Here is a 57,671-nt window from a genome sequence, read left to right on the forward strand (position 1 = left end):
TGATTATTTCTGGCTCTTAATATTTTATTGACAATATCGCCGTCTGAAGTCAGCAGAATAAGGCCTTCGCTTGGTTTATCAAGCCTCCCAATAGGGAAAATACGCTTCGGATGGCTAATGTAATCTATGATATTATTTTTCTCGCGTTTTGTGTCCGTTGTGCACACAATCCCGACAGGTTTGTTAAAAGCGATATAGACAAATTCTTCCTCCGTTTTTTTAATTGACTTCCCGTTTACAAGGATTTCATCTTCGTCAGAAACCTTGGTTCCCAATTCCGGAATTTTTCCGTTGATGGTGATACTTCCCTCCTCCAGAAGTTTATCAGCAGCTCTTCTGGAACAATATCCGATTTCCGAAAGGTATTTGTTTATTCTTATTTTTTCCAATTTTACTAATATTAATTTTCTGCAAAACTAAATTCATTTTGCAGATATTCAGCTTTTGCATGAGCGATAGAATAATCTCCTATTTTTGTCCTTCTAAGTTGTGTCAGATAAGCCCCTACTTCCAGTTGCTGTCCAATATCGTGCGCCAGGCTTCTGATATAAGTTCCTTTGCTGCACCCGACTGTAAAGGAAACGAAAGGCAGCCTAATTACAATATCTTTAATGTAATGAATGGTGGTCTTTCTGGACTTCATCTCTATTTCTTTTCCTTTTCTTGCCAGATCATAAGCCCGGTTTCCGTCGATTTTGATAGCAGAAAAAACAGGCGGCTTCTGATCAATTTCCCCAATGAATTTTTCTAAAACCTGATGAATGTGATCTTCTGAAATGTGAGAATAGTCGGCTTTTAAAATTTCAGGTTTTTCAGTATCGTAGGATTCAGTCTGGACACCAATTTTAATTTCTGTCCAATATTCTTTTGGCGCATCCTGAATCTCTGGAATCTTCTTTGTGAATTTTCCTGTACAGACTATGAGTAACCCAGTTGCTCTAGGGTCCAAAGTTCCAGCGTGGCCGATTTTGAATTTTTTCGGAAGTTCTTTAAATTCTCTTTTAAGCTTATACTTTAGCTTATTGACCGCCTGAAAACTGGTCCAATCCAAAGGTTTGTCCAAGAGAAATATGTGTCCGGATTGTAATTCTTCTGCTGTCATTTTTGGTTTCCTATTTCAATAAAACTGGCATATTCTTTTACCGAATTATCTTTTTTAAGTTTTTCTTTCTTAGTAGTTTTATAATTACATTCCTGATTTACTGTTTCTGGAATTATAAAACATTTCTTGCCATCTTGAATATAATATATTTTTTCAAAAGGATAAATGGAGATACTATTATTAGGATCAATTACAGTTAATAATCTAGGATCTAATGTAAAATTATAATTAAGATTAGATTTGAAATCATACTTCTTTTCAGAAAATTTATTTGCTTGTAAATAGCACCTTATTGAATCAATTTCGAATTCATTGATATTACTTGATGCTTTAAAATTATAGAGATTTCTTTTTTCAATTACTTTTTTGAAGTTTTCTGTATATTTTTCATTCTTTAACTCAACATAAACTTTAATTGGGTTATCGCTATTATTTTGTATAAACAATGTGTAAAGTGGCGAACAAGAAGTCAAAAATAATAAGCAAAATATAATTAAAAGGTTTTTTTTCATTACTTGAAGAAATAAAAATAAATCAAAAGCGCAACCCCAACAAAAATACGATACCAACCCCAAGGTCTGAAACCGTATTTATTTAATAATGCTATAAAGGATTTAATAGCAATCCAAGCAACTACAAAAGCAACAATATTTCCAATAAGAAAAACCAGAATATGCTCATTAGAAGCCATTATCATTTCATATCCTTTTTGTGGATTCGGGGTTTCTTTCCCCCATGTTTTTACAAAAACAGAATAAACAGTAACCGCAAGCATTGTTGGAACTGCCAGAAAAAACGAAAACTCGGCGGCTGCTTTTCTGGACAGGCCTTGCGTCATCCCACCAATGATGGAAGCAGCACTTCTGCTTGTTCCTGGCATCATTGCAAGACATTGCCAGAAACCTATTGTCACCGCTTTTTTGATCGTAATCTCTTTCTCGTCATGTATAACCGGATTTTTGAACCAACTGTCCGCAAATAACAAAACAACGCCTCCCAAAACCAAAACAGTAGAAATCGCTATCTGATTGCCCAAGACGGATTCAATCAGGTCATCCAGAAAAAACCCCAGGATCAATGCCGGAATTACAGCGAAAGCTAACTTATAATAAAATTTGAGATTACTGAAGTCAAAGAACTTTTTCCAATAGGCTACAACAACGGAAAGAATCGCCCCAAACTGGATGGAAACCTGAAACATTTTAAGAAATTCGGTCTCTTCCATGCCCATAAGACTTGCGGCAAAACCCATGTGTGCGGTGGACGATATTGGCAGATATTCCGTCAGTCCTTCGATGATAGCAATTATTATAGCTTTGATCAAATCCATAATCTTCCTTATTTATTTAAAAAAAACTTTGTCAAAGTTCGTAACTCTGACAAAGCTTATATTTTGAAATTTTAAATTAATTATTTGTTTCTCTTCAATATCGCAACAACCTGAACTACAAATCCCGCTATTACAAGAAATGGCGCTATTCTGATTCTTCTGAAAGAAAAGATATCCTCATTCCAGTAATTGGGATCAAATTTACCTTCGGGAGTTGTATTTGCATCTGCACCCATCATCAGTATAAACCCTAATAAAATAAGCCCCAAACCGACAAGCATCAATCTGATGTTGCTGCTGCCAAAATAGAAGGTTTTTTTCTCAACATTTTCGGCTGTCCCTATCTGATCTGCGGAATATTTATTTTTTATTTTTTTAGCCATCGTTATGAATAATAAAGATCATCTACGTTACTTCGTAAGAATCTCCAGGTTGCAAAGATAGTACTTGCGATCGTTATAAAAACACCAACAAACAAAATTATCACCAACAATAAGACATATTGATTTGTGTCCTGCACAAATGGCGTCCCGATCTCGCTTGTAAAGTAATACCAGATTCCGCCCAAAGCTACGATCCCTATAAAAGCGCCAATCAGTCCTAGAATCAAAGCTTCCTTGATGAACGGCATCAGAATGAATCTTCTTTTGGCACCAACCAACTGCATTGTTTTGATAATGAATCGCTTGGAAAAAATCTTCAGCCTGATGGAATTGTTGATGAGAACAATCGCTACAATCAGGAATAAAACCGAGAATGCAAAAATCCAGGTCAGTATCCGGTTCAGATTATTATAAACATCGATGGTGAGCTGGTTATCATTCACCACATCATTGACACCATCAATAGCTTTCAGCTGCTTGACTACACCATCAATTTTAGCAGGATCCACAAACTCCGGTTTCAGCGTCACTTCTACAGATGCCGGGAAAATATCTTCTTCAAAAAGCGCATCGGAATCGATTCCTAATTGCTTTTTTGCGAGAACAGAAGCTTCCTGTTTAGAAATATATTTAGCTTGTTTAACATAATTCTGTTGTTTTATTTTTGTGAAAGTCTCTTCCTGGAACTTCAGCGTTTTTGCAGAATCTCTGGGATCCAGATACTGATCAAAATAAACTTCTACTACCAGCTGCTCCTTGATATAGTCAGAATACTTCTGAGCGTTGATCAATATCAACCCGAATAATCCTACAAGGAACAAAACCAGCGAAATACTGATAACTACAGTGATGTTACTGGATCTCAATCTGCTTTTATTAAAGTCGTCAACGGTCTTTGGCATCAAAAAAATTTTTGCTAAAATAGAGATTTTCGTTCAAAAAGCCTTGTTTATCATTGTTAATAAAATCATAAAAACATTTAAAATAAAGCTATGAACAATTTTTAAAATCGGCATTTTTCTTGTTAAGGGTACACTATCAAATCAAGAAAATATGAAACTCCTGAGACAGTCTTCCGGTAAGAATTTTTTCTATACAACAACCAATAAAGAGAAAATAAAAGATAAAGAAAAAATAGAATATGTTAAATCACTGGTCATTCCTCCCGCCTGGACAGATGTAGAAATCACGACCAATAAACGTTCAAAAATCCTGGCGGTCGGAAGAGACCAGAAAGGGAGGAAACAATACATCTACAACCCAAAATTCCGTGCAAAAAAAGATGCAGACAAATTTGACAGAATTCTTCATTTTGCGGAAAATCTGGAACATATGAGACGTGTTACAGGACAGCATCTACGTAAGAAAAAAATGTCCCGTGAAAAAGTAATGGCAGCAATGGTAAGATTGCTGGACTCGGCATATTTCCGGCCTGGAAGTCCCAAATATACACAGCAAAACAAAAGCTATGGTCTTACAACAATCCGCAAGAAACACCTAACCATTGATGGTGATGAAATGATTTTTTCTTATAAAGGCAAATCAGGAAAATTTCAGGAAAAGCATGTTGTGAACTCCAAACTATCAAAAGTGATTTCCGAACTGGAAGAATTGCCAGGCTACAGGCTTTTTAAATACTATAGTGAGACCGGAGAGCTGATAACTGTGGAAAGCCAGGATCTGAATCATTATATCAAAGAAATAATGGGCGAAGAGTTTTCGGCTAAAGACTTCCGAACCTGGGCCGGAACCATGATCGCCGCCGGCATCCTGGATGAACTGGGAATCTGTGAAGCGCAACAGCAGAAAGAACTTAAAAAACGCATCCGCAATGCAATTGTGGCTGTGTCGGAAAAATTAGGAAATACGCCTTCTGTCGCAAGAGATTCTTATATAGACCCGAGAATTTTTGAACATTACAAAAACGGACAAACCATCCATTATTTTCAGAAAGAAATCAAGAGACTTCTGAAAAAGAACGAAAATCTGTCGGAAACGGAAGTCGGCGTTTTGTATATGCTGAAATCAAAATTAAAATAAAGCTTTACTTCTCAGCTTACCAGGTATTTGAAAACCTCGCCGATCTCATGTATCAGATCGGTTGGCAACATCGCTTCTTTGGAAAATTTTTCAGCGGCAAAATCACCTGCTTTTCCATGCAGCCAAACGGCGAAGATACAGGCATTTTCAATGTCATATTTTTGGGAAATGAGAGAAGTCAGAATCCCGGTCAGGGCATCGCCACTTCCGCCTTTTGCCATTCCGGAATTGCCTGTAATATTATAAAAAACTTTTTGATCCGGTGTGATAACTGCAGTATGATGATCTTTAAGAACGATGAAAATATCAAGTTCTCTCGCTTTGGTTTTTGCCAGTTCTATTCTTTCAAATGAATCATTTGTTTTTCCAAACAACCGCTCGAATTCCAGAGGATGCGGTGTAATTACAGAATTTTTCGGAATAAGATCAAGCCAATTTTTTTGTGCTAAAATGTTGAGCGCATCAGCATCCAAAACAACTGGCTCGTCATAATATTTTAAAAAACCAAATAAAGCATTTTGTGTTTTTTTATCTTTACCAAGACCTGGCCCGATGCCATAGACAGCCTTTTCCTGAATTTCGATTCGCTCAACATACTTATCCCCACAACCGATGAACATCGCTTCCGGAATCTGACTCTGGATAATCTGACAGCCACAATCCGGTGCCATTGTAAAAGTAAGCCCACTGCCGGTTCTTAGTGCTGATAATGCTGTCATCAGAACAGCACCGATCTTACCATAACTCCCGCCAACCAAAATGCTTTTGCCAAAAGTCCCTTTGTGGCTGAAATCTTCTCTTGGCCGGTAGTTATTCTTTATCAGATCTTCGTCAATAACGAAATAATCGGTTTCTGCATTTTCAATAAATTCCTTATCCAGATCAATATCCAAAACTGTGATTTTACCGCAAAACTTCCCTGTTTCGGGATGGAAAAAACTTCGTTTGTAGAGTTGGAACGTCAATGTAAAATCTGCCTTGATAACTACTGAATCGCCATCCGGTAGTTTATCAGCATACAAACCGCTCGGAATATCGACTGAAACTTTAACAACTTTGATAGAATTCAATTTTTCTACAACCGTTTTATTTTTCCCGGAGAGTTTCCTGTTCAGGCCATACCCGAAAAGCGCATCAATAATGACGGTTTTTTCTCTATTTATATTTAGGAAATCATTAAAATCATGAATACCAATTCCACCAATTTGCTTTATTTTTCTGAAATTAATTTCTGCATCATTGGAGAAATTCAGATTTTCCTGATCAATGTAAACTTCTACATCAAATCCTTTCTCATAGAGCATTCTCGCTATTGCAAATCCATCTCCGCCATTATTCCCGGTTCCACAAAATATCAGAAATTTATCCGTTACATTAAAATGTTCTTCAATCCACCTCCCACAACATCCGGACGCTTTTTCCATCAGATTAATTGAAGAAATCCCCTGTTCAATCGTGGTGATATCGCAGGATTTTATCTGTGATGCGGTTAGAATCTTCATTTTTACAATTATTATTTCAAATCAAATTTAATAATAAAAACTTTTATGAAAAATGAAATAATAAAAGGTTTTAAATAAAAAAATTCTATTTTTGTTATATAACTAAAAAAATACAACTATGGGATTTTTCAAAGAATTTAAAGATTTTGCTGTTAAAGGAAATGTGATTGATCTGGCAGTGGGTGTTATCATCGGTGGCGCATTTGGGAAAATTGTTACTTCTATGGTAGAAGACATTATCACTCCGGCAATCCTGAATCCGGCTCTTAAAGCCATCAATGCAGAAGATCTTTCACAACTCGTGGTTCCGGGAACTGCTATAAAATATGGAAACTTTCTTTCTGCTGCTATTTCGTTTACAGTGATTGCCTTCGCTTTGTTCCTGATGATCAAAGGGATAAACAGACTCAAGAAAGAAGAACCAAAAGCAGAAGCCGCTCCAGCGGGACCAACTCAGGAAGAACTCCTGATCCAGATCCGAGATCTTTTAAAAGAGAAAAAGTCTTAATGATAAAATCAAATCGCCACTTTTCAGTGGCGATTTTTTATTTCAACAGTCATTTCGAAACGTATTCACTATAATATTTAGAACCTTTTTTACCGACGTCCAAAACCATTAATTCGGATTTTATGGTTTCAATATCCGTAGAATCCGTCTGGAAGTATAATCATAATAATCCCTTTGATCCTGCGAAAAGACAAAAAAACGAGATCAAAAGGAGACTCAGTAAAAATACCTGTTTCATCGTGATTTTAGTTTTTATTTCAAAATATTCAACTCTATTCCGTTATTATTTTTCCTGATCTGGTTCTTCAGACGCTCTTCCTGTTCCTTTGCAAATTTAGCTGAGTCACCGTCTTTTCCTGTCATGATGATTGTTGCACCGCCCATTTGCATTTGCCTGATACCTTTAGTCGGATCTCTTTCATATTCTGTCATCACCTTTTGAAATTGTTTCGTACTGACAGCAATTTCCTTAGCTTCAAAAACATTGATATCAAGTTCCGAACTGATAGTTCTGACACCTCGCAGTTCCATCTTGTGAGAACCGGTTTTATCTTCGATTTTTACGATCAGACCAGGCAAACCGTGAAATTTATACGGACCGTCCTGAATCGGAATTTCTGTTGAAAACCAAGCCGTCCAGTGCCTTCCTGCAAAATCGGCTTCTGCTTTCTGAGCATTCCATGATCCTATTTTTTCTTTTTCCGATGATATTTTCCAGTTGATCTTCCGGTCATCCGAAATATTATAAGCATCCATAGAAAGCTTCCTGTGAAGATTGATCTTATAATCAGGATAAGTTTTGGTGACAGAATACCGAACATCACCTTTTCTCATATCAGATTTTACATTGATGGAACCTGTTGCTTTCAACTGCTGTTCCAGGTCAGCTTTCATCAGGGAATCTGAATTGAAAACCGTGTAGCTGTAATATTTTGAGCCTTGGCTATTGGTATCCAGAAACATCATTTCAGTTTTAACATCTTCTAAATTAGTTGAATCTGGGATGAATCTGTATTCATAAATAAATCTCTTGTTCTGACCGAACATCAAAACATTGAAAAGAACAAAAACTATAGTTATATATCTCATAATTATAAAATAAAAGCCGGCGAACCGGCTAAGTGTAATGAAAATAAAATATTTATTTGGTGATAATTTCAATTTTGCCTGTTCCGTTTGTTTTGAAAACGTTTACTGAGGCAATACTGTTTGGATTTATTTTTTCGTAATCTGATGCCTTGGACAATTTTCCATTGATGTAATAAACCAAATCTTTATTGGTCACAGAGACGTCAGAAATTTTAATTTTATCAGCCTTTATAGATTTCAGTCTCGGAATATTAGAATAGCTAATAGCCTCATCCAAAACTACCACTTTCGGTTCGATACCCTTCGGATTAAAACTAATTTTAAATGAAGCATTTTCGCGCATTTCTTTATTCAACTGCTGTTGTTTATCCTGAAGCTTTTTCTGCTGCTCCTGTAATTCTTTTTGCTTTTCCTTCAGCTCTTTTCTTTTTTTCTCAAGCTTTCTTAATTCTTTAGGTGTCAATTTTGCTTTTGCACTGTTGTAGAACATATCATCTGAAAAACTGTAATTAAAGCTTTTTGTAACGTCCTTGAAATCAGGAAAATCAGCAGCATCAAAACCATAAATAACAGTACCGTCCGTGAAGGCATCTTTTCCATAATGATCCTTGATCATCTTTTGAAAATCTGCCTCAGAATAGATTTTTGAAAAATCCTCCTTAGAAAATTTCTGAGCCATTTCGATGTGCATTTTGAATTCAGGAGAATTGATTTTCATGAGCGCATCCTGCGCATTTTTCTGAGCATCCTGAATTTTTTTCTGGAATTCCGGAGAATTAATTTTGATCTGCATTTTCTCAGCCTGTTCCTCTGCATTTTTCAGATTTTTCTGAAATTTCGGAGAAGCGATCATTCGTTCAGCAATTTTTGCCTTTTTCTCAGCATTTGCAATTCTTTTCTTGAATTCTGTCGAATTAACCATTGCTTCAGCATCTTTGGCACTTTTTTCCGCATCAGCAATTCTTTTTTTGAATTCCTGCGAATCGTACATTTTACTGATCGCTTCCGAATGTTCCTGCAGAGCTTTCAGATTATTCCTGTAGTTATCAGAGCTCACGATTCCGTCCATCTGAGAAGCTAATTGTTCCATCTCTCTCTCCACCGCTTCATACTCCGGCGATTCTTCTTTTTTAGCCTTTTTCAGAGCAGACAGTTCTTTGTTTTTTTCTGACATTTTTTTACTGATTGCAGACATCTTCAGATGATCCTCCTGCAAAGCCTGAGAATACAATTTTGTTTGTCTCTGGTGGTCAGCTGCAAGGCTGTCAAATGCTGCCTGTTTTGGCTGGAGCGTATCTGTTTTCAGTTCCTGAACAGCGATTTCTATTGCTTTATTCGTCTCTTTGATTTCCTTATTTTTAGCATTCACCATATAAGCGAACACCATAAAAAATAAAATCGGTAGCGCAAAAAGTTTGCGTGCATAGCTGTACTTGGTCTTGTTTTTTGTGATCATTGTTAATCTTTTTTTGAGGTTAGATGATAAAAAAGGACTGGTAACAGGCAATACCGAACCCGAGAAATGACTCTCCAGAAGCATCTGCGCAAATGCTTTTGTGTCCGATTTTTTCACTGCTTTCTTGTCCGCCAAGTATTCGTGAATAAGATTGATTTCTTTGTTGATAAAATAAAAGACAGGATTGAACCAGAACACAGATTTCGAAATCTGCATCAGGAGTTTGTCCCAGCTGTGTTTTTGTTCTATATGAACCATTTCGTGCTTCAGAATCTGCTGTCCGACGGGCGAATTGATCTCTATCGATTTTTTCCAGAACAGGTTTCTAAAGAATGAGAACGGTGCATTATTAAGGTTCGTCTGATAAAATCTGATTCCTTCGATAGTTTCATTCGGGAACTGTTTTTTTATCGAGTTGATTTTTAAAATTCCGATGATCAATTTTATTAAAAGAGCGACTGAAACCACTCCAATAATTGTATAAAAAACCGAATAAATAGTGACATCATGGCTTGTTGTTTGAGGTTGATTTTGATTTAATTTACTGAGAAGGAGGTACACATTCCTATTGGTTTCTATTGTAAAATAAGAAATTTTTACCGATGGCAGAACAAGACTTATTACTACTGAAAGCAAAAGGTAAAACCGGTTATAATGATGGAACGTTTTATCTTTAAGAAATAAAAGATAATAAGCAAACATCACTGCAGAGCAGATCATCATCTTGCTGAGATAAAGTAAAGCTGATTCCATTATTCCTTATTTTTAAGTTCATTTAAAAGAAGTTCCAGATCTTTCACGCTGATTTCATTTTCCTCTACCAAAAATGAAACTGCATTGGTATAGGAACCTTCGAAGTAGTTTTTAACCAGGCTTCTGATAGATTTTCCGCTGTAATTTTCTTTACTGATAAGTGGAAAATACTCATGTTGTCTTCCGAAAGTCTTGTGGCTGACAAAGCCTTTTTCCATCAGTATTTTAAGAATCGTAGAAATTGTATTGGTATGCGGTTTCGGCTCAGGGAACAATTCCAGTATATCTTTCAAGAATCCTTTCTCTATCTGCCAAAGGTATTGCATCACCTGTTCTTCTGCCTTCGTTAACTTATTCATTTTCTTTTACTTTAAAACAATCAATCTTATATCACTAAAAACTTAGTAATACAAATGTAGGATTAATTTTTATTCATACAACTATTTTCTTAGTTAAAAGAAGTTAAAAATTTTAAATCATTGATTTTCAAAGCAAAAACTTCGCATTAAGAGCTATTTTTAAAAATAATTAAGATAATACTTGACTTGTAAATAAATTGCCGTATATTTGCAGAACAATATCGCGAGGTAGAGCAGTAGGTAGCTCGTCGGGCTCATAACCCGGAGGTCGCACGTTCGAGTCGTGTCCTCGCAACTAATTAAGAGAATCAAAATTTGATTCTCTTTTTTTATTTTTAATTCTTACCTTTGATTATGGCAAAAATCTTAAAAATATATCAGCAGAATCCGCAAGAGAATTTAATAGACGAAGCCGTAAAAGTTCTTCAAAACGGTGGTGTCATCATCTATCCTTCGGATACGATCTACACGATTGGCTGTGACATCTATAATTACAAAGCGATGGAAAGACTCGCTCAGATAAAAGGAATCAAAATGGATAAACAAAAATTCTCCATTATCTGTAATGATCTGAGTCATCTTTCAGAATTCACAAAGCCGATAGAAACCTCTACTTTTCGGTTCCTGAAAACACATTTGCCTGGCGCATTCACCTTTATTCTGGAAGCGAACAGGAATCTTCCGACCGCTTATAAAGGCCACAAAACCGTTGGCATACGGGTTCCTGATCACATTGTTCCACAAATGATCGTCGAAAAATTGGGACATCCAATCGTTTCCACTTCCATCCACGATGATGATGAAATCCTGGAGTATTCTACCGATCCCGAATTGATCGCTGAAAAATATGATAAACTTGTGGACATCGTGATCGATTCGGGTTATGGTGACAATACAGCTTCCACCATTGTGGATCTGACTTCAGGCGAACCTGAAGTTATACGTCAGGGAAAAGGTATTTTGTAAAATCAAATAAACATCTGACCTTACAGAACCAATACTAAGCAAAAACTAAAATATGAAATTCATAACATCACCAGCCAAACTGATGAATGTAGAAAACGCTACTGAATTCCTGAAAAGCACAACGCCAAAATTTATTAAGGATTCAGAGTTCATTCATTCATTTTTGAAGGAAAAATCACCCAAATTTTTATCCGAATTAATGGAGATTTCATCAAAACTGGCAGACGAAAACTGGGAACGCAATCAAAAATGGACTTCCAGGCCGACGGCTAAAAACTCTGCGCCGGCAATGTTTGCTTTCACTGGAGAAGTTTATCGTGGTCTGGATGCTAAAACACTGGATGAAAAAGCTGTAAAATATCTTGAAAAGAATTACAGAATCCTTTCCGGGCTGTACGGACTTTTGAAACCTTCTGACAAAGTGATGTTGTATCGTCTGGAAATGGGAAGACCGTTCCAATTCAATTCTTATAAAAATCTTTATGAATTCTGGACTCATAAATTGACAGATTATTTAAATTCTGAAACAAAAAAAGGAGAATACATCATCAACCTGGCAAGTAATGAATATGTAAAAGTTCTCAACCGTAAAAAACTAAAAGGCCAGGTTATTGATTTTGATTTTAAACAAATCCAGCCGGACGGAAAACTGAAAACAATCGTCGTTTACACCAAACATGCAAGAGGACTGATGCTTCGTTTCTGCGCAGAAAACAATGTGCAGACTCTGGATGAGCTGAAGGCTTTCAACTATGAAAATTATCTTTTGGATGAGAAATTATCTTCCGAGACTAATTTGGTTTTCACAAGATGATGAAGACAATTTCCGATATCAAAACAGCATTTCAAAATGAACTGTCTGAAGTCTACACAAAATCTGAAACTGAAGAACTGTTTTCAATTTTCTGCATTCATTTCCTTGGTCTTAATAAAATCGAATCTCGATATAATATTAATAAAGTCTTATCCGACACTGATTCTAAAAAATTTATAGAAGCAATTTCTGAATTGAAAACAGGCAAACCTTTCCAGCAAATCGTCGGCGAAACAGACTTCTACGGAATAAAATTCTTTATGAATGAACATGTCCTGATACCCAGACCGGAGACCGAAGAACTGTTGGAATTAGCCATCGGAAAGATTCAGGAAAAAACCAACAAGGGTCAGCATCTGAAAATTCTTGATATCGGAACCGGAAGCGGAATTATACCTATTGTCCTGAAAAAGTATTTTCCAGAAGCGGAAGTATCCGCCATTGATATTTCTGAAAACGCTTTAGCAATAGCCAGGCGAAATGCAGATTTTCACAAAGCAGAAATCAACTTCATTCAAAAAGATTATCTGGATGAAAATCCGGATGAGGTTTATGATATCATTATAAGCAATCCGCCATATATTGGAATTGAAGAAAATATTGAAATTGAAGACTCGGTAAAAGGATTCGAGCCGAATATTGCACTTTTCTCTCCTACTTCTGATGCTTTGATTTTTTACAGGAAAATCGCCGATGATTCTCTCCATTATCTTTCAGAAAAAGGAATGGTATTTTTAGAAATCAATCAGAAATTGGGAAAAGAAACCCTAGAATTGTTCCATGATTTTTCTGAAGCAGCATTATTGAAGGATATCTCAGGAAATGACCGTATGATCTTTGTGAGAAAATAATTTGAAATCCAATTCAGATTGTACGGTATTGCCTTAATCTGGTATTGTTCTCCCAACTCAAACCCGGTGAAAAGAGAGACAAATCTTCAACATAGCCCCGATGGGAGCGGCATCCTTTTTTGCGTTGGACAAGCCTGGGGAAAAAAGATATAGTGGACAGCGGGTTAGAAAAGTGAAAGAAACTGAAAGCTTAACGCTCCTGAACCTATCCTATTTTTTTATTGATAAAAACCTGATATGCCAGATAGATCAGCGGCAAGGACATGATCCCGATGTAGAGGGCGTTTTGCATAGCAAACTCCGGAAATATCGCCACGCCATAAACCAAGCCGAAGAATGCTCCGCCGAGATGTGCAGCATGTCCGATATTGTCATTCATCCGCGGGTTAAGCATCATATAAACGGAATAAGCAAAATAAACTGTTCCGAAAACAAAGCCGGGCATAAACCAAATTTCTATCTGTAGCGGCGCAATTGCAACTGCTGCAAAAATAAGTCCCGAAACACCTCCGCTCGCGCCTATTGCTGAGTAAAACGGAACATTTCTGTAAACATACAGACAGAACAGGTTACCCAGAATAATAGATCCGAGATAAATAATAAGAAACCCAACAAGACCGAAAACCTGCAAAATAACAGGGCTGAAAGCGTATAAAACGTACATATTCAGGATGAGATGCAGCCAATCTGCATGCAGAAAACCTGCGGAAATCAGCCTGATGTATTCTTTCCTTCTCTGGATGGATCCAACTTCGAATTTATATTTCTGAAATACTTCCGGATTCTGGAATCCGATGTAACTGATAACGCTGGTAATAACGATTATGATTAATAAAACAATGTTCATTTTTTCTAAATTAATTAATTCTAATTTTCCTCTTCATCAAAAAGACTGCCGATTGTACCGCCGTCATCTTCCGGATCCGGATTGGGGCTTTCTTCGATTTCCGGTTCCTCTTCTATGACTTCCTCTGGTTCCGGGATAGTGATATTGATTGATTTCACTTTATCTTTTGTCAACTGGTTTCCAATAGCCTTGATCCCTTTTACAACTATAAATGCATCCAGATCGACCGTTTCCGGGTCTTTTTGCTTGTCTTTGATCTTCGGAAAAACAATTTCGGCAATAGCTCCAGATTCTGTTGTTACAAATTCTATAAATGATTTTGGATTTTCGTTTCCGAAGAATGACTGGATGTTGGTTGTTGCTTCCAAAAGAAAACGTTTAACAAAATATTTGTCTTTTTCGCCATCAAAATAGATGCAGGTAATTGGCTGCTCCGGTTTCCATTTTTCCAGAATCAGATAATCATCATCGAAACGGTTCATCAAATCGAAAGAGACTAATTTGGCTTCCCCCTGAGAACTGATTGTCAATATTTTATCATCACCTTTGAAGCTCCCGAGTAGAGTTCCGCGTCCATCAGCATTGAGACGTCTTACAGAATCATCGAACCATATTTTTCTCGGAGCCAGGGTTGAGACGCCTTCTTCTTTCATATCCACTTTTTTCACGGCATATTTGGTAACGAGATTACCTTTGGAATCACGTCCCTTGATTGCCAGCTCAGAAAATCCGATATCGATTTTATTCTTTCTGACTCTTGCATTGGGTTTCAGAATCACAGAAACGACTTCCGCTTCACCATTCGGGTTCGCAGAGAAATAAAGCATTTCTGATCCTTTTTTGTCAGAAGCCAGTTTATAATCCGTATTTCTCGTGACGCCGGTTACAGAGAAACGCTTCATGTAATAAGGACCTTCACGTCCCTCGCGGTAAATCATATTATAAACGGTGCGTTTGTCATTCTTTTTCCAAACTGCAACATGCTCAATATTCTTGCCGATGAAAGTTTTTGCTTCCACTTTTACAACCTTCATGGTTCCATCTTTTTGGAACGTAATGATATCGTCGATGTCCGAGCAGTCAAACAGATATTCGTCTTTTTTGAGAGAAGTCCCGATAAAGCCTTCTTCTCTGTTGACATAGAATTTTTCATTGGCAACAGCAACTTTGGTTGCATCAATGGTATCAAAAATCCTCAGTTCGGTTTTTCTTTCTTTCCCTTTTCCGTATTTTTTCTGAATATTGGTATAATAATCTATAGCATAAGTAATCAGATTTTCCAGATGATATTTAACCTGTTCGATCTTCCCTTCCAATGCGAGGATATTTTCTTTGAACTTATCCAGATCGAAACGGGAAATCCTTTTGATACGGATCTCCGTCAACCTTACAATATCTTCCTCCGTAACAGCTCTCAACAGATGTTTTATATGCGGTTTCAGGCCTTCGTCAATCGTTTTGATGACCTCATCCCACGACTTTACTTCTTCGATATCGTGATAGATTCTGTTCTCTATAAAAATCCTTTCAAGGGAAGAAAAATGCCAGCTTTCCTGCAACTCATGAAGTTCGATTTCCAGTTCTTTTTTCAGAAGAGAAACCGTATGATCCGTGTTATGTTTCAGGATATCAGAAACGGATAAAAACATTGGTTTGTCACCAACAATCACACAGGCGTTGGGCGAAATCGGAACTTCACAATCTGTGAAAGCATAAAGTGCGTCGATGGTTTTATCCGGAGAAACATCGGGGTGAAGATGGATATTGATTTCAACAGCATCCGATGTGTTGTCCTCGATTTTTTTTATTTTAATCTTGCCTCTTTCATTGGCTTTCAGAATACTGTCGATCAAATCGCTGGTATTCTTCGAAAAAGGAAGTTCAGTAATTGTTAGTGTATGCTTGTCTTTTTGGGAAATCCTTGCTCTTGCACGGATTTTTCCGCCTCTTTTTCCATCATTATATGCAGAGACATCCAACATCCCGGCAGTCAGAAAATCAGGAAATATTTCGAATTTTTTTCCTTTGAGATGAAGAATAGATGCGGTAATCAGCTCATTGAAATTATGAGGCATAATCTTGGTAGAGAGTCCAACCCCGATTCCTTCGACACCTTGGGCGAGCAACAATGGAAATTTAACCGGAAGATCAACCGGTTCATTGTTCCGTCCATCATAGGACTTGGTCCAGTGAGTAGTTTTCGGATTGAAAACCACATCCAGAGCAAACGGTGTAAGCCTGGCTTCAATATATCTTGCTGCTGCTGCGGAATCGCCGGTATAGATATTCCCCCAGTTTCCCTGGGTATCAATCAGTAATTCTTTTTGCCCGATCTGAACCATCGCATCTGTAATGGAAGCATCACCATGCGGATGGTATTTCATCGTATTTCCAACGATATTCGCAACTTTGTTATAGCGACCGTCTTCCAGCTCACGCATAGAATGCATAATCCTGCGCTGAACCGGCTTGAATCCGTCAAAAATAGACGGAATTGCTCTATCTAAAATAACATAAGATGCATAATCCAGAAACCAGTCCTTGTATAATCCGGAAACCTTTTTCAGGCTTTCTTCGTGATGTGTGCTTTCTTCCATTAATCTGACGCTGTATTATCGTTGTGCCCAATTTCCAAATTGGCTTTTACCACTTTATTCAATGAAAATTTCAAATCTTTTATTTGTTTTCTGGTGAGATAGGTAATATCATATTTTAAAATAATCACGCGGTTTTTTTTGCTGGTTATATAAATGTATAATCTCTTGAAAATAAAGCCATTTATGATATTAAACTTTACCAGTTTATATTTTGGAAATTCATCTTTTGCATTTTTTTTTGAGAATATATACAAAATATGGCTATTCCTGAAATTGAGTGCTTCTCCGTCACTATCATATTCAAAAAGAGGTTTACCCATGACATAAAGAGGGATAAGAAGCAATACCGGAATCAGGAGTAAAATCCAGGCTTTGTTTCCCAGAACATCAAACTTACTGATCTCCATGAGGTAACCAATTACACCCAGGATAAAAATAATTCCTACTATCGTGTAAACAAAAGTAATAACCGGAGTGTTATTTTTATTACTTAATCTCATTTTATGTTTTTACTTTGGGAAATTAAACATCAACTTCCCGGATCGCCTCTTTTTTATCTATGTCGGTATCTTCTACCACCAGATTGTCCAATATGAACAATTGTCTGTCCGGTGTATTTTTCCCCATATAAAATTCCAGAAGTTGTTCTATCGTCTGGTCTTTCCCGACTACAACAGGTTCTAATCTGATATCCTTTCCAATAAAATGTTTGAACTCGTCCGGGGAAATCTCTCCTAATCCTTTGAATCGCGTAATTTCCGGATTTTTCCCCAATTCATTTAGTGCTTTCAACCGTTCAGCATCTGAGTAACAATATCTTGTTTCTTTCTTGTTTCTGACACGGAAAAGTGGTGTTTGAAGGATATACAAATGTCCGTTTTTTATAAGATCAGGAAAAAACTGAAGGAAAAAAGTAATCATCAATAACCTTATATGCATCCCGTCCACATCCGCATCTGTAGCGATCACGACATGATTGTAACGCAGATCCTCCAGACTCTCTTCGATGTTGAGTGCAGCCTGCAAAAGATTGAATTCTTCATTTTCATAAACCACTTTCTTCGTGAGCCCATAACAGTTCAGAGGTTTTCCTTTCAAAGAAAAAACAGCTTGTGTTTCCACATCTCTGGACTTTGTAATGGAACCGGAAGCAGAATCACCTTCCGTAATAAAGATCATTGTTTCTGATTTTCTTGCAGCTTTCTGATCATTGTAATGATGCCTGCAGTCCCTCAGTTTTTTATTATGCAACGATACTTTTTTAGCACGTTCTCGAGCCAGTTTCTGGATTCCGGAAAGCTCTTTTCTCTCTCTTTCCGAGATCATGATCTTCCTCAGGATTGCTTCTGCAACCTCCGGGTTTTTGTGAAGAAAATTATCCAGTTTGTTTTTCAGAAAATCGATAATGAAAGTTCTGACAGTAACGCCGCCAGGTTCGATCTCATTCGATCCTAATTTTGTCTTGGTCTGAGATTCAAAAACAGGTTCAATAACTTTCACGGAAACGGCAGCGATAATTGATTTTCGTATATCAGCCGCTTCAAAATTTTTATTATAGAATTCTCTTATCGTCTTCACAAAAGCTTCACGAAAAGCATTCAGGTGTGTTCCGCCCTGTGTTGTGTTCTGCCCGTTAACAAAAGAAAAATAAGTTTCTGTCTGGGATTTGTCAGAATGGGTTATGGCAACCTCAATGTCTTCATCCTTCAGATGAATGATGGGATAAAGAATGTCACTTTCCAGCTCTTCTTCCAAAAGATCTCTCAATCCGTTCTCAGAATAGAATTTTTCACCATTGAAAACGATGGTCAGTCCAGGATTGAGATAAGCATAATTCCGCAGCATCCTTTCCACATATTCTTTCCGGAATTTGAAATTCAGGAAAATGTCTTCATCGGGAACAAAGCTGATTTCCGTGCCGTTTCTGTCAGAAGAATCGGCTTCCGGATAATCCGTTTTGATGACGCCCCTGGAGAATTCTGCCATTTTCACTCGGCCTTCCCGTACAGATTTTACACGGAAAAACCCGGATAAGGCATTGACTGCTTTGGTACCGACACCATTCAGACCAACCGATTTTTTAAAAGCTTTGCTGTCGTATTTCCCTCCGGTATTCATTTTGGAAACTGCATCAACCACTTTCCCCAACGGAATTCCACGTCCAAAATCACGGATCGTAACTTTTCCTTCATCCATTTTGATCTCGATGCGTTTTCCGGCTTTCATCACGAATTCATCAATCGAGTTGTCGATGATCTCTTTGAGGAGAATATATATCCCGTCATCCGCAGAAGAACCGTCGCCCAGTTTCCCGATGTACATCCCGGGACGAAGCCTGATATGCTCCTGCCAGTCGAGTGTACGGATATTGTCTTCGGAATAATTTACAGGATTAATTTCGCTCATATATTTTGAATTTCTAAAAACGTTGAAACCGCTAAGAATCGATAACTCACAAATTTAACGAAATGAAATTTAATTTGAAAGTTTTGAGAATTTATTTTAACCGATATTGCTAAATATTTATTAACAAAAAAAGCCAGACGACTGTCCGGCTTCATTTTTAATTTTGAATAAACTTAAAACATAAAGTCGAAAAGCTTATTTTTTAATAATTTTCTTAGATAGAATCTGTGAAGTGGTATGAATATTCAGAATATACTGACCGGAAGGGAGTTTTCTTACATCAGCTTCAGGCGTCTGATTTTCCAAAACCATTTTTCCATTCATATCATACAGTCTGATTTTTTTGAAATCTTCTACTCCTTTTACCCGGATCATATCTGAAGCAGGATTTGGATAAACATGGATTTCGGATGCATTAAAATCCGAAACAGCCAAGTTCATATCCTCCAAAACCTGAATATTATCGATGATCAGAACCAAAAGATCCGTACAGTTATAATGTCTGAAGACAACCTGAACATCCTGACCCGCAAAATCAGAAATATCCACAGTCACATGTTTGGCTTCATCCATATATCCCGCATCCAGTGTCTCTTCAAAAACCGGCGTTTCCGTTCCTGTAAAAGTAGAATTTGCCGGGATTACATAAACCGCATAATGCTCCTGAAAAACGACATCATCAAAAGCACCGACATCAAACTTCAGACTTAACTTTTTTTCTGAGTTGTCTGGTAAGGAGATTACCGGACTTGTCAAAGTATTATCCGGAGTGAACGCTTCCAAAAACCAGGACCATGATGTAGCATAATATCCCGTGAAAGCATCAATAGAACTGTCATCAAACTCCCATTTCTCACCGTCGCCGTCTCTATCTGTATTGGTCCACGAGTTCCGTCCAGTTTCTGTTTCAAAATCTTCTTTGAAAACAACAATCTGAGCTGATACGGACAAGCCCGTTAATAATAAAGATGCAAATAGTAATTTTTTAAGCATATAATTTTATATTTAAATTTCCGGCTAAAATAAATAAAAAAACGCCTTCATCTCTGAAAGCGTTTCTGAATATTTTTTAAATGTTACTTAAACATTGAATCTGAAATGCATGATATCACCATCCTGAACGACATACTCCTTCCCTTCAACAGAAAGTTTCCCGGCTTCTTTTACTTTAGCTTCGGAGCCATAAGTCATATAATCATTATATTTAATAACTTCTGCACGGATAAATCCTTTCTCAAAATCTGTGTGAATAACTCCAGCTGCCTGTGGCGCAGTCCAACCCTGCCCAATGGTCCAGGCTCTGACTTCCTTGACACCAGCTGTGAAATAGGTCTGTAATTTCAGAAGATCATACGCTTTTCTGATCAGTCGGTTTACACCCGGCTCTTCCAGCCCAAGCTCTTCCAGGAACATCTGTCTTTCTTCGAAAGTTTCCAGCTCATTGATGTCAGCTTCGATCTGAGCGGCTAAAACAACAACTTCAGCATTTTCGGATTTTGCCATTTCTTCGATTTTCCCAATCCAGGCATTTCCGTTTTTAATAGAATTTTCATCAACATTACAAACATAAAGCACAGGCTTGTTGGTCAATAACTGAACTTCTCCGATAATCGACTTTGTAAAATCATCTGTCGGAAACTCTCTGGCATTTTTCCCGTCTTCTACAAATTTCTGTAAGTTTTGTAAAGTTTCGTAAGTTAAGATATCTTCCTTTTTCCCGGATTTGATGAATTTTTTAGCTTTATCAACCGCTTTTCCTATTGTTTCCAAATCTTTCAGCTGCAACTCAATATCGATAATTTCTTTGTCTCTCATCGGGTCAACAGAGCCTTCTACATGAATAATGTTCCCATTATCAAAACATCTCAAAACATGGATGATCGCTTCACATTCGCGGATATTTGCCAAAAACTGATTCCCAAGACCTTCTCCTTTACTTGCGCCTTTTACCAAACCGGCGATATCTACAATCTCTACGACTGCAGGCAATACACGTTCAGGATTTACGATTTTTTCTAATTCGAAAAGTCGCGGATCCGGAACAGAAACCGTTCCCAGATTGGGCTCGATTGTACAAAACGGATAGTTTGCAGACTGTGCCTTTGCATTGCTAAGACAATTAAAAAGAGTTGACTTTCCTACATTCGGAAGACCTACGATGCCACATTTCATATATATCGGGTTTAAGGTTTTTTTAGTTTAAGATTAAAAAAATATTGAATTTTAAATATTAAACTTTTAGCGTGCAAAGATACTGATTTTGTATTTGAATTCTCTACTTTTACAACCTTAATTATGAGCAGAAAAAAACGCGAATATCTTTCTTCCGAACTGATGAATTCTTTTGCAAAGATCTATGGTTTTGAAGACAAGCTGAAAGCTTTTGAGATCAGAGATTTTCTTGAGGATTATCTTTCAGATGATCTTTTTTCGGAGATTGACACCATCAATCTCAAGGAAAGGGTTTTGGTTTTACGGATAAAATCACCGCTTCTGAAAAATGATTTCCGGATGAGAAAAACATTTTTCCTGAAAAAATTCCGGGAAGTACTGAAAGATGAATCGCTGATTAATGACCTTCTGATTTTGTAGAAATATCCTGGATCATTTTTTTACTTTTCTCATCCAGCATTGATCTCAACGGAAAGAAAAAACGGAATGGATTTTTAACAAAATACCTGAAAATTTCTCTGAAAATCTCCTTCGCCTCATTCAGCTCCACTTTTCTGGAACGGAATGCCAATAGCATTGACAGGCCGAAACTGACGATGAAATTAAAAAAGCCAATGATAAAAACCGTGGTGAAGGAAATCCAAAACGTGTAAGAAGTGACCACAAAATCTTTACCATAAAGTCCCAGAGCAAAATTACCTGCTGCAAAAGTGATATGACGGATGTCCAGATCCAGACCCAGGAATAATCCAATCGGTGCGGTTGCTCCCAGAAAGACCCCAAACCAAAAATTGGAAACTATGCCAGCCCAGTTTTTGGAATAGTAAAGAGAAAGCTGCATTGCAATTCTCTGTCCGAAGAAATAATTGATAAAAGGATTTTTAGCAATTCTTTTCGGAATCTGATAAAAAACCGAATTATTCCCGATATTTCCTGAAATGACACCAGAAATAAACAGAAAAACACCTGCAATAGATGCATGCAAAATAGCTTTGGACTGAAACGGATCCAGATCATACAACAGCTTGCCGGATTTTTCGAAAGCGAAATTCTGTTTAAAAAGAATTTCCAATCCGTAGATGATGGCCAGTGAAACAGGAAATGACAGCAAAACATTTCCTACAAATGCGATGAACTGGGAACGGAATAATTGTGAAACCACATGTGCAAATTCCCTGTATATACTTCTGTTATTACCTTCTGACAATACCTTTGCCATTGTTGCTGCGGTCATTGCCGGCTGTTTTGTCGCCAGCGTGAACCGCATCAGATAAATCATCACAAATCCCATTGCGTAGTTGAAGGAAAACAGCATTGCGTGTGCAAAATCACTTGCGGGAATATAGCTGTAAAGCATTTTCAGTACACAAAGCGCTCCCACAATCACTCCTCCTCCGGACGCTTTCCAAAACATCGTCATATAGGATTTGAATGTCGAAGTGATATAGTGTGTCCCGACTTCTGCCGTGTGATTGGTAATAAGATGCGACATCAGCCTGGTACTGTCTGCGACCAGATCACGCAGGTTATTTTTATGAGATTTGTATTTCAGAATATTGAAAAACAATTGTTTGGAATTGATGAGGTAATCCGCCTCTTCATCGATCACAAATAGTTTAATAATATCAGACATCCTGTTAAGCTGCTGACGGATCTTGAGCAGCGACTGGTTGGTTTTGCTGGAAATCCCGTATTTTGAAGAATTTTTGAATGCAATATTTACAAAATCAAGACATTGTTCCAGATAGACTTTTGTCTGTTTATATATTTCGTCCGAGGAAGAAAGTTTAAAGTCTTTGTCATTTTTGAAGTTGGCATTCAGTATATCCAGTTCATTTTGCAACGCCAGAAAGGGATTGTCAAAATTTTTATATTCAGGCGCCATTTTCATAACTTCCACATCCAGCGCATTACCTATGACACGCCAGGCCAGGATATTGAGCGAAAAAAGCAGTTCTTTTTTGACCTGGATTTTATCAATAAATCTGTCAATCCTCAACAGCCGAAACAGTTCATCAACTTTATCTTCCGGTGAATTCTGAAAAAATTCCAGGTCTTTTTTGGGCGTAACAAGAACGTTATCTACAAGATACCAGACAGTTTTTTCATTTTCTATCGGTGGGAGCACTTTATTCAGCAATCTCTTTTTGAATTCCGGGAAGAAAGCGTTTTCAGAAAGAATATCAGCCTCGGTCAAAGAAAGATTGAATGAGCGGTCTTCAAAAACATTCCTGATATAGACCATCAGATTTTCCCTGATATGGGAGTTATCTTTGAGATAAGCCGTGAAAACACCGAGATCTTCTCTTTTCAGGCTCATGATAATTTCGGACAATGGCTCGAGAGACAAGGTTTCATTCTCCTCGCTGAAGTATTTTTTCAGAACAATGCTAAAACTGTCTTTTCTGAGTAACCTAATCGCCATATTACTACAAAAGTAATTATTTCAGAACAATATTGTTCATCTGTCTCATAATCCAGTTGTGTTTTTTTCTTAGATAAGGGCTTGGATTTTTGGGATCATATTTTTTCGGGTTTGGCAAAACGGCAGCAATCCATGCCGCTTCACTTTTGGTCATATCTTTTGCCGGCTTATTAAAATAATAATTTGAAGCTGCTTCTACACCAAAAACGCCCTGTCCCATCTCGATAGAATTCAGGTATCTTTCGAGGATAATATCCTTTCCCCAGATTTTTTCTATAATGAAGGTATAAATCGCTTCCAGTCCTTTTCTGATCCAGCTTCTCCCCTGCCAAAGAAAGATATTTTTTGCCGTCTGCTGAGAGATTGTACTTCCCCCTCTTACAACTTTGCCCTTTTTATCATTTTTTTTCATGGCTTTTTCGATCTGTTTATAATCGAAGCCATTATGAGAATAGAACAACTGGTCTTCTGATGCAATAACCGCTTTTTTAACATTATTCCCCATCTCATCATACGGGATATAATCCCGCTGTAGCTTGCCATATTTTATCAGACCGCCCAATTGTGTAAAAGTAATAGGCGGATTAAAGAATATCCCGAAAATAATAAAAAGTATGTTTGCTAAAACAAGAATCAGAAATAGCTTCTTAATAAACTTCCACATTGCAACAATTTTCAGCGAAAATAAAACAAAAAATTCATCTTACCGATTTATCAGCTATAGAAATATCATAATCAGAATAAAAATTTTTGCATAAAAAAACTCACAACCAAAATGATTGTGAGTTAAGTGAGCGCGAAAGGATTCGAACCTTTGACCGTCTGCTTAGAAGGCAGATGCTCTATCCAGCTGAGCTACGCACCCTAAAGGCTTTTAAAAGAAAAATTCCCGAAGGAATTTTGAATAATGTCGGGGCGGCAGGATTCGAACCTGCGACCTCCTGGTCCCAAACCAGGCGCGATGACCGGACTACGCTACGCCCCGAAGATTTTCTAATGCGGAGGGTAAGGGATTCGAACCCTTGCGACCCTTTCGGGTCGACAGTTTAGCAAACTGCTCCATTAACCACTCTGGCAACCCTCCTTTTTAGAAATATTTTTATGATCGTTATCTGCTCAATTGCGAGTGCAAATATAGAACAGTTTTCCTTATCTACCAAAAAAAATTATTGATTTTTTTTCATATTTTTGAATCAAAATAAACTGCAAACACTGACTACTATGCGTAATTCATTATATCTCACAGCCTTAGGAATCTTAATCATTTCCTGTGGTTCACAGCAAAAAACTGTAAAAAATAAAACATCCGCAATTCCGAATCCGCCAAAACCTGTCGTCACTATTAAAAAACCCCAGATAAAAGAGGATGAAGGCGAATATTACAAAGTCAACATTGCAGATATCGCCAAGAATGATAACACGATTAGCTTTGGCTCCATTGTCAGTGCAGATCCTGCTGGATATAAAATTACTAAAAATTATTTTCCGGCAATAGGACAGAATTTCCGACAACGATATGTGATCCTTCATTATACTGTTCTGAACGATGAAAAATCCATTTCGACGCTAACGCAGCAATCAGTCAGTGCACATTATCTTGTAAGTACGCTTCCGGATAAGGAAATCTATCAGATCGTTGATGAAAATAAAAGGGCATACCATGCTGGTGTCAGTTTCTGGAGAAAAGATCAGCAGCTGAATGATACATCTATCGGAATAGAAATCGTAAATATGGGTTACACGACAGATTCTTTGAACAACCGTGTTTTTTATCCTTATCCCGAAGAGCAATTCAAGAAAGTGGCGGCTTTGGTAAAAGATATCGTGATGCGGTATAATATTCCTCCAACAAACATTCTGGCCCATTCTGACATTGCACCGACGAGAAAACAGGATCCTGGTCCTCTTTTCCCGTGGAAAAGGCTTTATGATGAGTATCAGATCGGGATGTGGTATGATGGAGCTACCAAGCAGAGTTTTCTGGACCAAATACTTACAGGCAATGAAATCACTTTGCAATACAACAATCCTGAATTTGTATCAAAAATCCAGCAGCAATTGGTTCAGTTTGGCTATGCCTTAACAGTAAATGGGGTTTGGGACAAGACGACAAAACAGACCTTGGAAGCATTCCAGTTTCACTTCAGACCAACGAATTACAGTGGAATTCTGGATGCGGAAACTTGGGCTATTTTACAGGCTCTTATCCAGAAATACCCGCAGAAATAAAACTTCAGGATATGAAGTTAAATTAGTAGTTCAATTGTCACTTAGGTTTGGATAATCTCCATATATTTGAGGGTCTGATACAAGAATGATGAAAGAAATCATTGATTATATACAAACAATTGAACATGGGTTTAAGCACATTATTGAAGCCGGTGACACAATTTTAAAAGATCATACACAAAATCATTTTGAACTTGCTGTCGGTTTTCTGGATGATGAAAGTTATCAGGTTAGAATGCTTTCCACTTACATGTTGGGACAGCTTTCTATAAAGGATCTACGCGCTATGAAAGTTCTCGAAACCCGTATTCCGGAAGATCCGAACTGGCGGGTGCAGGAAATGCTTGCCAAGGCTTTTGATCATTACTGCAATGTTTTGGGCTATGAAAACAGTCTTCCAAAAATACAAAACTGGCTCTCCAGTCCTAATCCTAATATCAAAAGAGCAGTTATCGAAGGATTACGTATCTGGACATCAAGACCTTATTTTAAAGAACATCCTAAAGCAGCCATTGACCTCATCAGCAACTACAGATCTGATGACAGTGAATATCTGAGAAAATCCGTTGGAAATGCCCTGCATGATATCGGCAAAAAATATCCAGACAAAATATCCGAAGAACTTTCAACCTGGGATCTTGAAAATAAAAAAACCTTATTTACTTATAAACTCGCAAAAAGTAAAGAATCCAAACAATAATTATAGTTTTTAATTAAATGCAAAAAAAGAGAAAATTAATTCATATCTCCAAATCTCGTTATACTTTTCTCGGCGAGAACAAAACAATCAATCAGCCCTGCTTTTTCCATCGAATTTTAAATTTCTTCCCTCTGTTTTAACTTTTCTATTCCCAAAAATATAACTCAGCAAAAACGTCAAAATAGTTATTGAAAAAATGGGTGAAATTCTGATAATCCATAAAGAACTGATTGTTTTATCTTTCCTTAATGCGACAATATTCTGAATATCAAAGCTGGAGATGTTTCCCTTTATCGAAGCCACATCCCCTATGATGCTATAGAATTTGAACAATTAAAAATCAGCTGGTTTGATTTCCTTTCAAAATTTTTTTTTACATCTTATAAAGTCAGATGGCATCCCCGCAATGCAAGGAAATGAAATTCTAATTCCCAATGATAAACTCACCCTTCTCGCGGACGACTTGATTCCCCCATTTGGTTATTGATTCTAAAATCGGGACAAAACTACTGCCTAAATCGGTCAAACTGTAAATGACCTTGATTGGTGGTTTTTTACCATAGACCTTTCTTGACACCAAGCCGTCTCTCTCCAATTGTTTCAACTGCAGACTCAGGGTCATTTCAGTAACTGACGGTATTTCTTTACGGAGTTCATTGTATCTTTTCGGCTCATCTTTCAGATGATAAAGAATAACCGCTTTCCATTTTCCGCCAACAAGATCCATCGTAAGACTGACTGTACAGGGATAAGTTTTTCTATTTAGCCTTACAGCGTCGCCAATGCATTCGTATTTCATTTTATACTTTTTAACCTATCTGTTTGGATAGTTATTGTCTATGCAATTTACTAAAAATACTTTTGCAACTAAAATAATTATAGTATGGCATTGATCATTTTAGCACATCCCGCTTATGAAACGTCTGTTGCAAACAAAACAGTCATTGAAGAATTGCTGAAAAGTAATTTAGACCTTGAGATCAGAAACATCCACGAAATGTACCCAGATTACAAAATTGATGTAAAAGCAGAACAGGAAACACTTTTAAGACATCAGACCATCATTTTTCAATATCCATTTTACTGGTATAACATGCCGGCAATTCTGAAACATTGGTTTGATTTGGTATTCGAATATCAATTTGCATACGGTTCCGACGGTGACAAACTGAAAGGTAAAAATTTTGTTCCAAGCTTTACGGTAGGCTCATCGGAAAGCAGTTATAATGTTCTGGGGTTTCAGCATTTCCGGATTTATGAGTTTTGTAAAAACCTTGAGCAGACAGCTTTATTTTCTCAGATGAATTACATTGATCCCATTTATTTCCATGGAACCTCTTTGGCGGCTGGCTATTCAGCAGAAGAAATCAGAAAGTATGCAAAAAGGCACGCTGAAAAGCTGCTATACCGATTGTTGGAATTAGAGAACAGGAATAAAAATCCACTTTAATGATAAAACGGGAGCATTTGGATGCTCCCGTTTTTAATAAATATCGTATAAATTTATTTTCTAAAATCCCTTTCATTCAAATCGGTACTGATTTGTTCCGTAGTAACATCAATTTTTTTGTGATGCAAAATGTATCGAGACACAAAATGGCTTACAAAATTTTACAGAACTGTTACTGTTAGCATTAAAAAGGCTTACAATGGTTTTAAATCTTTAATCTCAGCCTTATTGTTCACAGGTACAATACTGATAGCATAACCGCCGCCAGGTACAGATAATTGCTCTAATTTTGACTTATTGGTTACCAAGACTTTACGGATGCTGTAAGCCTGAGTATTGTGAAGATAATCTGCATCTTTTGCATCGGAGTAAATGGTTGCAATGTACTGTTTTCCTTTGTCCAGGAAATCGAAAGTGATTTTTGAAATGAACGGTCTGTAACCTGCCACATTCCCTACGAACCATTTGTCGCTACCTTTAGCTTTCCTTGCTACCGTAATATATTGTCCTGGTTCTGCCTCAAGATATTTACTGTCGTCCCAATCCACTGCAACATCTTTGATGAACTGAAAAGCGTCCTGGAATTTTTCATAATTCTCTGGAAAATCAGCTGCCATTTGAAGCGGACTATACATCGTTACATACAGTGCCAACTGGTTAGCAATCGTCGCATTCACGTGAGAGCCATTGGTTACATCCATCTCGAAGATTCCAGGCGTGTAATCCATTGGGCCGCCAATCAATCTTGTGAATGGTAATAACGTCACATGGTTTGGATTGTTTCTTTCCTTCCCGAACGCCTGATATTCCGTTCCTCTTGCAGACTCGTTTCCGATAAGATTAGGATAAGTTCTTGCAATTCCTGTTGGACGTACAGCTTCGTGCGCATTCACCATAATTTTATAACCTGCGGCTTTTTCTACTGCATATTGGTAATGGTTGTTCGTCCATTGGCTGTAATGCGTCTCACCAAGCGGTAGAATGCTTCCTACATAACCACTTTTCACAGCATCATAACCGTACTTGTTCATCAATTTGTAGGCTTCGTCCATATGACGCTCGTAGTTTCTTATTGAAGCAGAAGTCTCGTGATGCATTATTAATTTTACTCCTTTGGAATGAGCATAAGCATTAAGTGCAGCTATATCGAAATCCGGATAAGGCGTCACAAAATCAAAAACATAATCTTTGTCATTCCCAAACCAATCTTCCCAGCCGGTGTTCCAGCCTTCTACCAAAACCGCATCGAAGCCATTGGTTGCTGCAAAATCAATGTATCTTTTTACGTTGGCGTTGTTTGCACCATGTTTTCCATTAGGTTTAGCCCTGCTGTAATCGGTAGCGCCCAATTGTACCGATGGAAATTCATCGGTATATGACCAAGTGCTTTTCCCTGAAATCATTTCCCACCAGACACCTACATACTTAGTCGGTTTGATCCATGAAGTGTCGGTAATTTTACTTGGCTCATTAAGATTGTATGTCATTTTGGAAGCGAGAATGTTTCTTGCATCATCACTTACGATAATTGTTCTCCAAGGTGTGTGACGCGGTGCCTGCATTTTGCCTTTATCACCATGAGAATCGGGTGTCAACCAGGACTCAAATACCATATTGTTGTCATCAAGATTAAGATGCATACAAGAATAATCAATTAAAGCGGCTTCGTGCAGATTGATATAAATGCCATCTTGCGTTTTCATCATGAGGGATGTCTGAACCCCTGTTGGCGAAAACGAGGTCTGGGAAACATTTCCTTTTTCATAGGACTTTGACATCAAGCCTCTGATTTCTGATAATTTTGAGGTCGTGTAGTTGTACTCCTGTGTATCGTAATCACCAGGAATCCAATATGCCGTGTGGTCGCCTGTCATTGCGAACTGCGTTCGTTCTTCCTTTATCGTGAAATAAACCAGATTTTTTTGCTGCGGAAACTCGTAACGGAAACCTAACCCGTCATTGAACAAACGGAAACGGATGTCCATCAGACGGTTCGTCTCATTTTGTTTCAGGCTTATCAAAATCTCGTTGTAATGGTTGCGGATCGTTTTGGTTTCGCCCCAAACCGGATTCCAGGTTTCATCAAAGGTAGCTGTTGTAAAACCCGCCACTTCAAAATTGCTGAACAATGAATTTTGAGAATCGTTTTGAGGCACGTCTTTGTATTTCAGTTCCAATCCTAAATGGCTGGGTTTGATGACCTCTTTATTTTTATAAATCAGTTTATATGTGGGATAACCACCGTCCTGAACAGAAAAATCCATTATAAACTTTCCATCAGGCGATTTTAACCGTTGTGCAAAAATCAGGTTTGCAAAACTTAATGCTATAAGCAAAAACAACTTCTTCATTCTACTAATTCTTATTGATTTTAATATTAATATTCTTCCTTAAATCCTGTGTTTTTACCAGAATTTTATTTCCTTTATCGTCCCAGCTCCATTGGTTGCCCCGTAAGTGGTTCTCTGTACCGAAAGATTCCAATGGAACAAAATCAGCGTCTTTACCATCAATCAGTACCGATTTTGGTCTGGCTTCAGCTAAAAGGCTTAATATGAAATTTCTATTATCGGATTGGTTGAAACCCTTATCCTGAGGTCTTATCTCTATAATATAAGCATGGGATAAAGTGGTACATACAATGTTGGTCAATGAGTAAATATCTTTCAAATAATCCTGATTTTCCCCCTCATCTTCGTACAGTGTAAAACTGGCTTTTTCATCTTCATAATTTGGAAAAATATGGAAGGTCACCGGATAGTCTTTTTTCTCGTGGATGTATTGCATCACAGGCATCATTGGTATAATTGAACCTTTTTTCACAAAAATCGGAATGGTATTCAGCGGTGCTTTGTAAGGCAGTTTTTCCCCACCGAGATATTCAGTTTTTTTATCGTTGAAATCGATCCATTCTCCTTCAGGAAAATAAACCCGTTTTACACGCTCGCCTTTTCTCAGGACCGGCGCCACGAGAATCTCTTCTCCGAACATAAACTGATTATCAATTTTAGAAGCTTCAGGATCTTTCGGATATTCCATGAATAAACCTCTGGTAATTGGCAACCCTGTATCGTGGGCTTTTCTTGAATAGGTGTACAGATATGGAAACAGCTGATATTTCAACTCAATTGCGGATCTGCTATTTTTCTCTGCCACGGCACCAAATTGCCAGGGCTCTACAGCATTATCGCCTTCGTGGTGTGCACGGCTCAGCGGACAGAACACCCCGAACTGCATCCATCTTGTGTAAAGCTCAGCCATAGCAGGATAATCAGTGATGTCTCCACAATATCCGGAGATATCCGTGGTCCAAAAGGGAATGCCACCCAATCCCGCAGAAATTCCCACGGCGACCTGATTTTCCATCTGTGACCACCCGTCCAAGACGTCATTACCGTTCCCGCTGTCATTTGTCCAGCCAAAAGTATAACGCTGCAAGCCTGCATAAGCCGAACGTGTCATCTGGAATATGCGTTTATTTGGATTTCTTTTGTCAAATTGCTCTTTTACGACTTTGTCCCAGGTAAGTCCGAACACATTATGAATCTCACTGTGCATCCCGAGATGGTGTTTCATATTCAGCCGGTCAGTATCTTCTTCATTGCTCCAGGCAGGTTCCCCCATATCCGTCCAAAAACCGCTGACACCATCGTTCAAGGGCTTTTGTTGATATTGCCCCCACCAATCCGCCACCGCAGGAATCGTGAAATCGACAACACCGCAGTTTCCGCCCCACGGCCAGGGCATATCATAGGTTTTATCCGTGCGGGCATCTTTTACAAAATAACCTAGCTTATTTGCTTCGAGATATTGTTGATTGTCCTTTTTAGAAATTACAGGATCCTGAGAAACAATCATCCTGATTCCGGTGGATCTCAGTTTTTTCAGCATTCCTTTGGGATCGGTGTAATGGCCTTTTCGCCATTCAAAATCCTGCAGATTCTGTGTCCATCCGATATCCTGATAAATGATGTCAATCGGAATTTTTCGTTTCCTGAATTCAGCAGCAATCTCCAATGCTTGACTTTCTTTGGTATACAGACCACGGCTTTGTGCAAAACCCAATGCCCATTTGGGAGGCATAATCGGCTGACCGGTAAGCGTGGTATATTGTTTCTGAATATCCTTATAATCTTTTCCAAAAATGAAATAATAGACAAATGCACCATCAGGTGCTTCGAAGGAGTAATAATCTTCGGATTCTGTCCCGAACTTGAATTCGGTTTTGTAGGTGTTATCCAGAAAAATACCGTAATTATAACTGCTCATAAAAAAAGGAATACTTTTGGCAATGGGATCTTCTGTAGTGCTGTAGCAAGGCTTATCACTATTCCACATTTTATAATTTTTTCCTCTTCTGTTCAGGGTTCCGGTTTTCTCGCCCAAACCAAAGAACTGCTCATCATTGCGTAGATTTTTATACGCTTTGATACCTTTGCCATTGACAACATTACCTTTATCAGTATAATCACTATAAATCAGTTTTTGCCATTTGTCAAAGATTTGCAGCTGCATCGGGTTTTTGTTCACTCTGATTCTCAACTTCGATGTGAAAATCTCATAAGCAGACGGTTCATCGTTTACCGAGATATCACCCATATTCTCCAGCTTATCGTTTACAACCGCAAAGGAAGGATTCTGGCGAAAGAATTTGCCCGAGTGATCAAACCAGACTTTTACCACAGAGTTGCTATTGATGGTTAATGATAATTTTGAGCCATCTTTACAGTTGAACACAACTTCATTGGCTCTTTTTGTAAAGGAAACAACCTCGCCTGCGAAAACTAACGAAGAAAAAAATAAGCCTGCAATAAAAAGAAAAAGTTTTTGATTAATTCTCATTTCATTTAAATTTTTTCATTTTTTATGACAATAATTTCTCCGACACTTCCTCTTACTAAAGGGTGTGCCATTTATCTTGAAAATCACACAGCAATACTGCCGTGTGATTTTTGATAAGAAAAAATTACTGAATATTGAGAGTATTAGTATCTAAATTTAGCGTAATTGTACGATTGCCTGTCCCGGTTACTTTCCATTTAAGGTCTGTAGCATCGCCTCCTGCACATTTTATTCTTTCCTGAAAATTTGTGTTAGAAATGCTTTGATCCTGAATCACTGCCACTAATTCGGTACCGTCACACCACGTTGTATTGAATTTAGTAAATTTAAATGATCCTGCGTTAAGAGTTCCTGTCCAGGTGTAAATATTGCCATTTTTGGTCATTGGAGTCAGTGTTCCCATATTCCATGCGTTTGGCGTTGCGTCACCTATGAGGTAAACATTTACAGGCTCAAACTTAATTGTATTACTGGCAGTGTTGAGTGTGATCAAATATCTTCCGGCCGCCGATGAGCTGACTTTCCATTTATTATCAACAGTACAGCCGGAATTTTGTTCCACGCCAGTTGCATTCAGATCCTGGTTATCTACCAAAGGGCGGTACCAATTTCCGCACCAGTCACCTTTCGATCCCGTTAATAACTTAAAATGTCCTTCTTTCAGGCTACATTCCAAAGTAAAAATAAAAGGATTGTCCTGATCCTGCTTAAAAGCTACCGGATTATCCACATCCCAGCCGCTCGGTGAAGCGTCTCCAACGATCCAAACATTATTAAATAAAGGACTGTTCATTTTTTCAATTTTTATGCTTAATGTCAGCACATTAACAGTTACCCTGTAAAGGCCCGGATTATCAACTGTCCATTGCAGATCTGCACCGCTCCCACCTAAATTATAAGTCATCTTTGTATCATCATTAGGATCCCTGGTGTAAAAATCCTGGCACCAGCAGTCACTCTGGGAGGTTGCAAATTTGAAGTTCCCAGGTTTTAATTGTCCGTAATAAATAAATTCTGCAGGATTATCCGCATTTTTTGTAAGGGCGGTAGACTTTGTGATATCCCAGCCATTAGGAGATGCATCACCTACAATATACAATGTTTCCGTAAATGGCTTGAACGGCGTCAAAATAAAATCGACTACTGAAACTTGCGGCTTAACCGAGTTATCTGCAAAAGTTGCTGTTACCTTAGCCTGCATCGTAACGGCTTTACCTGGAGTTGCTCCGTAATTGTTGATTAATAAACTATTGAGATCTCCAATCAGTATATCGTAAGAATAAATATTTTTTCCGATATCGTACGATTGAGATTTGGAGAAATTGTTTTCTTTTTTATCAATTTCCAGCTTGTAAGTGATGGCTGAGTTGGTTCCTTGATTGTTAGCAGGCGTCCAGCTAAAATTGAATTTGGAATTATACATTGCCGGAAGCAATTCTTCGATATCTGATGTTTTTACGGATAACTCACTGATTTCGTAATCCATAGATCCCAACTCTTCGCGGCAGGCAATAACTCCCAGTAAGACAAGCGGAAGAATCCAGAAGAACTTTTTGCTCCAATGTTTTATATTTAATTTTGTTTTCATAATTCGAATAATCTTTATTTTGATTAATATCCAGGATTTTGTGTCAGATTAGGATTTCTGTCTCTTTCGATCTGTGGAATCGGAAGAAGCAAATGTTTGGTTGTTGCATTGGTTTTTCCTATAGAATGCAGGAAGTCCAAACCGTATTGTCCATTGTTTGTTCTAATCAAATCGAACCATCTATGCCCTTCGAAAGCCAATTCCATTCTTCTCTCATGAAGGACTTTTTCACGGAACGCTAACTGAGACAATCCGGAGGCGACTGAGCCAAGACCGGCTCTTGATCTCACGGCATTAAGTGGAATTGCTGCTAAGGCTGTTTGTCCTAATTCATTAAGCGCCTCTGCTTTCATCAGTAATACCTCGGAATAGCGCATGACGGGGAAGTTAAGCGGACTGTTATCGTAAGATGGGAATGCGGAAAGTGGGACCAGAAATTTTCTTACATTATATCCAGTCAGCGAGTAGTTTGATTGGTATTCTTTGCCATCATAATCGGGGCAACCCTGATAAAAAATAGTTTTATCCTTTCTCTTGTCACCGGTCTCATAGTTGTCCACAAACTCTTGTGTTGGCTGATTCCATCCCCAACCGCCGGCAACGAAGTTAGCACCACGAGGTCCCATAAAAGTGCTTGTCCAGGACGATTGATTCTCATTGCTCCAGAAATCGTAACCACCCGTGGATGCATACTGAACTTCAAATAATGACTCCTGGGAGTTTTCCGTCGCAACGTTGAAATTATCTGAGTAATCTGCGTTCAGAGTGTAACCCATGCCTTCCAGCTGAGTGCTTAAATCTACCACTTTTTGCCAGTTCCCAAGCGTGAGATTGACATTTGCCAAAGCACCGATAGCTGCCCCTTTGCTGGCTCTGCCTTTGTCCTTGTCACCATATGTTTGTCTGGTTGGCAATAATTGGATTGCTTTTTCCAGATCTGACACGATCAATTTATAAATTTCAGATTTTGGCGCTCTGGAAGGATAAAGATCACCATTGACATCCTGCGGTTCTGTCACCATAGGAACATCCCCGAAGAATCTCACCAAAATAAAATAATAATGTGCTCTAAGAAAATAGGCCTCTCCCAAACTTCTGTTTTTGATATCGTCGGCAATATTGAGTGTTGGTGCTGTTTTTATAATGATATTAGATGATAAAATCCCCGGCCAAGGCCCTCTCCAAAGATCCAAAACCCCGGGGTTATCTGTGCTGGTTACAAAATTAGAAAGCTGAGTTGTTTCCAGACCGTCATCACCACCACCGGCTCCCACGATACTGTTACCGGCGAAGATATCAGTGGTCCACATTCTCATATTGTAAAGTTTTGGACGTTGCAAAGGCTGATATGCACCATTGACTAATGTAGTCAGTTCGTCAGCCGTTTGCGGGTAGTTGTTTGTATTAATCGTATCCAGTGGCTGTTTGTCTAAAAAATCATCGCTGCATCCCAATGAAGTGAAAGCGATTAAAGCAAATAGTGTAATTTTTATCTTTTTCATTGTTATTAAATTTAAAATCCTACATTAAGGCCAAAAGAAATGGTTGTGGTAATCGGATACGTCCCGTTATCAATGCCATTAACAGGAACTTCCGGATCGAAACCTCCGTACTTGGTCCAAGTCACTAAATTCTGTGCAGAAGCAAAAATTTTGATCAATTTGAAATTTTCTCCAAATACACCTTTTGGCAAAGTATAGCTTAGCATTACGTTTTTTATTTTCACATACGACCCATCTTCTATATATCGGTCACTCACTCTCGAGTTTTGGTTGGGATCACCATAGATGGCTCTTGGCATTGTAAAACTTGTTCCTTCGCCTGTCCATCTGTTTAAAACAGCTGTGCTCTGGTTGGTAATGATAGCCATATTTTCTGTATACATTCTGTTGGCATTGAAGATATCATTGCCGTAACTTCCTTGTAAGAACACACTTAAATCAAAACTTTTATAAGTAAAGGTGTTATTGAGAGAAAAGGTGAATTTTGGATTCGGATTACCGATAACCGTACGGTCCTTATCATTAATCACACCATCGTTGTTAAGATCTTTGAAACGGATATCTCCAGGCGCTGTGCTTGTCGCAGGATTGGATCCCGGCATTTGTACAGCGTGGAGATTGACTTCTCCTTGATTTTGGAAAATACCATCGGTTACATAACCATAAAATACATTCACCGGAAAATTGTTCTGGATAAGTCCTATAGTGCTGTTTAGGCCTCCGCTGGCTGTAATGATCGGTGTCTCACTGTTGATATTGACTACATTATTCTTATTATAAGAAAATACAGCATCTGTGGACCATTTGAAGTTTTCTCTTACGAAGTTTTTAGTCGATAGAGTGGCTTCGATACCTTTATTCTGAATTTTACCGGCATTGACAGACGGCACAAAGACATCCGAGTAACCGGAAGTGACCGGAACAGACATGGGCACCAGCATATCATTGGTATTTTTAACATAAGCATCAAGAATTAAACTGACCCTGCTATTGAACATATCCAAATCAAAACCGGCATTATATTGTTCCTGCCCCTCCCATTTTACATAGGGATTAGGTAAAACCGTCGGAAGCACTGACGGCACAAAAACATTATTGAAATTATACAGGTAAGTATTGTAAGTGGAAGCAAAACTGTAATTGCCGATATTTTGGTTACCCGTTATACCATACCCTAATCTAATTTTCAGGTTATTAACTGTTCTGGAATCTTTCAGAAAGTTCTCGTTGGAAATACGCCAGGCTACTGCAGCAGAAGGAAACCAACCCCACTTGTTACCGTCTCCGAATCGGGAAGAACCGTCTCTGCGAATGGTTGCTGTAATATAATATTTACCCGCAAAGTTATAATTGACCCTGCCTAAATAAGACATAATAGCCCATTGTGATCCGCTTCCATGGGGAATTGGCTGTAAGGTACCATTATCGATCTGCTGCGTACTTTCACTTGCAAATTTCTGGATAGACGCATTTAAGAATTTGAAATCATTGTTCTGTGCACTGCTACCAATTACGGCATTGATGTGATGATCACCAATAATTTTGTCATAGGTCAGGGTATTGTCCCAAAGCAGGGTTATGCTTCTGTTATCCCCTTCATATAAATAAGAATTTTCCTGAGATTTTGCACCCCATACGTATTTTGGAGACCAGGTTCTGTCGTACCAGATATTAGCTTCAATACCCCCTAAGGATTTGAATTTCAAATCTTTGATGATTTCTGCCTCTGCATACATATTACCCTGGATGTTGTAGCCTTTAGTTGTCATTTCCACAATGTTGGCTTTACCTATAGGGTTATCGATATCGCCATACAGCATAGGATTTGAGCCTGGTCCGGCATAGTTACCTGAAGGATCATAAATTGCTCTTGTCGGCAAAGACAAAAAAGTATTCTTGATATCGTAATCACCTTTTTTCTTGATATCATGCTGAAGTTTTACACTATTCCCAATTTTAAGAAAAGGCTTCACTTTGGTATCGCCATTCAACTGAACAATGTATCTGTCATAACCGGTGTTAAGTACCACACCTTTTTGACTAAAATAACTGGCGGATACGTAAAGATTGCTTTTCTCAGTGCGGTCTCCATATGATAAAGAGTAATTAGACATCAGCGCAGGACTGAAAAGAGCTTTGATCCAATCAGTACCTTTGCCTAATGAAGCCGGATCATTGAATTGCGGATTGCTTGCCATCCCTGCATTGATCAGCATTTCATTGTTTAGCTGTGCATATTGTGATGCATCCAGCATCTTTGGCATATGACCCACACTCTGTATCCCCGTGAATGTGTCAAAATTCAGAACGCCGCCTTTCGCACCTCTTTTAGTCGTAATAATCACCACACCATTTGCGCCTCGGGAACCGTAGATCGCTGTAGAAGAAGCATCCTTCAGGATATTGATCGATTCTACATCACTCATATTGATTTGATTAAGTCCACCGTTCAAAGGCATTCCATCCACAACAATCAGAGGGTCGTTATTCGAGATTGTCCCTGTTCCTCGTATACGGAAGGTCACGTTGCTTCCGGGTTCGCCGGAATTGAATACATTAACCCCGGATGCGCGGCCCTGGATGGCTTGTCCGATATCTGCAACAGGCTGGTTTTCTGCTTTAGTCAAGTTAATTACGGATACAGAGCCTGTCAGATCCTTAGCTTTTGCTTTGCCATAGCCAATAACAACAACTTCATCAATTTTTTGTTCTTTCTGTAACGTGTCAGTTTGCTGAGCGTACAAATTTCCTGAAAAATAAACTGCTGCAATTGCTAGGGTGCTTCTCAAAAATTTTGGTTTCATTTATAATTGGGTTTTTATTTATTTTATCATAATTTTCTGTCCCTGGATTCTGTTCTCCAGATTGACATTGAGTAAATAACTTCCTTTGACCATATCAGACACATTGATCTTGCACTGCTTACAATCTGTCTTTTCAAATCTGATCAATCTACCGGTCATATCATAAATTTCATAGCTTTTTATCAATTCTTTTTCAGATGAAATAAAAATGTTTTTATCAGCAGGATTTGGATAAATGGATAATAATCTTTTATTGGTTTCGCTGGCAGACAAGCTATTATAGATTTGATATCCCAGTGTCATATCATTGAAAGTGATGTTGTAGGTGCCTTCCAATGAAAGACTGAATTTGATATTAGGTCCACCGCCTGTTGACAGCTGCGCATACCCTGTAGTCCCTGTTGCGTTTCCCCAATCCTCGCCGGACCAGTTAGAAGTATTGGCGAATTTCAACTCATGACCGCCTGCCTGCACCATTATATTATTCATCGTCCAGACATCATTCTGTAATGACATCGGTTGTAGTAGCCAGCCATTAAAACTTCCTCCAACATACATGTTTTCTTGATGATGTGGCGTAAATTTGATATTGTACTTTAAAGTCAAATCATTAAAATCGATATCATAAGTACCGGGTGAATTGATTGTGAATTTGAGGTTGCTTCCACCTCCTGTTGTTTGCTCAACCGTACCGGAAAGTCCATTGGCATTTCCCCAGTCTTGACCGCTGAAGTTGCTGGTATTTGCAAATTTGAGTTCATAATCACCAGCAAGCAGGATTTGATTTTTGATCTTCCAAATATTATTTTCCATCGTCATTTCATTCATATTCCAGCTATTATAGGTTCCGCCTACAAACATTTGAGCATTGTGGCCTCCACTGACATTAAAACTTTGCACCTGTGGCAGAGCCGCGCAAAAACCGTTGCCACCAGCTTGTTTTGCAATAACTGTTACCATTCCGTTTACACCATTTAGCTGGATCTGGTTATTAATGATCTTTGCAGGTCCAGAAGCTACTTCAAAAGTGACAGGCTGACCGGCAGATGAGTTTGCGGCAGGACTGAAGGCCGGATCATTGGCATTTTTATCTGAAATAGTTGGGAAAGTAATGGTTTGGCTGCTGCATGTTTCTGTTGTGCTTTTTACCAGTTTTAGCACCACACAGCCATGTGGCGGTACTGTCACAGAAATATTGCTCATTGTACCAAGATTGGCGTGCTGCCAAAGATCCCTTACCATAACCTGTCCCGCTATACCAAGTTGACTTTGGAAATTCATAGAGCGAATCTGGGAAGTTGTTTCCCTGTTGAAAAATCCGATAATCCAGTCACCGTTATTAAGTTGTCCTCTCCATATCTGGCTGTTTGTATTTTTAGGATCATTACTCAGAGGTTTTCCTACAAACTTCGCAGCATTCAGCTCCAATATTTCAGAATTCTGATATAACCATAGGTCATTGCCGATGGTATTATACTGATCCGCAATGGTAACCGGACCTCCGGCAAGAACATTGAGAGAAATCACAGTTCTTTTTTCGGTATCATTTGCAAACGTATTGATTCTAAGGAAATCACCATCCAGCTGTACTTTTTTACCTCCTGTGACTTGTGACCAATACACAAAACCGTCAAATGCATTGGCATATTGCGACCAGTTCGTATAGTGATGTCCCCTGTCTTTATCACTGAACTTATACCATGTTCCCTCGCCGGCATCTTCATTAATTCTGAAAAGATGACCGTATTGTTGTTCCAGTTCTGCAATATTAAAGAGATTTGGCATGACCAAGCTCAGATACACACCATTGGCATCACATGCCTCACGCATCCATCTCAATGCTTTTTCATACTGAGCTTTTGTTCTTTGTGGTCCTACGGTTCCTAAATTTCTGTCATAGCCGGATTCAAACCAGGACAGAAAATCCACTCGCAGATACCTGATGCCCATGTCAGCATAATATTTGACATAACCTTTGACATATTCTTCTGCACCAGGTCTGTCAACCTGAACCCACTTAAACCAAAGGCTCTGTTCATTGGGATCAAGAAGTGATGAAACATTAATATCAGTACCGGCAATTTTTTTGGTGTTATCATTCGGATCTACGTGCAGCCAAAGCGGATTTTCATACATGCCAAGTGTCATACCTTTATTTTGTAGAAATTGAGACCACCAGGCATAATCGTTTTGCCATTTTATAGAATGGCTTTTTCTGTATCCGTTTTCATTGATCTGACTAACGTCACCCCAGCCATCCATGCAAACCATATTATATCCGTAAGATTTCAGATTCTGATCCAGCCAATTAATGTTATCCAGCAATGCTTCCTCTGTAAGATAATTATCTTGTATACCAGCCATCTCCCTTGTAATATGATATTCATAAGGGTTCCAATAAAGAGGTGCTTTATAGGGGTTTTGAGAATAACTAATACCGAAAAAGAATAGCATACAAATATTGATGTTTATCCATTTAAAAACGTTGTGTGTTTTCATAATTTGAAACAGAATAATATTAATAACAGTTCATTAACTGAATGTTAATTGATTATTGCTAATATATTTCGCTTATGGAATGAAAAGTGCCTGCAATTAACATTGCAGGCATTTAGGTAAACAAATCTGAACGTTTTACAAAAAAAATACACTAATAATCAATTATTTATGAAATAAACAGGTATAATAAAAAGTAAATACTAGTGAGAAGAAATGGAATCAATTTGCATTATTCTCGCTTCAAAATCATCATTTTCAATGACCGATTTTGCTTTTACTTTGCTTCGATAATTATAAATGGTTCTCAAAGAGTATCTTAAAAAGTCAGAAATCTGAACAGAATCATTTATTCCTAACCTTATCAAAGCGAAGATGCGTAGCTCTGTATGCAGGCTTCCAAATTTTATATCATATTGCTCGTTTGGTTTTAAGAGTTTATTGACCTCTTCGACAAAATTCGGATAGATCCTGAGGAAAGCGCGGTCAAAATTTTGATACAATTCATTAAGATCCATATCAGTATTTTTCTTATTATTGACCATTTCCGAAAGTTTATCCAATTGTCCTGTAGAGAGTCGTCTTGAAATAAGGAGTTTATATCGGTCGAATTTTTCAAGATAAATTGAACACTGGTTAATAAAAAACCCAATATATTCTTCTTTGATATGATTGGCTTCATCCAGTTTCAGGTTCAGTATATTAAGATCCCTATTCGCTGCCCTGACTTCTTTCCTTGATTTTACAATTATTTTTAACTGGCGTATCACCAAGTATGTTACCATAGCGAGAATAATTAACATAATACTGATTGTCCAGACAGAAAATTGCAACTTTCTGTTCGTATTATTAACCTGAAGCATGTAAGCCTTTTCAATAATGGGCTGCACCTGGCTGATCTGGAAAGTTCTGAAACGGGCATTATAAAAGTTAGCGTCCTCTATCGCAGACTCAAGAAAGCGATAGGCAGTATTGTAATCGCCTTCCTTGTATAATAGAAATGCAAGTTCCTGTAGTGATCTATTCTCTGTAGTGGCAGATTCTATATCCTCGATCGATGATAGTGCAAGATATTTTTTCTGATTATTCGTGTTTCCAATTTCACCTTCGGCAAAGGCTTTACAATAATATCCGATTGCCTTCAGTCTGGTTTTGGGAGGAACAGATATTATAAACTTATCGATATCGGATATAGCTTCCTTCCATTTATTATTCATCTTATTGATATTGTACTGGAAAAGATATCTGAAGACAGGATCTTTTGAAGAGGCAAGTCCTTTGTGATAATACTCCATCAGTTTTATTTTATGGGCATTAGCAAACATTTTATTGCTCTTACTATATTCATAGAGGTTTGTATAAAGAGATTCTGCGGTAGAATCATATGAAAACAGTAAAGGTTGAGGAACATCTTTTCCAATGCTGTCGAGAATTATCTTGGATTCAGTAAAAAGCCCGATAGAGTTAAGCAGGTTACTTTTTTTGATCAACGTCTCATAACGCCAGTTTTTATTATGGGTCGAATCAGCCAGCATAAGATTCTTTTGAAGATAGTTAATAGCGGAATCGCTTTGGTATCCGAAATAATTATCTGCAATGTCTCCATTGATACCATATCTTTGTTTAACATCGGAGCCTGCATTCTTAAGCTTGGCCTTCAATCCCACAATCAACATTTCTCTCTGTTGACGGAAGACAGATTTGACAATTATAAGTGAGTCGAGATTTTTGATTTCTAAGCCTGCATCACTAATTTTTGGGGTGTCATGACAAGAAATACATAGTGCCAAAACTATACATAAAACGAAAGAACTTATTGCATTGCGGAAAATCATTTCATTCTGAAAATTTAATTATTACTACAAATAAAGAATAAAAAACTGGAATTCCATATTCTGCAGATATAAATTTGATTGAAATAAATTTGATTGAAATAAATTTGAATGTGATGAATTAAAAATGGTGATCCCAAATAATTTATTGATCAGATAAGAGCCGAAAAAACAGCAACCTTATTCAATAGTAGAAGTGAAGCAATTTTACATTCAAATCTCCATTTCTCTTTATTTATTTTTCACCCTATCCACCGCTTATCTTCTGCTACTCGTAAAGCATCGGCTTTACTGTTAACGGACAGCTTCTGATAAATATTACGGATATGGCTGCGCACCGTTTCCTTATTGATATAAAGCTCAGCAGCAATCTTAGTATAGGTTTTACCTTGCGCTATTCCCTGTAAAACTTGTGTTTCCCTTTCGCTCAATGGCGAGTCAGAAGACAGTTTGAAGGACTTGACAACCATACTCGCAATATTCAGGCTCATAGGGGCACCGCCTGCTAAAGCCTCATCAATAGAATGCAATAATTCCTTCATCCCCAGATTTTTGACAATATATCCCGAAGCACCAGCACAAAGTGACTGGAAAACCTTGTTACTATCTTCATACACCGTGATGATGAGAACAAGCGTCTGCTGATTTTGTTTCAATATTCTGGACGTTCCTTCAATCCCGCTCATTCCGGGTAAATCAATATCCATTAAAACGACATCCGGACTGTCTCTTTGAAGATAACGAAGTGCTTCCTCACAATTATCATAATCTTTTACCAGCTCATACTTGCCCGAAGCCTTTATAACTTCAGCAAAGCCTTTCCGTATATCACGGTTGTCTTCTATTATTACAATTCTTTTCATTTTACAATAATTTTACCGTAACAGGAAGTCCTATAGAAATACTGGTTCCCTGGTCACTCTTTTTGAGCTGATATAAAAAAGACGACCTTTCCGCCCTGCGCTCTATATTTTTTAGCCCATAATGTTCGACATCATCGTCTGCATCTTTCCAGATACCATTATCTCTGAGTATATACGTCACAAGCTCCTCATGATAAATCATCTCCATCAATACCTCTGTTGCACCGGAGTGTTTGATCACATTATTCATTACTTCCTTGAATATGAATATGAGGTTAAGAGCCGCAAAAGAATTCAGCTGCTGCAGATGTTGATGTTTTCCGGAAATAGAAGACGAAAAATCCACATCGAACTGATTGTAGAAGCTCTGACCATAGCTCTTCAAATATTCGAAAAGTGTCCCGGGATTGTCACTGTCGTTATTGAGATTCCAAAGAAAATCTTTGCTTGATGCATACAGTCCATTACTGTTGGTGATGATACTTTCTATTAAAGGTAAAATTTCGGGGTTGTCCTGGAACCGAAGCTGTAAGACAGTTGCCTGACGGTTAATGGCCGCCAGCATATTACCGGTTTGGTCATGAAAATCCGCAGCTATACTCTGGCGCATACTGTTAAGCTGCTCGGTACGCTGACGGACAGCCTCATCCAAAAGATTGATTTTCTGATCCCTGAGCGCAATTATTTTTTTCCGGCTTGTCTCATTGCTGGAAAGTGAATAGGCAAGAAAACTACCGAGAAATGCCGTGATAAGGCAATGCATGAAAAGTGCATATAACGGGCTGCCTAGCAACATGCTCAATACTTTGTAATCCTCATTGCTGACTGTAAGATAATAGATAAAACTCAGATAAATGATATTGCTAATTATAGCCAGCCAACCCCATTTCTTATCAGCAAGTATACCACCGAGCAGAAACATATGGACAATGCAAATATTGGTTGAATAAATCAGACCCGAATCCTTGAGCCAGTAATAAATGATAAAGTAAGTCAATATACCGGATACGATGTTAAAAAAGCGATAATGACCAGTATATTTAATTCCAAAAAGGGTTATTAGATTTCCTGTAGCATTCAGGTAGAACATCCAAAGATACTCGCCCATATCATACCAGATCAACAATATCGGGAAGATGCATGTGGCTGCAGTACCCATAAAAATCGTACTGGCAATTGTAAACAGTTCGTGATAGCGTGGATGGTCTTTACTTTCCCGCACACCCGAAGGTAAAAACCAGTTAATAAGTCTTTCTATGATCATTGTTTGTAAAATTAATATAATTCATTACAGCATCAGCAAATCGGTATGAAATTCACCCAATTTGGAGGATTGACTCGTTGACAACTCTCGCAATAAATTTGTAAAATAAATAAAGATATGAGATTACGACTATAAATTAATTCCCAAAATAAAACAATTGTTAGAAATTTTGAAATACATCTTTAAGAATTAACCGAGCATCTGATTATTAACCATTAAATTTTATTATATGAAAAAATCATTATTTTATTATTTCTTTTTTATACTATTATATTCGAATTTTAATTGCCAGAAAACTTATTTGGATACATCTTTCGGTAATAATGGAATGGTATCAACACCGCTCTTTACTCCTAAGACAATCAAGGTGCAAAACGATGGAAAAATACTGTTAGCTGGTGAATTTAAACGACCTAATTCAACTTATACAAATCACATCATTTATCGTTTTAATGCAGACGGAAGCGTTGATGAAGGTTTTGGTACAGATGGGAAAGTGAGCGGAAATACACCAAGCAATGAAACTGTTATGGGGATCTATGAAACACAGGACAACAAAATCGTCTTAGTGCTTAAAAGAACTGGTTCTGCCATTTTTAAAAGGTTTAATTCTAATGGTACCGTGGATACGACATTAGGCACAAATGGGGAGAAGTTCTTTTATTTTTCAACAAGCTACTCCGGAATTATAGACATTGCTCAAAGAATGATTTTAACAGAAGACAACAAAATTGTACTTACTGGAGCAACGCATAGATTCCCTATAATAACGACAATACCAGCAAAACCTTTTAGTTATGTGGTCCGTTTAAATCAGGACTTTACATTTGACACGACTTTCAACAACGTTGGCTATTGTAAATTTGAGAATATCATTTCCGATCTCAGTCTGGTAGACATCGACAAAAATGGCTCGATCACAACTGGTTTCAAAGGCTCTACGATTAAGATTCTTGCAAATGGACAGATGGATACAAGCTTTGGAAGTAATGGAATAAAAAATATAAATCTGTCAACCAATATCATTATCAAAAATCTAAAGATTGATAACAATGGAAACTACATCCTGAGCGGATCAATGGGCGGAACAGACAAGAGAGCTTTCCTAATGCGTTATAAACCTGATGGACAAGTAGACACCAGTTATGGAAATAATGGATATGCTTATATTACAAATAGCTCAGATAAAAATGAAACTGCTATACAGTCTGTATTTCTGGGCAATGGAAAAACTTTGAGCGCCATAGAGAAGTTTAAAAACGGGTTTGATTTCGGTCTGACATTCTCAGATAGCAGTGGAACAATTGATAGTACAATTGGAACTGAAGGTCAAATCATTACAGATATGGATAATGATCAGACAATAACCATCATTGAAAAACAAGCTGACGGCAAAATACTCGCAGCAGGATATGAATCTGAACGGATGATCCTTTTAAGATATGATTTCAGCGAAATCCTTGATGTCAAATCAACAAAAACCAATCAAAGCAGAATCTTTCCAAATCCTTCAAAAGATTATATTAATATAGAGTTAATGACTCCACTTTCAGATTATGTCATCCGTAGTGCTTCTGGCCAGATCATCGTAAAAGGTGTGACAAAAGATAAAAAACTAAGAATTGATATATCGCAATACAACAATGGCATCTACTACATTACTACTTCTGCAGGGACTTTTAAGTTCATCAAGATATAATTTATTTATTAGCAAAAGTATACTTTAATATCTTTCCACACTACTTTCTTTAATTATTAAAAGGCATAGATAACACTATGCCTTTTCTGATATTTGCTGTCAAATATAGATGCCCAATATGCCGCTCAATCAGTTGTGTAAAACGACTCAGATTTTAAAATCCTGGCAATTAGCCGGCTTCTGATAAGGCTTTTACTTATTTTTGATAAATTTTTCTATTACCAGCAGTCTACATTTATGGAAATGATCAAAGAATATTAGAACCTTGCCCCAATTGATTACGATTGTATGGCAATTATAATATCTGGAAATTGCCTGATGCTATTTTAATATTCCTTATTGTTATCATCTTGCGCCGTATTTTATTAGATCTTGATTAATAATTTTTTATGATTTTTACTATATTGTACGATATTTGATAATCCTATTCAGTAACTCAATAACTAACGTTTTGAAATTGAAACTCAACTGGCGTAAAATTCTTCGGCGTACTTTAATCACAATTATCAGCATTTTTGTTTTTATCTTATTGATAATTTTGAGCTTACGGATTCCTGCGGTTCAAAATTATGTAAAGGACAAACTGATTGTCTACCTGGAGGGGAAAATCAAAACAAAAGTCAGTCTGGAACGCGTTTACATTGCTTTCCCGAACAGTCTTGTGATGGAAAATCTTCATCTCCGCGGTCAGCATATCGATACGCTTCTGGCTGTAAGAAAATTCGATGTGGGACTGGATATGTGGCAGCTGATGAAGTCGAAAGCTGATCTTACATCCATAGATCTGGAAGGTGTGAGAGCAAATGTTGTGAGGGATTCTAAAGGAAAGTTTAATTTCGATTACATTCTGGACGCTTTTGCAACGTCGGAAAAAGAGGAAAAACCTTCGAAACCGTTCATTATCTCATTGGATAAAATCCAACTCAAAGATATCGGTATTACTTTCAATGACCAGCAGTCCAGAAATGATATCAAAGTGTATTTCAAATCTCTTGATACCAGGGTCCGGACATTTGATCTCCAAAATAATTCCTACGCTGTCAATAATATTGACCTGGACGGACTGAAGCTGAAACTGAAACAGGATCTGATAGAGGAAGTGGCTGCCAATGTAGAAGAAACAGTAGATTCGCTGAATCAGAAAAAACCAATGAAGCTGGGATTGAACAGGATCAGACTGACTAATTTCGATATTGATTATGGCGATGATAATACAAAAACTTTTGCAAAAGTCATCTTCCGCGAATTAAGTACGAAAGTCAATAATATCGATTGGGAACATAATTCTTATGATATGGATAATATCTTACTTTCCGGTGCTGATATCAATGCGAATCTTTTCCTGCCTGCCAATAATGCCAATTCAAAAAGCGAGGAAAAACCAGCAAAAAATTCCAAAGAAGAAAAAGCAATGAAACTACTTCTTGGAAAATTGGTTCTGGATGATGTAAAATTGGCTTACGATAATACGGCAGCAGCTCCTACAAAATCCGGAATGGATTTCAATCATCTTAATTTCGCAAAAATGAATCTGGATGTCCGGAATTTCAAAATGGAGGACAAAGCATTTGCAGGTAGCGTAAAATCTGCAGCAATCCAGGAAAAGAAAGGCCTTGATGTCCAGAAGTTCAATACAGATTTCGTGTACGGGAAAAAGGAAACTTATCTTAAAAATCTATATCTCCAGACTTCAAAAACTGTGTTGAGGGACGAGGTTATTCTGAATTACAATTCCATAGAACAACTTTTTGCCAATCCGGGAGCTGTGAAAATTGCAGCAGATATCCGGAATTCTAAGATTGGTTTTGCGGATATTTTGAATCTCGTTCCGACCTTAAAAAATACGGCACCGTTTAATAAATATCCGAATGCCATTCTGAATGTCAATGCCCAGGTAGAAGGTTTGGTTAATGACTTATTGATTAAAAATCTGAAAATATCCGGTCTGGATCAGCTGCGCGTTGCGGCTTCCGGAAGGATTAAAAATGCGATGAATCCCGATCAGCTTTATTATGATTTGAGAATCGGTGAATTGGCATCATCAGGTCATACTATCTTTAACCTGGTTCCAAAAGGAACGATCCCTTCTAATATTTCTTTGCCAACACATTTCAGCATCAAAGGTTTTGCAAAGGGCACTACGAAGGTTGTCAATACCAATCTCAATCTTTTCTCCACTTTAGGGAATGCAGGAATTATCGCAAAGCTGGATATGCGAAGAAAAAACAATGAAACTTTTGATGTGAAAGCCAATCTGCAAAATCTGAAAGTAGGGAAATTCATTCAGAATAAGGATCTTGGCAGCATCACAGCACAGATTAACGCAAAAGGACAAAGCTTCGACCCGAAAATCATGTCGGCTCAGATTGCAGGCTATGTGAAATCTGCGACTTATAAAAATTACACCTATCAGAATATGGCTCTGAAAGGTAATATCAATCGTGGTGTATATGCGGTAAACCTGGATTCAAACGATCCGAATGCCAATCTCCATATTGCTGCATCCGGAGTTTATGATGATAAAAATCCGACAGTAAAAGTCAATGGAAAAATCAATAAATTAGACTTGAACAAAACCGGTTTCTACAGTTCGCCAATGATTCTTGCAGGAAGTATTGACGCTGATTTTTCAAGCCTGGATCCTGACAATCTTAAGGGTTATCTCAATCTGAAAGATTTTGCTATTTCGGATACCAAAGAAGTCTATCCGGTTCAGGAGATCAGTCTCAATGCAAGATCTACGGCAGATTCTACTTTAATTAAATTCAATTCTCAGATCGTTGATGCAGAACTGAATGGGAAATATAAGCTGACCCAGATTTTCGGCTCTTTGTCACAAACGATTAATCAATATTACCAGTTTCAGAAACCTGGAAAAACTCAGAAAATAGATGCAGGGCAATATTTTGAAATCTATGCGACTATTAAAAATGATGATCTGATCAGAAAATTTGTCCCGGAACTGAAAAGTTTTGAAACCATTAACATTACAGGAAATTATAACGCCGATTCCCAGCTAATAGAATTGGATGCCAGGATTCCGCAGATTCTTTATGGAACGAATACTCTGGAAAATACGAATCTGAAAATTACCAATCAAAATCACGCTTTACAATATAATCTGGATGTTGCCGCTCTTAAAAGTGAAAGTTTTGCGTTGAACAAGGTTAATATCAATGGAGATATAGCGGAAAATATCATCAATTATAATATTACGACGAGGGACGAAAAGGATGCGACCCAATTCCTGATTGCCGGAAACGCCAAATCGATGAACGATATTACGGAAATATCTCTCAATCCGAATGGTCTTAAGCTTAATTATATGGACTGGAATGTGGCTGAGGATAATAAAATTCAGATTTTCAGCCAGGGAATCGTAGCGGACAATTTCAGGCTCAGCAATTCCGGTGCAGAGATTTCCCTGCAATCTGAAAGCAGTTCTCCGAACAGCCCGCTCAACGTATCCATCAGGGATTTCAAAATAGAAACCATTACCGAGATCATCAAAAAAGATTCGCTTCTGGCTAAGGGAACAATTAATGGAACAGCACAATTGAGAAATCTTACTCAGAATATGACCTTCACTTCGGATGTAGATGTCACAGACTTATTTGTTTTCGGAAGTCCTGTTGGGAATCTTGACATTAAAGTCAATAATCAGTCAGCGAATCTCCTGAATGCGGATATCACTCTTACAGGTAATGAGAATGATGTGAAAATTGCCGGTAATTATAATACCACAGCCAGCAGTTTTGATTTGAATCTGGCAATGAATCAGCTTCAGATGAAAACGCTTCAAGGTTTTACGATGAATGCAATTACCAATACAGAAGGCTACATCTCCGGCGATCTGAAAATTGCAGGAACCACATCTTCGCCAAGGATACTTGGTGATGTTAAGATGAACAATATAGGTTTAATGATTGCACAGACTGGCAGTGATTTCCGTAATATAAATGACAAAATCGGCTTCACAAACCGTGGGATCGAATTCGATAATTTTAAGATCAATGACAAGGACGGAAATTCCCTTAATATAGACGGACAAGTTCTCACTCAGACCTACAGAGATTTTGCATTCAATCTTGATATTGATGCCAAAGATTTTAAAGTCGTGAATTCTGAAAAGTCCAATGATGCACTGATGTACGGCATCCTGGCAATAGACGCAGCTCTGAAAGTACGTGGTAATCTGGATCTGCCGAAAGTGGACGGAAGACTGTCTGTGGCAGATAATACGGATTTTACTTTCGTGCTGCCGCAATCTACACCATCTTTACAGGAAAGAGACGGCATCGTAGAGTTTATTGATCAGGATCAGATTACATTGAATAAAACCATTACAGCAGACTCGCTCAATGCACCAAGCAAGATTAAAGGAATGGATGTGAATGTCAATATTGAACTCAGCAAAGAAGCAAAACTCTCTCTTTTAATAGATAAAGCTAATGGCGATTTCGTAAAGTTGCAAGGCGAAGCGGAACTGACTGGCGGAATTGACCCTTCCGGAAAAACTACTCTAGTCGGTGTGTACGAGGTGGAATCCGGAAGTTATGAGATGACTGTAAGTCTTCTGAAACGCAAGTTTGATATTCAGAAAGGAAGTACGATTACCTGGACCGGAGAACCTACAACAGCCATTATGGACATTACAGCAATCTATAAAACGGAAACCGCACCAATAGATCTGGTAGAGCAACAGCTGAGTGGCGAGAGTAATGCAACATTGAACCAATTCAAACAAAGAATTCCTTTCAACACCTTGCTGAAGATGAAAGGTGAACTCCTGAAACCGGAAATCAGTTTTGATATCACCACTGATGAAAAAAACAATTCGGTATCGTCTAATGTTACGGATATTGTAGATCAGAAATTAGCCCAGATCAGGAATCAGGAATCCGAAATGAACAAACAGGTTTTTGCTTTGCTTCTTCTGAACAGATTCATCGGCGAGAATCCTTTTGAATCCAGCGCAGGTCTCTCTGCAGAAGCTATGGCAAGACAGAGTGTGAGCAAGATTCTTTCCCAGCAAATCAATAATCTGGCTTCGGATCTGATAAAAGGCGTAGACCTTAATTTTGATCTGGAATCCTCAGAAGATTATTCTTCCGGAGCAAAAAATACCAGAACTGACCTGAATGTGGACATCAGTAAAAAACTTCTGAACGACCGTCTGAAAGTTTCCGTAGGAAGTAATTTCGGATTGGAAGGTGATGCCAGACAAAATGAAAGCATGACCAATATTGCCGGTGATGTGACGGTGGACTACAGCCTTTCCAGAGACGGAAGATATACCTTGCGTGCATACCGTAAAAACGAATACCAGGTGGCACTTCAGGGACAGATTGTAGAAACCGGAGTTGGGTTCATCATCACCTTGGATTATGATAAATTCAGGGAGATTTTTCAGAAATCCAGGAACAGATCAAAAAATAATCAGAAAAATAAAGCTGTAGAATTCAAATAATGGACATCAGAACTCTTAAATATATCAGACTATTTCTGACTTTTGGAAGCATAAGTTTTGCGATATCGTGCAGCAATACCAAATATCTGAAAGAAGGCGAAATGCTGTATACTGGCGCAGAAGTGAAAATTGAAAATGACAGTATTTCCAAAAAAGACAAAAAAAACCTGAAGTCTGAGCTGGAAAACAGCCTTACACCCAAGCCGAACTCCAGTTTTATCGGGCTGCGTCCCAAGCTTTTCTTTTATAATATTGCAAAAGAACCGGAAAAAGAAAAAGGTTTCAGTTACTGGCTGAAATATAAGTTAGGGGAAAAACCAGTTTTGCTGGGTGATGTAGATCGGGAATTCAATAAAGATATTATTGTTAATTATTCGGAGAATAAAGGTTATTTTAATGCTCAGGCTACGTATGATACCATTTCAAAAAACAAAAAAGCAAAAGTGATTTACATCCTGAAACCAGGAAATCAATATCGGATCAGTAATGTAAAGTTTCAAAAAGATTCTACACTTATTAATGAAGAGATGTTGAAGCTTACAGACAAAACATTGCTGAAACTCGGCGATCCATTCGATCTGGACATGATAAAGTCCGAGAGGGAACGTATTGATAATCAGTTAAAACAAAAAGGATTTTATTATTTCCATCCAGACAATATCATCGTGCAGGCAGACAGTACGGTGAGTAAAAACCACCAGGTTGAGCTCAATGTCAAATTAAAAGAAAACACACCAGAACTTGCCAAACAGCAATTCACAATTGATAAAGTGGTAGTATTCCCCAATTATAATATCAAAGATGTAAAAGACGGAAAATATACTGTTCCTATGAACAGTGACTCACTGTCCAGATACAGCCATGATGATATCTATATTATTGATCCCGAACAAAAATTCAAACCTAGGATTTTTGACCGCGCTATGTATTTTAAAAAGGGTGATCTCTATAACAGAGCAGATCATAATCTTACGCTTAACCGCCTGATTAATCTCGGTGTTTTCAAATTTGTAAAAAATGAATTTGTAGTTTCTGATTCTGTTAATCATAAATTTGATGCCTATTATCTTCTTACACCGCGACAGATTCAGTCACTAAGGCTGGAAGCCCTGGGACGAACCAATTCTGCCAACTATGCAGGAAGTGAGGTGAACCTGAACTGGACGCACAGAAATTTTTTCAGAGGAGCGGAGCAATTTAAAGCTTCCGTTTATGGCGCTTTTGATGTACAGGTGGGTGGTCCGAAAGATGCTAAAAACCTTTTCCGGGCCGGAGCTAATGCGGAGCTTTCCATTCCGAGAATAGTGGCGCCTTTCAGGTTTGACTCCTCAAGTGCTTTTGTTCCGAGAACCAATATTTCATTAGGTTACGAATTTCAGAACCGTACAGAATATTATACGCTCAATACATTTACCGGTTCTTTCGGCTATCTTTGGAAAGAAAATGTGAGGAAGGAACACGATCTGAAAGTGCTTGACATCACCTATGTGACGCCGGCTAATGTGACGCCTTTATACAACTCTATCTCTGAAAACAGTGATGCCCTACGACGTGTTGTACAAAGACAATTGATTTTTGGTCCTACTTATTCCTATACTTATACCAATACGATGCTTCCTAAATCCAATACGATATATTATAAAGGAACATTGGATCTGGCGGGGAATCTGACAGGGCTTCTTTCCGGGGCCAATGTGAAGGAAGGAAAGGAAAAATCTATTTTCAGCGTGCCGTTCAGCCAGTATGCTAAGATCGAGAATGATTTCAGATTTTACCATAAATTCGGTGAAAAAACCTCCCTTGCAACGCGTTTCATTGGTGGAATAGCTTATCCTTATGGCAATTCTGAGAACATTCCGTTTTCCAAACAGTTTTTCTCCGGTGGTAGTAACAGCATCCGTGCATTTCGTGCAAGAACTTTGGGGCCGGGAAGTTTCGATCCGAGAACTATTCAGGAAGGGTTTTATTTTGATCAATCGGGAGATGTAAAACTGGAGCTGAATGCCGAGTACAGAGCCAATCTCTACAAATTTCTGAACGTCGCTGTTTTCGCTGACGCCGGTAATATTTGGCTGGTAAACGATGATCCTCAAAGACCTGGCGCCAAATTTTCCAGTGATTTTATGAGTGAAATAGCTGTAGGAGCAGGAATTGGGTTGCGCCTGGATTTTTCTATTTTGATTTTAAGATTGGATCTGGCAATGCCGCTTCGTATTCCTTATTATGAAAAAGGAGACCGATGGGCTCTTAATAAGATTAACTTTGGAGACTCTTCCTGGAGAAGAGACAACCTTATTCTGAATATTGCCATCGGTTACCCGTTTTAAATTGGATTACAGGCAAAATTGAGTACCGCCCATATTGATGTACTCTGTAATTATCTTTATAACAATGTTATGTTACAAAATCATTTTTCAGCCTAAACTGAAAAATGATTTGAAAAAATAATTATTATGGAAAGGTCTATGCAATAAATAAAGATGCGATTGCCTGTGCATCGCTGCCGCTCATAACTTCGTCGTAAGCCGCAGATCCGGCCTCTGCTTCAAATGCGTTTGCTGTATTGTAACCAGCCTGGTTGGTATTTTGCTCTCCTGCATATACCGTATTTGTCGCTGACGGCATGTTGCCACCGTCGGCCAATTCTATCCATCCTTTATTACCGCGCATTCTTCTGACTTGTGAAGCGTGTCTTGCTTCTACAGAATGGATCTGTAGAGCCGCCTGCAGAATATTTTTGTTGGACATTACATTACCAGCCTGGCCTTTATAAGCCCTAACGCCTGTATCTTCGAAGGCCTGAGAAAGAATCAAAAACTGATTGTAATCGCTGAACGGGGAAAAATTCCCTTTGGCTGTAAAATCAAATGTCGGTTTTGCACCAGGACTTTCACCCAAGGATGTTAAAGCACTTTTGAGAAAAGCAACGTGCGCCGTTTCGTGTTTTGAGATCTGCATAAAAACAGTTCTGTCTGCATTGGGTATCAGTCCGGATGTTCCCAGTCCAATTCTGTAATATTCATCTTCGAGATACTCCAGAATCAATGCGAGTTGCAATGCATCCGTCAATGCACTTTTAAAAGCCGAAGTAGAAGCATCGGCAGTTATGGTTTCTGCCTTTACAGGACTTGTCATTAATGCACCCAGCCCGAGCGGTATAGCTGCAACTGCCGCTTTTTTACCGAAACCGGCCATGTTGTTCAAAGTATTTAATCTTGTAGCTTCTGCAGTAAAGAATTTGTCATCAGAAAGCTTATCTAGTATTTTAAGAATGTTCATAATAATTGATTTTGAGGATGAATAATTAACCGATACCCTGCTCCTTCCAGGTGAAAGGCGTTTTGAAGAATCCGCCTGCAGCCGCTACAATATCTTTGGGTTCTTTTGCCAGGTCCAACCCGTTGGCATCAATGACATCATCTCCTGAAAAATCGGCCGATCCCGGATTGATTAGATTCCGGATCGCTGCCGCATGTCTCGCCTCGACGGAAACAATTTTGCCAGCAATCACAAGATAATCAGCATTTGTAATATATTTGCCAGCTCCGTTGTAAGCTGCTACGCCAGTATCTTCCAATGCTTTTGCAGTAGCCAGGACAGAATTTCTATCACTGAAGTTGACATTCGGGTATTGGAATTCCAAATTCGGAAGAACATTGGAGGTTGCGCTACCTATCGCTGCTTTGAAAAAATCCCTGTGGATGACCTCATGGTGATACAGATCTGTAAAGATTTCTTTTTCCAGGCTTGAGATTCCGGTATAGAAATTATTCACCACTTTGGTATAAAAATCGGCTTCCAGTTGTTCCAATGCGTACGCATAATTCAGAACGCCGACATCACCTTTTCCCAGATCGAATACTTGGTTCCCATTATCGATGATCATAGCGTCATCATTACATCCCACTAGGGCAAGACCTGCCATTGCCAGGCCGACGCCACTGAGTTTTAAAAAATTTCTTCGGCCAGTATCGAGGTTTGCTCCCTGACTTGACACTTGGATTGTTTTTTTCATAATAATATTTTATAATTGGTTTATGTCAGAATTATAAAAGCAGCATAAAAAACTATGCTGCCTGATTAGCTATTTACGGCATCAGTACTCTGTCAATCACATGGATCACACCATTGGATTGGTTCACATCTGCGATTGTCACTTTAGCATCTGTCCCCTTAGAATCCTTGACATAGAGATCATTACCCTTGCTCCAAAAAGTAATATCTCCTCCTTCTACTGTTTTCATCATTGCTTTTCCGTTACCAGCTTTTACAGCAGCCCAGATCTGTTTTGCATCATATTTCCCCGAAAGCACATGATAGGTTAATATCTTGGTCAACATTTTTTTGTTGTCAGGTTTTACAAGATTATCAACTGTACCCTGGGGTAATTTTGCAAACGCTTCATCGGTCGGTGCAAGAACGGTGAACGGACCTTTACCTTGCAGGGTTTCTACCAGGCCTGCAGCTTTTACAGCTGCAACCAAAGTCTTGTGGTCACCAGAATTCATGGCATTCTCTATAATATTTTTGGAAGGATACATCTCTGCGCCTCCAACCATTACGGTTCTTTCCTTTGTCGTCTGCGCAGCCATGTTCCCGGCGAAACCGACACATAAAAGTATCATTACAGCTGCTGTTAATTTTGATCGTGAATTCATTTCGTTTATTTTATGATTAATATTTGATGTTATTATCATTTACGGAAAGCCGCCGTAATTGGATTTGGAAATTTTAAACATTTTTATAAACAACTATTAATCAGTCTATTATTTTTTCAATAATTGATCTTTAATGATCATTCTAATTTTGAAATAAACCAAACAAACCACTATATGTTTAACGATATTCAATATATTTTAATAATTTGTTGTTGATATAATTTAATTGATTACATTTGAATTGAAAAATAATCAGCATCAAAACAAAATATTCGGAAGAGCAATTGGTCATCCTACTTAAGGAAAAAGACGAATCCGGTTTTCATCATCTGTATGACAACTACTCCGGAGCGTTGTATGGCGTAATTCTGCGGATTGTTCATTCCAAGACGTATACAGAAGATATCATCCAGGATGTTTATGTGAAAATCTGGAATTCAATTGATTTATATGATGCTTCGAAAGGTCGTTTCTATACCTGGATGATCAATATCGCAAGACATACCGCCATTGATTACCTGAAATCCAAAGGCTTCCAGAACGAACTCAAAAACCAAGAACTTCCTGATTTCGTATATAATACAAAAGAACTTTCGACGACTGATGACGAATCTGATTTTATCGGACTCAGTAACGTTTTGCAAAATTTGGAAACTGATAAGCAGGAACTGATA

General features: G+C 38.1%; 44 protein-coding genes and 4 tRNA genes (2 of these 48 cut by a window edge). 14 read left to right on the forward strand and 34 right to left on the reverse strand.

The window, feature by feature from the left end; translation table 11 throughout:
• The 6 genes from rluF to BUA97_RS13875 all read right to left on the reverse strand — a co-directional run.
• Positions 1-389: the 5' portion of a 23S rRNA pseudouridine(2604) synthase RluF gene (rluF, locus tag BUA97_RS13850; RefSeq protein ID WP_072999266.1), read on the reverse strand. 334 nt of this gene lie to the left of the window's left edge; the window shows 389 of its 723 coding nt (coding positions 1-389); it begins with the start codon at positions 387-389; its stop codon lies beyond the left edge, outside the window.
• Between the two features lie 11 nt (positions 390-400).
• A complete protein-coding gene (gene truB, locus BUA97_RS13855; RefSeq protein ID WP_072999268.1) occupies positions 401-1,102 on the reverse strand; it encodes a tRNA pseudouridine(55) synthase TruB in 702 nt (233 codons plus the stop codon).
• Positions 1,099-1,614, reverse strand: a complete 516-nt coding sequence (locus tag BUA97_RS13860) for a hypothetical protein (RefSeq protein ID WP_072999269.1) — start codon at positions 1,612-1,614, stop codon at positions 1,099-1,101. Before BUA97_RS13860 ends, truB begins: the two co-directional genes overlap by 4 nt.
• On the reverse strand, positions 1,614-2,432 hold the full coding sequence (locus BUA97_RS13865) for an undecaprenyl-diphosphate phosphatase (RefSeq protein WP_072999270.1): 819 nt from the start codon (positions 2,430-2,432) through the stop codon (positions 1,614-1,616). The genes BUA97_RS13860 and BUA97_RS13865 overlap by 1 nt, the downstream gene beginning before the upstream one ends.
• A gap of 80 nt (positions 2,433-2,512) precedes the next feature.
• Positions 2,513-2,815: a DUF3098 domain-containing protein gene (locus BUA97_RS13870; protein ID WP_072999272.1), complete on the reverse strand. Its 303-nt coding sequence runs from the start codon at positions 2,813-2,815 to the stop codon at positions 2,513-2,515.
• Positions 2,816-2,817: 2 nt separating this feature from the next.
• Positions 2,818-3,717: a cell division protein FtsX gene (locus tag BUA97_RS13875; RefSeq protein WP_072999274.1), complete on the reverse strand. Its 900-nt coding sequence runs from the start codon at positions 3,715-3,717 to the stop codon at positions 2,818-2,820.
• Positions 3,718-3,868: 151 nt separating this feature from the next.
• Here BUA97_RS13875 and BUA97_RS13880 point away from each other — a divergent pair, with 151 nt between their 5' ends.
• On the forward strand, positions 3,869-4,855 hold the full coding sequence (locus tag BUA97_RS13880) for a DNA topoisomerase IB (protein WP_072999276.1): 987 nt from the start codon (positions 3,869-3,871) through the stop codon (positions 4,853-4,855).
• An 11-nt stretch (positions 4,856-4,866) separates the two neighbouring features.
• On the opposite strand, the gene BUA97_RS13885 is transcribed toward BUA97_RS13880, so the two are convergent.
• Entirely contained in the window at positions 4,867-6,357 is a 1,491-nt protein-coding gene (locus BUA97_RS13885; protein WP_072999278.1) for a bifunctional ADP-dependent NAD(P)H-hydrate dehydratase/NAD(P)H-hydrate epimerase, read from the reverse strand.
• A gap of 118 nt (positions 6,358-6,475) precedes the next feature.
• On the opposite strand from BUA97_RS13885, the gene mscL reads away from it, so the two are divergent.
• On the forward strand, positions 6,476-6,865 hold the full coding sequence (mscL, locus tag BUA97_RS13890; protein ID WP_072999280.1) for a large-conductance mechanosensitive channel protein MscL: 390 nt from the start codon (positions 6,476-6,478) through the stop codon (positions 6,863-6,865).
• Positions 6,866-7,117: 252 nt separating this feature from the next.
• On the opposite strand, the gene BUA97_RS13895 is transcribed toward mscL, so the two are convergent.
• Genes BUA97_RS13895 through BUA97_RS13905 form a run of 3 tightly spaced genes read right to left on the reverse strand, consistent with a single transcriptional unit; the run spans position 7,118 to position 10,522 of the window.
• Positions 7,118-7,954, reverse strand: a complete 837-nt coding sequence (locus BUA97_RS13895; protein ID WP_072999282.1) for a GLPGLI family protein — start codon at positions 7,952-7,954, stop codon at positions 7,118-7,120.
• Positions 7,955-8,006: 52 nt separating this feature from the next.
• A complete protein-coding gene (locus BUA97_RS13900) occupies positions 8,007-10,163 on the reverse strand; it encodes a M56 family metallopeptidase (RefSeq protein ID WP_072999284.1) in 2,157 nt (718 codons plus the stop codon).
• Complete coding sequence (locus BUA97_RS13905; protein ID WP_072999286.1) at positions 10,163-10,522, reverse strand: BlaI/MecI/CopY family transcriptional regulator; 360 nt, start codon at positions 10,520-10,522, stop codon at positions 10,163-10,165. The genes BUA97_RS13900 and BUA97_RS13905 overlap by 1 nt, the downstream gene beginning before the upstream one ends.
• Before the next feature lie 222 nt (positions 10,523-10,744).
• Here BUA97_RS13905 and BUA97_RS13910 point away from each other — a divergent pair.
• The 4 genes from BUA97_RS13910 to prmC all read left to right on the forward strand — a co-directional run bounded on the left by BUA97_RS13910 (position 10,745) and on the right by prmC (position 13,153).
• Positions 10,745-10,817, forward strand: a tRNA-Met gene (locus tag BUA97_RS13910).
• Positions 10,818-10,876: 59 nt separating this feature from the next.
• Positions 10,877-11,488, forward strand: coding sequence for an L-threonylcarbamoyladenylate synthase (locus tag BUA97_RS13915; RefSeq protein WP_072999289.1), 612 nt, complete (start codon positions 10,877-10,879; stop codon positions 11,486-11,488).
• Between the two features lie 52 nt (positions 11,489-11,540).
• Positions 11,541-12,302: a YaaA family protein gene (locus BUA97_RS13920; RefSeq protein WP_072999291.1), complete on the forward strand. Its 762-nt coding sequence runs from the start codon at positions 11,541-11,543 to the stop codon at positions 12,300-12,302.
• Positions 12,299-13,153 (forward strand): peptide chain release factor N(5)-glutamine methyltransferase, encoded by an 855-nt coding sequence (gene prmC, locus BUA97_RS13925; RefSeq protein WP_394332929.1) that lies wholly within the window; start codon positions 12,299-12,301, stop codon positions 13,151-13,153. Before BUA97_RS13920 ends, prmC begins: the two co-directional genes overlap by 4 nt.
• Before the next feature lie 205 nt (positions 13,154-13,358).
• On the opposite strand, the gene BUA97_RS13930 is transcribed toward prmC, so the two are convergent.
• The 6 genes from BUA97_RS13930 to ychF all read right to left on the reverse strand — a co-directional run bounded on the left by BUA97_RS13930 (position 13,359) and on the right by ychF (position 21,175).
• Complete coding sequence (locus tag BUA97_RS13930) at positions 13,359-14,000, reverse strand: rhomboid family intramembrane serine protease (protein WP_072999293.1); 642 nt, start codon at positions 13,998-14,000, stop codon at positions 13,359-13,361.
• A 20-nt stretch (positions 14,001-14,020) separates the two neighbouring features.
• On the reverse strand, positions 14,021-16,597 hold the full coding sequence (locus BUA97_RS13935) for a DNA gyrase/topoisomerase IV subunit A (RefSeq protein ID WP_072999295.1): 2,577 nt from the start codon (positions 16,595-16,597) through the stop codon (positions 14,021-14,023).
• A complete protein-coding gene (locus BUA97_RS13940; RefSeq protein ID WP_072999297.1) occupies positions 16,597-17,097 on the reverse strand; it encodes a hypothetical protein in 501 nt (166 codons plus the stop codon). Before BUA97_RS13940 ends, BUA97_RS13935 begins: the two co-directional genes overlap by 1 nt.
• Before the next feature lie 22 nt (positions 17,098-17,119).
• Positions 17,120-19,003 carry a DNA topoisomerase IV subunit B gene (locus BUA97_RS13945; RefSeq protein ID WP_072999299.1) on the reverse strand — a complete coding sequence of 628 codons (1,884 nt, stop codon included), beginning with the start codon at positions 19,001-19,003 and terminating at the stop codon, positions 17,120-17,122.
• 195 nt (positions 19,004-19,198) lie between these two features.
• Entirely contained in the window at positions 19,199-19,996 is a 798-nt protein-coding gene (locus tag BUA97_RS13950) for a T9SS-dependent choice-of-anchor J family protein (RefSeq protein WP_084081345.1), read from the reverse strand.
• Positions 19,997-20,083: 87 nt separating this feature from the next.
• Entirely contained in the window at positions 20,084-21,175 is a 1,092-nt protein-coding gene (gene ychF / locus BUA97_RS13955) for a redox-regulated ATPase YchF (protein ID WP_072999304.1), read from the reverse strand.
• Positions 21,176-21,298: 123 nt separating this feature from the next.
• Between ychF and BUA97_RS13960 the strand changes: the two genes are divergently transcribed.
• A complete protein-coding gene (locus BUA97_RS13960; protein WP_072999306.1) occupies positions 21,299-21,595 on the forward strand; it encodes a hypothetical protein in 297 nt (98 codons plus the stop codon).
• Here the strand turns inward: BUA97_RS13960 and BUA97_RS13965 are convergent.
• From BUA97_RS13965 to BUA97_RS13985, 5 genes are all read right to left on the reverse strand, one after another.
• A complete protein-coding gene (locus tag BUA97_RS13965) occupies positions 21,573-23,600 on the reverse strand; it encodes a recombinase (protein ID WP_072999308.1) in 2,028 nt (675 codons plus the stop codon). The two genes, BUA97_RS13960 and BUA97_RS13965, sit on opposite strands and share 23 nt — an antisense overlap.
• A gap of 16 nt (positions 23,601-23,616) precedes the next feature.
• The gene (mtgA, locus tag BUA97_RS13970; RefSeq protein WP_072999311.1) at positions 23,617-24,264 is read right to left on the reverse strand and encodes a monofunctional biosynthetic peptidoglycan transglycosylase; all 648 of its coding nucleotides are present in this window, start codon (positions 24,262-24,264) and stop codon (positions 23,617-23,619) included.
• Between the two features lie 127 nt (positions 24,265-24,391).
• Positions 24,392-24,465 (reverse strand) — tRNA-Arg (locus BUA97_RS13975).
• 45 nt (positions 24,466-24,510) lie between these two features.
• A tRNA-Pro gene (locus BUA97_RS13980) sits at positions 24,511-24,585 on the reverse strand.
• A 14-nt stretch (positions 24,586-24,599) separates the two neighbouring features.
• A tRNA-Ser gene (locus BUA97_RS13985) sits at positions 24,600-24,684 on the reverse strand.
• A gap of 137 nt (positions 24,685-24,821) precedes the next feature.
• Between BUA97_RS13985 and BUA97_RS13990 the strand changes: the two genes are divergently transcribed.
• Both BUA97_RS13990 and BUA97_RS13995 read left to right on the forward strand, forming a co-directional pair.
• Complete coding sequence (locus BUA97_RS13990; protein WP_072999313.1) at positions 24,822-25,829, forward strand: N-acetylmuramoyl-L-alanine amidase; 1,008 nt, start codon at positions 24,822-24,824, stop codon at positions 25,827-25,829.
• A gap of 85 nt (positions 25,830-25,914) precedes the next feature.
• On the forward strand, positions 25,915-26,529 hold the full coding sequence (locus tag BUA97_RS13995; RefSeq protein ID WP_245795930.1) for a HEAT repeat domain-containing protein: 615 nt from the start codon (positions 25,915-25,917) through the stop codon (positions 26,527-26,529).
• A 424-nt stretch (positions 26,530-26,953) separates the two neighbouring features.
• Here the strand turns inward: BUA97_RS13995 and BUA97_RS14005 are convergent, their stop codons facing one another.
• On the reverse strand, positions 26,954-27,328 hold the full coding sequence (locus tag BUA97_RS14005; protein ID WP_072999317.1) for a winged helix-turn-helix transcriptional regulator: 375 nt from the start codon (positions 27,326-27,328) through the stop codon (positions 26,954-26,956).
• 84 nt (positions 27,329-27,412) lie between these two features.
• On the opposite strand from BUA97_RS14005, the gene BUA97_RS14010 reads away from it, so the two are divergent.
• Entirely contained in the window at positions 27,413-27,979 is a 567-nt protein-coding gene (locus BUA97_RS14010) for an NAD(P)H-dependent oxidoreductase (RefSeq protein ID WP_072999319.1), read from the forward strand.
• A 194-nt stretch (positions 27,980-28,173) separates the two neighbouring features.
• Here the strand turns inward: BUA97_RS14010 and BUA97_RS14015 are convergent, their stop codons facing one another.
• The 9 genes from BUA97_RS14015 to BUA97_RS14055 all read right to left on the reverse strand — a co-directional run bounded on the left by BUA97_RS14015 (position 28,174) and on the right by BUA97_RS14055 (position 45,170).
• The gene (locus BUA97_RS14015) at positions 28,174-30,330 is read right to left on the reverse strand and encodes a glycoside hydrolase family 97 protein (RefSeq protein ID WP_072999321.1); all 2,157 of its coding nucleotides are present in this window, start codon (positions 30,328-30,330) and stop codon (positions 28,174-28,176) included.
• Positions 30,331-30,334: 4 nt separating this feature from the next.
• Positions 30,335-32,821 (reverse strand): glycoside hydrolase family 31 protein, encoded by a 2,487-nt coding sequence (locus tag BUA97_RS14020; protein WP_175546207.1) that lies wholly within the window; start codon positions 32,819-32,821, stop codon positions 30,335-30,337.
• A gap of 124 nt (positions 32,822-32,945) precedes the next feature.
• Positions 32,946-34,409, reverse strand: coding sequence for a SusF/SusE family outer membrane protein (locus tag BUA97_RS14025; protein WP_072999323.1), 1,464 nt, complete (start codon positions 34,407-34,409; stop codon positions 32,946-32,948).
• Between the two features lie 23 nt (positions 34,410-34,432).
• Positions 34,433-35,911 (reverse strand): RagB/SusD family nutrient uptake outer membrane protein, encoded by a 1,479-nt coding sequence (locus BUA97_RS14030; protein WP_072999325.1) that lies wholly within the window; start codon positions 35,909-35,911, stop codon positions 34,433-34,435.
• Between the two features lie 11 nt (positions 35,912-35,922).
• Positions 35,923-38,715, reverse strand: a complete 2,793-nt coding sequence (locus tag BUA97_RS14035) for a SusC/RagA family TonB-linked outer membrane protein (protein WP_072999327.1) — start codon at positions 38,713-38,715, stop codon at positions 35,923-35,925.
• An 18-nt stretch (positions 38,716-38,733) separates the two neighbouring features.
• Positions 38,734-41,214 carry a T9SS type A sorting domain-containing protein gene (locus BUA97_RS14040; protein WP_084081346.1) on the reverse strand — a complete coding sequence of 827 codons (2,481 nt, stop codon included), beginning with the start codon at positions 41,212-41,214 and terminating at the stop codon, positions 38,734-38,736.
• 200 nt (positions 41,215-41,414) lie between these two features.
• Entirely contained in the window at positions 41,415-43,001 is a 1,587-nt protein-coding gene (locus BUA97_RS14045) for a DUF6377 domain-containing protein (protein ID WP_139258330.1), read from the reverse strand.
• 284 nt (positions 43,002-43,285) lie between these two features.
• A complete protein-coding gene (locus BUA97_RS14050; protein ID WP_072999334.1) occupies positions 43,286-43,906 on the reverse strand; it encodes a response regulator transcription factor in 621 nt (206 codons plus the stop codon).
• A gap of 1 nt (position 43,907) precedes the next feature.
• The gene (locus tag BUA97_RS14055) at positions 43,908-45,170 is read right to left on the reverse strand and encodes a sensor histidine kinase (RefSeq protein ID WP_072999336.1); all 1,263 of its coding nucleotides are present in this window, start codon (positions 45,168-45,170) and stop codon (positions 43,908-43,910) included.
• A gap of 229 nt (positions 45,171-45,399) precedes the next feature.
• On the opposite strand from BUA97_RS14055, the gene BUA97_RS14060 reads away from it, so the two are divergent.
• The 3 genes from BUA97_RS14060 (at position 45,400) to tamL (ending at position 54,666) form a co-directional block, all read left to right on the forward strand.
• On the forward strand, positions 45,400-46,869 hold the full coding sequence (locus BUA97_RS14060) for a T9SS type A sorting domain-containing protein (protein WP_072999338.1): 1,470 nt from the start codon (positions 45,400-45,402) through the stop codon (positions 46,867-46,869).
• 451 nt (positions 46,870-47,320) lie between these two features.
• A complete protein-coding gene (locus BUA97_RS14065) occupies positions 47,321-52,339 on the forward strand; it encodes a translocation/assembly module TamB domain-containing protein (protein WP_084081347.1) in 5,019 nt (1,672 codons plus the stop codon).
• The gene (gene tamL, locus BUA97_RS14070) at positions 52,339-54,666 is read left to right on the forward strand and encodes a translocation and assembly module lipoprotein TamL (protein WP_072999343.1); all 2,328 of its coding nucleotides are present in this window, start codon (positions 52,339-52,341) and stop codon (positions 54,664-54,666) included. Before BUA97_RS14065 ends, tamL begins: the two co-directional genes overlap by 1 nt.
• A 136-nt stretch (positions 54,667-54,802) precedes the next feature.
• Here tamL and BUA97_RS14075 read toward each other — a convergent pair whose 3' ends face one another.
• The 3 genes from BUA97_RS14075 to BUA97_RS14085 all read right to left on the reverse strand — a co-directional run bounded on the left by BUA97_RS14075 (position 54,803) and on the right by BUA97_RS14085 (position 56,997).
• Positions 54,803-55,618, reverse strand: a complete 816-nt coding sequence (locus BUA97_RS14075; protein ID WP_072999346.1) for a ferritin-like domain-containing protein — start codon at positions 55,616-55,618, stop codon at positions 54,803-54,805.
• Positions 55,619-55,643: 25 nt separating this feature from the next.
• A complete protein-coding gene (locus tag BUA97_RS14080; RefSeq protein WP_072999348.1) occupies positions 55,644-56,354 on the reverse strand; it encodes a ferritin-like domain-containing protein in 711 nt (236 codons plus the stop codon).
• A gap of 73 nt (positions 56,355-56,427) precedes the next feature.
• Entirely contained in the window at positions 56,428-56,997 is a 570-nt protein-coding gene (locus tag BUA97_RS14085) for a fasciclin domain-containing protein (protein WP_072999440.1), read from the reverse strand.
• A 284-nt stretch (positions 56,998-57,281) separates the two neighbouring features.
• Here BUA97_RS14085 and BUA97_RS14090 point away from each other — a divergent pair, with 284 nt between their 5' ends.
• Positions 57,282-57,671, forward strand: partial view of an RNA polymerase sigma factor gene (locus BUA97_RS14090; protein WP_072999349.1) — the 5' portion only. The gene runs 132 nt beyond the window's last position; 390 of the gene's 522 nt are visible here — the first part of the coding sequence; its start codon is at positions 57,282-57,284; its stop codon lies off the right edge, out of view.

This window comes from Epilithonimonas mollis, assembly GCF_900142325.1.
Taxonomy (GTDB): Bacteria; Bacteroidota; Bacteroidia; order Flavobacteriales; family Weeksellaceae; genus Epilithonimonas; species Epilithonimonas mollis.

Coding starts and splice junctions, on each gene's coding strand:
- truB (WP_072999268.1), bottom strand. CDS start 1,102: ATGACAGCAGAAGAATTACAATCCGGACACATATTTCTCTTGGACAAA.
- BUA97_RS13860 (WP_072999269.1), bottom strand. CDS start 1,614: ATGAAAAAAAACCTTTTAATTATATTTTGCTTATTATTTTTGACTTCT.
- BUA97_RS13865 (WP_072999270.1), bottom strand. CDS start 2,432: ATGGATTTGATCAAAGCTATAATAATTGCTATCATCGAAGGACTGACG.
- BUA97_RS13870 (WP_072999272.1), bottom strand. CDS start 2,815: ATGGCTAAAAAAATAAAAAATAAATATTCCGCAGATCAGATAGGGACA.
- BUA97_RS13875 (WP_072999274.1), bottom strand. CDS start 3,717: ATGCCAAAGACCGTTGACGACTTTAATAAAAGCAGATTGAGATCCAGT.
- BUA97_RS13880 (WP_072999276.1), top strand. CDS start 3,869: ATGAAACTCCTGAGACAGTCTTCCGGTAAGAATTTTTTCTATACAACA.
- BUA97_RS13885 (WP_072999278.1), bottom strand. CDS start 6,357: ATGAAGATTCTAACCGCATCACAGATAAAATCCTGCGATATCACCACG.
- mscL (WP_072999280.1), top strand. CDS start 6,476: ATGGGATTTTTCAAAGAATTTAAAGATTTTGCTGTTAAAGGAAATGTG.
- BUA97_RS13895 (WP_072999282.1), bottom strand. CDS start 7,954: ATGAGATATATAACTATAGTTTTTGTTCTTTTCAATGTTTTGATGTTC.
- BUA97_RS13900 (WP_072999284.1), bottom strand. CDS start 10,163: ATGGAATCAGCTTTACTTTATCTCAGCAAGATGATGATCTGCTCTGCA.
- BUA97_RS13905 (WP_072999286.1), bottom strand. CDS start 10,522: ATGAATAAGTTAACGAAGGCAGAAGAACAGGTGATGCAATACCTTTGG.
- BUA97_RS13915 (WP_072999289.1), top strand. CDS start 10,877: ATGGCAAAAATCTTAAAAATATATCAGCAGAATCCGCAAGAGAATTTA.
- BUA97_RS13920 (WP_072999291.1), top strand. CDS start 11,541: ATGAAATTCATAACATCACCAGCCAAACTGATGAATGTAGAAAACGCT.
- prmC (WP_394332929.1), top strand. CDS start 12,299: ATGATGAAGACAATTTCCGATATCAAAACAGCATTTCAAAATGAACTG.
- BUA97_RS13930 (WP_072999293.1), bottom strand. CDS start 14,000: ATGAACATTGTTTTATTAATCATAATCGTTATTACCAGCGTTATCAGT.
- BUA97_RS13935 (WP_072999295.1), bottom strand. CDS start 16,597: ATGGAAGAAAGCACACATCACGAAGAAAGCCTGAAAAAGGTTTCCGGA.
- BUA97_RS13940 (WP_072999297.1), bottom strand. CDS start 17,097: ATGAGATTAAGTAATAAAAATAACACTCCGGTTATTACTTTTGTTTAC.
- BUA97_RS13945 (WP_072999299.1), bottom strand. CDS start 19,003: ATGAGCGAAATTAATCCTGTAAATTATTCCGAAGACAATATCCGTACA.
- BUA97_RS13950 (WP_084081345.1), bottom strand. CDS start 19,996: ATGCTTAAAAAATTACTATTTGCATCTTTATTATTAACGGGCTTGTCC.
- ychF (WP_072999304.1), bottom strand. CDS start 21,175: ATGAAATGTGGCATCGTAGGTCTTCCGAATGTAGGAAAGTCAACTCTT.
- BUA97_RS13960 (WP_072999306.1), top strand. CDS start 21,299: ATGAGCAGAAAAAAACGCGAATATCTTTCTTCCGAACTGATGAATTCT.
- BUA97_RS13965 (WP_072999308.1), bottom strand. CDS start 23,600: ATGGCGATTAGGTTACTCAGAAAAGACAGTTTTAGCATTGTTCTGAAA.
- mtgA (WP_072999311.1), bottom strand. CDS start 24,264: ATGTGGAAGTTTATTAAGAAGCTATTTCTGATTCTTGTTTTAGCAAAC.
- BUA97_RS13990 (WP_072999313.1), top strand. CDS start 24,822: ATGCGTAATTCATTATATCTCACAGCCTTAGGAATCTTAATCATTTCC.
- BUA97_RS13995 (WP_245795930.1), top strand. CDS start 25,915: ATGATGAAAGAAATCATTGATTATATACAAACAATTGAACATGGGTTT.
- BUA97_RS14005 (WP_072999317.1), bottom strand. CDS start 27,328: ATGAAATACGAATGCATTGGCGACGCTGTAAGGCTAAATAGAAAAACT.
- BUA97_RS14010 (WP_072999319.1), top strand. CDS start 27,413: ATGGCATTGATCATTTTAGCACATCCCGCTTATGAAACGTCTGTTGCA.
- BUA97_RS14015 (WP_072999321.1), bottom strand. CDS start 30,330: ATGAAGAAGTTGTTTTTGCTTATAGCATTAAGTTTTGCAAACCTGATT.
- BUA97_RS14020 (WP_175546207.1), bottom strand. CDS start 32,821: ATGAGAATTAATCAAAAACTTTTTCTTTTTATTGCAGGCTTATTTTTT.
- BUA97_RS14025 (WP_072999323.1), bottom strand. CDS start 34,409: ATGAAAACAAAATTAAATATAAAACATTGGAGCAAAAAGTTCTTCTGG.
- BUA97_RS14030 (WP_072999325.1), bottom strand. CDS start 35,911: ATGAAAAAGATAAAAATTACACTATTTGCTTTAATCGCTTTCACTTCA.
- BUA97_RS14035 (WP_072999327.1), bottom strand. CDS start 38,715: ATGAAACCAAAATTTTTGAGAAGCACCCTAGCAATTGCAGCAGTTTAT.
- BUA97_RS14040 (WP_084081346.1), bottom strand. CDS start 41,214: ATGAAAACACACAACGTTTTTAAATGGATAAACATCAATATTTGTATG.
- BUA97_RS14050 (WP_072999334.1), bottom strand. CDS start 43,906: ATGAAAAGAATTGTAATAATAGAAGACAACCGTGATATACGGAAAGGC.
- BUA97_RS14055 (WP_072999336.1), bottom strand. CDS start 45,170: ATGATCATAGAAAGACTTATTAACTGGTTTTTACCTTCGGGTGTGCGG.
- BUA97_RS14060 (WP_072999338.1), top strand. CDS start 45,400: ATGAAAAAATCATTATTTTATTATTTCTTTTTTATACTATTATATTCG.
- tamL (WP_072999343.1), top strand. CDS start 52,339: ATGGACATCAGAACTCTTAAATATATCAGACTATTTCTGACTTTTGGA.
- BUA97_RS14075 (WP_072999346.1), bottom strand. CDS start 55,618: ATGAACATTCTTAAAATACTAGATAAGCTTTCTGATGACAAATTCTTT.
- BUA97_RS14080 (WP_072999348.1), bottom strand. CDS start 56,354: ATGAAAAAAACAATCCAAGTGTCAAGTCAGGGAGCAAACCTCGATACT.
- BUA97_RS14085 (WP_072999440.1), bottom strand. CDS start 56,997: ATGAATTCACGATCAAAATTAACAGCAGCTGTAATGATACTTTTATGT.